This is a genomic window from Bifidobacterium sp. MSK.13.1, assembly GCF_019131435.1.
GTDB lineage: Bacteria > Actinomycetota > Actinomycetes > Actinomycetales > Bifidobacteriaceae > Bifidobacterium > Bifidobacterium pseudocatenulatum.
In genome coordinates this window covers 1-57671 of sequence record NZ_JAHOMM010000002.1, presented here as the reverse complement: position 1 = coordinate 57671, position 57671 = coordinate 1, and the positions used below count along the sequence as shown (strand labels likewise).

The 57671-nt window shown below is 55.8% G+C and carries 45 protein-coding genes, 2 tRNA genes and 1 pseudogene (1 of these 48 running past the window's edge); 12 read left to right on the top strand and 36 right to left on the bottom strand.

Going from position 1 to position 57671, the window contains the following annotated elements:
• The 4 genes from pulA to aroC form a co-directional block, all read right to left on the bottom strand.
• A protein-coding gene (pulA, locus tag KSY55_RS02980) for a type I pullulanase (RefSeq protein ID WP_217749540.1) crosses the window boundary here: on the bottom strand, positions 1 to 173 show its 5' end (the start). Its footprint begins 5086 nt before the window's first position; the window shows 173 of its 5259 coding nt (coding positions 1-173); the start codon lies at positions 171 to 173; its stop codon lies off the left edge, out of view.
• Between the two features lie 406 nt (positions 174 to 579).
• Positions 580 to 1029, bottom strand: a complete 450-nt coding sequence (locus tag KSY55_RS02975) for a type II 3-dehydroquinate dehydratase (RefSeq protein WP_004221719.1) — start codon at positions 1027 to 1029, stop codon at positions 580 to 582.
• 20 nt (positions 1030 to 1049) lie between these two features.
• Positions 1050 to 2669, bottom strand: a complete 1620-nt coding sequence (locus tag KSY55_RS02970) for a bifunctional shikimate kinase/3-dehydroquinate synthase (RefSeq protein ID WP_217749570.1) — start codon at positions 2667 to 2669, stop codon at positions 1050 to 1052.
• A 16-nt stretch (positions 2670 to 2685) separates the two neighbouring features.
• Positions 2686 to 3879, bottom strand: coding sequence for a chorismate synthase (aroC, locus tag KSY55_RS02965; protein WP_004221715.1), 1194 nt, complete (start codon positions 3877 to 3879; stop codon positions 2686 to 2688).
• A 47-nt stretch (positions 3880 to 3926) separates the two neighbouring features.
• Between aroC and KSY55_RS02960 the strand changes: the two genes are divergently transcribed.
• A complete protein-coding gene (locus tag KSY55_RS02960) occupies positions 3927 to 4397 on the top strand; it encodes a prepilin peptidase (RefSeq protein ID WP_033524009.1) in 471 nt (156 codons plus the stop codon).
• 2 nt (positions 4398 to 4399) lie between these two features.
• Here the strand turns inward: KSY55_RS02960 and mltG are convergent, their stop codons facing one another.
• From mltG to KSY55_RS02930, 6 genes are all read right to left on the bottom strand, one after another.
• Complete coding sequence (gene mltG / locus KSY55_RS02955) at positions 4400 to 5584, bottom strand: endolytic transglycosylase MltG (RefSeq protein ID WP_004221712.1); 1185 nt, start codon at positions 5582 to 5584, stop codon at positions 4400 to 4402.
• On the bottom strand, positions 5581 to 6054 hold the full coding sequence (gene ruvX / locus KSY55_RS02950; RefSeq protein WP_004221710.1) for a Holliday junction resolvase RuvX: 474 nt from the start codon (positions 6052 to 6054) through the stop codon (positions 5581 to 5583). The genes mltG and ruvX overlap by 4 nt, the downstream gene beginning before the upstream one ends.
• Positions 6055 to 6064: 10 nt before the next feature.
• Positions 6065 to 8743, bottom strand: a complete 2679-nt coding sequence (alaS, locus tag KSY55_RS02945; protein ID WP_065437860.1) for an alanine--tRNA ligase — start codon at positions 8741 to 8743, stop codon at positions 6065 to 6067.
• 89 nt (positions 8744 to 8832) lie between these two features.
• Complete coding sequence (locus KSY55_RS02940; RefSeq protein ID WP_004221698.1) at positions 8833 to 9069, bottom strand: hypothetical protein; 237 nt, start codon at positions 9067 to 9069, stop codon at positions 8833 to 8835.
• On the bottom strand, positions 9069 to 9452 hold the full coding sequence (locus KSY55_RS02935) for a DUF948 domain-containing protein (RefSeq protein WP_022244770.1): 384 nt from the start codon (positions 9450 to 9452) through the stop codon (positions 9069 to 9071). Before KSY55_RS02935 ends, KSY55_RS02940 begins: the two co-directional genes overlap by 1 nt.
• Before the next feature lie 95 nt (positions 9453 to 9547).
• Positions 9548 to 10222: a histidine phosphatase family protein gene (locus KSY55_RS02930; protein ID WP_033524008.1), complete on the bottom strand. Its 675-nt coding sequence runs from the start codon at positions 10220 to 10222 to the stop codon at positions 9548 to 9550.
• 53 nt (positions 10223 to 10275) lie between these two features.
• On the opposite strand from KSY55_RS02930, the gene KSY55_RS02925 reads away from it, so the two are divergent.
• Positions 10276 to 10641, top strand: a complete 366-nt coding sequence (locus tag KSY55_RS02925; RefSeq protein WP_033524093.1) for a phage holin family protein — start codon at positions 10276 to 10278, stop codon at positions 10639 to 10641.
• 127 nt (positions 10642 to 10768) lie between these two features.
• Here KSY55_RS02925 and rpsD read toward each other — a convergent pair whose 3' ends face one another.
• From rpsD to KSY55_RS02900, 5 genes are all read right to left on the bottom strand, one after another.
• Entirely contained in the window at positions 10769 to 11395 is a 627-nt protein-coding gene (rpsD, locus tag KSY55_RS02920; RefSeq protein ID WP_004221688.1) for a 30S ribosomal protein S4, read from the bottom strand.
• A 278-nt stretch (positions 11396 to 11673) separates the two neighbouring features.
• Positions 11674 to 12513, bottom strand: coding sequence for an ABC transporter ATP-binding protein (locus KSY55_RS02915; RefSeq protein ID WP_217749541.1), 840 nt, complete (start codon positions 12511 to 12513; stop codon positions 11674 to 11676).
• Positions 12510 to 13724: an ABC transporter permease gene (locus KSY55_RS02910; protein WP_065441709.1), complete on the bottom strand. Its 1215-nt coding sequence runs from the start codon at positions 13722 to 13724 to the stop codon at positions 12510 to 12512. The genes KSY55_RS02915 and KSY55_RS02910 overlap by 4 nt, the downstream gene beginning before the upstream one ends.
• Positions 13725 to 13730: 6 nt before the next feature.
• Positions 13731 to 14129, bottom strand: coding sequence for a DUF4418 family protein (locus KSY55_RS02905; protein WP_004221683.1), 399 nt, complete (start codon positions 14127 to 14129; stop codon positions 13731 to 13733).
• Positions 14130 to 14249: 120 nt separating this feature from the next.
• A complete protein-coding gene (locus KSY55_RS02900) occupies positions 14250 to 16907 on the bottom strand; it encodes an ATP-dependent helicase (RefSeq protein WP_051662164.1) in 2658 nt (885 codons plus the stop codon).
• Between the two features lie 190 nt (positions 16908 to 17097).
• On the opposite strand from KSY55_RS02900, the gene KSY55_RS02895 reads away from it, so the two are divergent.
• Positions 17098 to 17679, top strand: a complete 582-nt coding sequence (locus KSY55_RS02895; RefSeq protein WP_004221678.1) for a xanthine phosphoribosyltransferase — start codon at positions 17098 to 17100, stop codon at positions 17677 to 17679.
• 57 nt (positions 17680 to 17736) lie between these two features.
• Positions 17737 to 19128 carry a nucleobase:cation symporter-2 family protein gene (locus tag KSY55_RS02890; RefSeq protein WP_034880605.1) on the top strand — a complete coding sequence of 464 codons (1392 nt, stop codon included), beginning with the start codon at positions 17737 to 17739 and terminating at the stop codon, positions 19126 to 19128.
• 108 nt (positions 19129 to 19236) lie between these two features.
• On the opposite strand, the gene KSY55_RS02885 is transcribed toward KSY55_RS02890, so the two are convergent.
• The 4 genes from KSY55_RS02885 to KSY55_RS02870 form a co-directional block, all read right to left on the bottom strand.
• Complete coding sequence (locus tag KSY55_RS02885; RefSeq protein ID WP_118233315.1) at positions 19237 to 21072, bottom strand: acyltransferase family protein; 1836 nt, start codon at positions 21070 to 21072, stop codon at positions 19237 to 19239.
• Positions 21073 to 21350: 278 nt separating this feature from the next.
• Positions 21351 to 22580 (bottom strand): acetate/propionate family kinase, encoded by a 1230-nt coding sequence (locus KSY55_RS02880; RefSeq protein ID WP_004221674.1) that lies wholly within the window; start codon positions 22578 to 22580, stop codon positions 21351 to 21353.
• Positions 22581 to 22668: 88 nt separating this feature from the next.
• Positions 22669 to 24339, bottom strand: a complete 1671-nt coding sequence (gene pta, locus KSY55_RS02875; RefSeq protein WP_217749542.1) for a phosphate acetyltransferase — start codon at positions 24337 to 24339, stop codon at positions 22669 to 22671.
• 197 nt (positions 24340 to 24536) lie between these two features.
• Complete coding sequence (locus KSY55_RS02870; RefSeq protein ID WP_034880609.1) at positions 24537 to 27014, bottom strand: phosphoketolase; 2478 nt, start codon at positions 27012 to 27014, stop codon at positions 24537 to 24539.
• Between the two features lie 456 nt (positions 27015 to 27470).
• Here KSY55_RS02870 and guaA point away from each other — a divergent pair, with 456 nt between their 5' ends.
• Positions 27471 to 29033 (top strand): glutamine-hydrolyzing GMP synthase, encoded by a 1563-nt coding sequence (gene guaA / locus KSY55_RS02865; protein ID WP_004221667.1) that lies wholly within the window; start codon positions 27471 to 27473, stop codon positions 29031 to 29033.
• 423 nt (positions 29034 to 29456) lie between these two features.
• Here the strand turns inward: guaA and aroA are convergent, their stop codons facing one another.
• Complete coding sequence (gene aroA, locus KSY55_RS02860) at positions 29457 to 30797, bottom strand: 3-phosphoshikimate 1-carboxyvinyltransferase (protein ID WP_217749543.1); 1341 nt, start codon at positions 30795 to 30797, stop codon at positions 29457 to 29459.
• Between the two features lie 249 nt (positions 30798 to 31046).
• Positions 31047 to 31123 (bottom strand) — tRNA-Pro (locus tag KSY55_RS02855).
• A gap of 120 nt (positions 31124 to 31243) precedes the next feature.
• On the opposite strand from KSY55_RS02855, the gene KSY55_RS02850 reads away from it, so the two are divergent.
• A complete protein-coding gene (locus KSY55_RS02850; protein ID WP_117656393.1) occupies positions 31244 to 32413 on the top strand; it encodes an ABC transporter permease in 1170 nt (389 codons plus the stop codon).
• Between the two features lie 116 nt (positions 32414 to 32529).
• Here the strand turns inward: KSY55_RS02850 and glgX are convergent, their stop codons facing one another.
• The 5 genes from glgX to KSY55_RS02825 form a co-directional block, all read right to left on the bottom strand.
• Positions 32530 to 34674, bottom strand: a complete 2145-nt coding sequence (gene glgX / locus KSY55_RS02845) for a glycogen debranching protein GlgX (protein ID WP_022245001.1) — start codon at positions 34672 to 34674, stop codon at positions 32530 to 32532.
• Positions 34675 to 34735: 61 nt separating this feature from the next.
• Positions 34736 to 35395 carry an NUDIX hydrolase gene (locus KSY55_RS02840; RefSeq protein WP_004221623.1) on the bottom strand — a complete coding sequence of 220 codons (660 nt, stop codon included), beginning with the start codon at positions 35393 to 35395 and terminating at the stop codon, positions 34736 to 34738.
• Positions 35396 to 35401: 6 nt separating this feature from the next.
• A complete protein-coding gene (locus KSY55_RS02835) occupies positions 35402 to 36307 on the bottom strand; it encodes a Nif3-like dinuclear metal center hexameric protein (RefSeq protein WP_065437868.1) in 906 nt (301 codons plus the stop codon).
• Between the two features lie 64 nt (positions 36308 to 36371).
• Complete coding sequence (polA, locus tag KSY55_RS02830) at positions 36372 to 39224, bottom strand: DNA polymerase I (RefSeq protein WP_065437869.1); 2853 nt, start codon at positions 39222 to 39224, stop codon at positions 36372 to 36374.
• Entirely contained in the window at positions 39214 to 39978 is a 765-nt protein-coding gene (locus KSY55_RS02825; RefSeq protein ID WP_004221618.1) for an ANTAR domain-containing response regulator, read from the bottom strand. Before KSY55_RS02825 ends, polA begins: the two co-directional genes overlap by 11 nt.
• Before the next feature lie 332 nt (positions 39979 to 40310).
• Here KSY55_RS02825 and KSY55_RS02820 point away from each other — a divergent pair, with 332 nt between their 5' ends.
• The 4 genes from KSY55_RS02820 (at position 40311) to KSY55_RS02810 (ending at position 43842) form a co-directional block, all read left to right on the top strand.
• The gene (locus KSY55_RS02820; RefSeq protein ID WP_072043380.1) at positions 40311 to 41177 is read left to right on the top strand and encodes a D-hexose-6-phosphate mutarotase; all 867 of its coding nucleotides are present in this window, start codon (positions 40311 to 40313) and stop codon (positions 41175 to 41177) included.
• Between the two features lie 564 nt (positions 41178 to 41741).
• On the top strand, positions 41742 to 42521 hold the full coding sequence (locus tag KSY55_RS09240) for a restriction endonuclease subunit S (RefSeq protein ID WP_368660433.1): 780 nt from the start codon (positions 41742 to 41744) through the stop codon (positions 42519 to 42521).
• Positions 42419 to 43345 (top strand): site-specific tyrosine recombinase/integron integrase, encoded by a 927-nt coding sequence (xerA, locus tag KSY55_RS02815; protein ID WP_368660434.1) that lies wholly within the window; start codon positions 42419 to 42421, stop codon positions 43343 to 43345. Before KSY55_RS09240 ends, xerA begins: the two co-directional genes overlap by 103 nt.
• Positions 43342 to 43842 carry a restriction endonuclease subunit S gene (locus KSY55_RS02810; RefSeq protein WP_217753809.1) on the top strand — a complete coding sequence of 167 codons (501 nt, stop codon included), beginning with the start codon at positions 43342 to 43344 and terminating at the stop codon, positions 43840 to 43842. The genes xerA and KSY55_RS02810 overlap by 4 nt, the downstream gene beginning before the upstream one ends.
• On the opposite strand, the gene KSY55_RS02805 is transcribed toward KSY55_RS02810, so the two are convergent.
• From KSY55_RS02805 to KSY55_RS02770, 8 genes are all read right to left on the bottom strand, one after another.
• Entirely contained in the window at positions 43805 to 44971 is a 1167-nt protein-coding gene (locus KSY55_RS02805; RefSeq protein ID WP_217753808.1) for a restriction endonuclease subunit S, read from the bottom strand. The genes KSY55_RS02810 and KSY55_RS02805 overlap by 38 nt on opposite strands.
• Entirely contained in the window at positions 44961 to 46469 is a 1509-nt protein-coding gene (locus tag KSY55_RS02800) for a class I SAM-dependent DNA methyltransferase (RefSeq protein WP_217749546.1), read from the bottom strand. The genes KSY55_RS02805 and KSY55_RS02800 overlap by 11 nt, the downstream gene beginning before the upstream one ends.
• Before the next feature lie 25 nt (positions 46470 to 46494).
• Entirely contained in the window at positions 46495 to 49614 is a 3120-nt protein-coding gene (locus tag KSY55_RS02795; RefSeq protein ID WP_217749547.1) for a type I restriction endonuclease subunit R, read from the bottom strand.
• Between the two features lie 354 nt (positions 49615 to 49968).
• Positions 49969 to 50496: a 3'-5' exonuclease gene (locus tag KSY55_RS02790; protein WP_217749548.1), complete on the bottom strand. Its 528-nt coding sequence runs from the start codon at positions 50494 to 50496 to the stop codon at positions 49969 to 49971.
• A 481-nt stretch (positions 50497 to 50977) separates the two neighbouring features.
• A complete protein-coding gene (locus KSY55_RS02785) occupies positions 50978 to 51640 on the bottom strand; it encodes an amino acid ABC transporter permease (protein WP_033501738.1) in 663 nt (220 codons plus the stop codon).
• A gap of 84 nt (positions 51641 to 51724) precedes the next feature.
• Entirely contained in the window at positions 51725 to 52552 is an 828-nt protein-coding gene (locus tag KSY55_RS02780) for an amino acid ABC transporter substrate-binding protein (protein WP_022245462.1), read from the bottom strand.
• A 44-nt stretch (positions 52553 to 52596) separates the two neighbouring features.
• Complete coding sequence (locus KSY55_RS02775; RefSeq protein WP_022245461.1) at positions 52597 to 53418, bottom strand: amino acid ABC transporter ATP-binding protein; 822 nt, start codon at positions 53416 to 53418, stop codon at positions 52597 to 52599.
• A gap of 32 nt (positions 53419 to 53450) precedes the next feature.
• Entirely contained in the window at positions 53451 to 54662 is a 1212-nt protein-coding gene (locus tag KSY55_RS02770; RefSeq protein WP_034880624.1) for a PLP-dependent aspartate aminotransferase family protein, read from the bottom strand.
• 301 nt (positions 54663 to 54963) lie between these two features.
• Here KSY55_RS02770 and KSY55_RS02765 point away from each other — a divergent pair, with 301 nt between their 5' ends.
• Together KSY55_RS02765 and KSY55_RS02760 are read left to right on the top strand one after the other, a co-directional pair.
• Positions 54964 to 55170 (top strand): hypothetical protein, encoded by a 207-nt coding sequence (locus KSY55_RS02765; protein ID WP_155497141.1) that lies wholly within the window; start codon positions 54964 to 54966, stop codon positions 55168 to 55170.
• A 306-nt stretch (positions 55171 to 55476) separates the two neighbouring features.
• Positions 55477 to 55677 (top strand): annotated as a pseudogene (locus KSY55_RS02760) (type II toxin-antitoxin system RelB/DinJ family antitoxin); the annotation flags it as partial.
• A 144-nt stretch (positions 55678 to 55821) separates the two neighbouring features.
• Here the strand turns inward: KSY55_RS02760 and KSY55_RS02755 are convergent.
• Positions 55822 to 55895: transfer RNA gene (locus KSY55_RS02755), tRNA-Leu, on the bottom strand.
• 217 nt (positions 55896 to 56112) lie between these two features.
• Positions 56113 to 57555, bottom strand: a complete 1443-nt coding sequence (pyk, locus tag KSY55_RS02750; RefSeq protein WP_022245556.1) for a pyruvate kinase — start codon at positions 57553 to 57555, stop codon at positions 56113 to 56115.
• Between the last annotated feature and the right edge of the window lie 116 nt (positions 57556 to 57671).

The window sequence follows — 57671 nt, the reverse complement described above, 5'->3', positions numbered from 1 at the left end:
TTCCATGTCTGCTGGAAGGCGATGACCTGCACGTCTTTCTTCGCATTCGTTTGCGCCTCGGGCTGAGCCTGAGCCATATGCGGTACCGCCACCAAGGTGGCGCACGCCATGGCGGCGGCGACGCCTATGGCCACCGCACGGCTAGCCGGCCGATTCATTCGCTGAACGACCATTGTTCTCCGTTCTCATCGTTGAGATCGAATTCCGGCCCCCATGGCAGGTTCCGCCCTTCGACAACGTATGCGCCATGGTCATCCGCGTTACCTGCGGATCATCTAAGACACACTCTGCGATGAATGTGCATACGTTTGCACCCTAGATCGGGGTTCATCGTACAGTAGATGCTGCGCATCGCAATGAAACAGCGTGACCGATTGCAATATACGGAAAAGAAGGACAAGCGAAAGAAAATGCTTTCAGCAACAATTCATTGTATTGCGCAAAACGGCAATCATATTTGCGATTGTTGCAGCTTTTTCTGCAAACGAATGCAATGCTATGTAAAAACCGGATGCCCATCAAGAGCATCCGGCATTCATAGTTCCTCCGAGACTATCTCAAGGGGAAATCGGAAAATCATCACTTCGATTCCAACAGATGCGCCACCGCATCCAACGCCAGCTTGTAGCCATAGAACCCCATACCGGTGATAGTGCCCGTCGCTACTGGCGAGATCACGGAACGCTTGCGAAATTCGTCGCGTGCGGATGGATTGGAGATGTGAACCTCCATCAGCGGCAATCCCTCATCGATCACCATGTGCGCGGCATCTGCCAGACCGTAGGAGTAATGGGTGAAAGCCGCCGGATTCATCACGACCGGGGTCTTCTCGTCGGCGGCCTGGTGCATCCAGCCGATCATCTCGGCTTCGTCATCGCTTTGACGCACTTCCACGTCAAGACCAAGCTCGCTGCCCCACTGCGCGCACAGGGTACGCAGGGTTTCAAGATCCTGCTTGCCATACACGTCAGGCTGACGCACGCCAAGACGGCCAAGATTCGGCCCATTGACGACCACTACTTTAGTCATATTCCACTTCCCTACCTTGTTTACTGCTGAATACGACGGAACGCCTCTTCAACGGCGTCCGCAGGCGGATCCTCAAGATGAATCGGATGGCCGACGCCCTCAAGCACCACGAAACGAAGCTTATTGCCGCGAGCCTTCTTATCCCGGTGCATCAATGCGAGCACATCATCCCATGTGCCATTGTTCCAGGACGTAGGCAGCCCCAGAGATCCCAACAACGAACGATGATAGTCCACGAGATCCTGATCGATGTACCCCAGAAGATGCGACAGTTCGGCTGCATACACGCAACCGACCGCCACCGCATTACCATGACGCCAGCGGAAATGCTCAATCTTCTCGATGGCATGACCGAGCGTATGCCCATAGTTGAGGAATTCGCGCAATCCCGCCTCTTTAAGGTCGGCGGACACATGGTAGGCCTTCACGCTCACGGTATGTTCGATAAGCTCCGCGACCACATCCTTCAGGCCGGAATCCAAGAACGTCGACCCGTCGAAGGCACGCAATTCACCGGCATGGTCCTCGAGGATCTGCAGAATCTCCGGGTCCATGATGAAACCGGACTTGGCGACCTCGCCCAATCCTTCGATGAAGATGTCGTTCGGCAGTGACGCAAGCGATTTCAGATCGGCAAGCACTCCGGCAGGCGTATAGAAAGAGCCGACCAGGTTCTTCCCCTGAGGGGTATTGATGCCGGTTTTACCGCCGGTCGAAGCGTCAACCATGGCCAGCAACGACGTCGGGCAGTTCACGTAGCGAATGCCACGCATCCATGTGGCAGCCACAAACCCCGCCAAATCGGTTGCCGCGCCGCCACCAAGGCCGACGATCGCGTCAGAACGAGTGAAACCCTCATCCCCCAAACGCTGCCAGATACCATTGGCCACTTCAATGGTCTTGCCGGCCTCCGCGTCGGGAATCACAATATCGTACGCATCATAGCCCGCCTGACGCAACAAAGTACGCGCACGGTCCGAATGACGCTGCACCGGCTGGGTGTGGATAAGCGCCACTTTGGCAGGCTTGCTTCCCAACACCTGCGCAAGCTGGCCCATCACACCCTCTCCGATACGAACATCGTATGGTTCGATGGTGGAACCGGTGACATGGACTATACGTTGATCAATCATTTCCATCAGCTTTCTCGCCGCGGCTTGGGGAGACTGGCCACGCGTGCCCACATGCACGTTCGCCACGCTCCTGAACACCGGGTCACGTTCCTTGTAGAGCTTCTTCCAACGCTCATTGGCATCGCCATTAAGCATCGGACGGCCTCCACCGCGATTTGCCCGCTCCATGGCTTCCTCAGGATCGGCCATAAGATACACGACCTTGCCGCCGTCCGCGATATACTGCGCCAATCCTTCCTGAATGGAAGGCGTCATCGGCGCTCCCCCACCCAAGGAAAAGATACCGTCGAAATCCTCGAGCATATCAAGCACGACGTCGCTTTCCAGCCTCCGGAATTCCGGTTCCCCATACTTTTCGAAGTACTCGGGAATCCGCATTCCGGCATCATGCTCAATCTCATTGTCCGCATCGGCGAACGGCAGATTCATCATCTGCGCCACTTCCTTGCCGACACGAGTCTTGCCCGCCCCCATCATGCCGATGATCACGGCGACAGGCCTACGCATACCACTCATAGACGAATCACCTCATATGCTCAGGCCATGAGGCAACGTACTGCTCGGCGTTACGCTTGGTTTCGGCAACGCAATCGCCGCCAAACTTCTCAAGCACATACTGCGCGATGGTCAAACGCACCATCGCCTCGGCAACAACAGCCGCCGCCGGAACCGCAGTATTGTCGGAACGCTGGTTAATGGCCTGCGCCGGCTCGCCCGTGGTCACATCGACGGTACGCAACGCCTTCGGAATGGAAGGAATCGGCTTCATCGCCGCACGTACGACGATCGGCTGCCCATTCGACATGCCACCCTCGATACCACCCGCACGGTTGCTTAGACGCGCAATACGGCCGTCATCGCCCACCACCATTTCGTCATGAGCCTGAGAACCCGGACGCATGGCCTCAAGGAAACCATCACCGATCTCCACGCCCTTGATGGCCTGAATACCCATCACCGCACTGGCAAGAGCAGCATCAAGACGACGATCCGATTCAACATACGTGCCCACGCCTGCGGGAACGCCGTACACCACAACCTCGATCACACCGCCCAACGTATCGGCGTTCTCCTTCGCCTCATCAATACGGGCAATCATCCGCTCTTCCGCATTCTTGTCAAGAGTGCGCACCGGAGAAGCGTCCAACGCCTCAAGATCCTCCGGCTTGGGAAGCGTGGCCTGCTGCGGATCGGTAATACCTGCGCCACCAATGGAAAGCACATGCGAAACGGTACGAATACCGAACGCCTGCTCCAAGAACTGCTTGGCAACCTCACCCAACGCCACACGCGAAGCCGTCTCACGCGCGGAAGAACGCTCCAACACCGGACGAGCATCATCAAAACCATACTTACGCATGCCAGTCAAATCCGCATGCCCCGGACGCGGGCGAGACAACGGGGCATTGCGGCCCTCACGAGCAAGCTCATGATCAAGCGGATCCGCACTCATCACCTCAGTCCACTTCGGCCACTCGGTGTTGGCGATCTCAATGGCCACCGGAGAACCAATCGTCTCACCAAAACGCACACCAGTCAGCATACGAACCTTGTCCTGCTCGAACTTCATACGCGCGCCACGACCATACCCAAGACGACGACGCGCCAACGCGCCAACAATATCCTCCGTGGTGATATGAACGCCCGCGGGCAATCCCTCAATCATGGCGACAAGCGCCTCACCATGCGACTCGCCTGCTGTCTGCCAACGCAACATGCCAACTCCTTTTCTCACGAATGCAACTAGTGGACTATCTTAACGGTATGTGGTATATGATTTGCCTGCCAAGTCTGCTTTGTGGACTGGCCATTAGCGTTGAAGACATCCGTTCACGCCGCATTCCACGCGCCTGGATCGCCACCGGATGCACAGCGCAAATCATCGTAAACCTCATATACGCACTTTCCATCAACACTCTGTACCTGGCATTGCAGGCAATACTCTTCGCCGTACTGTCGGCCGTACTGCAATGCGCGCTCGCTTTGGTGAAACCTGGTTCATTGGGTTTTGGCGATGTCACCGCCACCTTGCTGATGGGATTGGCAGTCGGCATGTTCGGTCTGTTCGCCGTGGTGTTTTGGTGGCTTGCGATTGGTGTGGTCGGCTTGTTATGGCTCGTTTTGTGGACACGTTTCGATCCGCAGAAGCATACCGCATATGCCGGTAAAACGCCGTTCGCCCCAGCGCTTGTGGCAGCTGGGGCGATAGGCATTGCGATTGGCGTTTTATTCTGAGATCAGTTCGCGTTCTCGTTGTTGTTCTTGTACTCGTCGCGAATCTGCCAGAACTCATCTTCGGTTTCCACGAATTTCGTTTCGCCGGTCTGCAGGTTTGTGGTGACAAAGTACAGCCACTTGCCGTCCGGAGGATTGACGGCTGCTGTGATCGCGCCATCTCCAGGGTTGCTGATTGGCGTGGGCGGCAGTCCCTTGTGGATTCTGGTGTTGTACGCGTTGCTGTCATCGCCCAACTGGTCATCGGTCAACTGGCTTGCGGAAATACCAAGACCGTAGGCGACCGTGGTATCCATGCCGAGAGCCATATCGGCGTCAAGACGGTTGAGAATCACTCTTGCCACCTGGCCGTAGTATTTTTCGCTGCCGACTTCCGCCTCCGCGATGGATGCGATATTCAGGATGCGCTCACGTTCGCTGCCTGTAGGTACGCCCAAGGAATCGAGTTTGCTCACTCGCGCGTCGACCATTTCCTTGATGATGTCTTCCGCTGACTTGTTTTGCACATTGTAGCTGCCTGGTTCAAGCCATCCCTCGAATTTGCCGCCGGCCTCGTCAGGAAGGATTCCAGCACCGCCACCGTCCATCACGGCTTGGAACTGTGAAACATCCAAGCCGGACACACTCGCCGCATTTTCGATGACGTCCGACACACGTTCACCCGCACGCACTTCGGCAAAACCGCCGGCCTGGCTTTGGTCAGAAAGCACCTTGACCACATCGGACGCCCTCATATGCGTCCTCAATGCGTATGATCCCGGATACAACGTGGCGCCAGCTCCGCTTACTGCGGAAGTGAAGGCGGCTGCGGATTTGACGATTTTAGCTTTAACAAGGTTGTCCGCGATTTCCGCGGCTCCCTGCCCGGATTCCACGACAAACGTCACGCCTTTATCGCCTGGGCCCGTGTAATCCTCGATTTGGCTTTGAGAATTCGCTTCGTTCACGGCCTTCCAATGTTTCAGCGCGCGCACGCCGAAGAATCCGCCGACACCGATCAGCACGATCACCACCAGAGCGGCGATAATGGTGATATAGCGGCGACGACGCTTCTGCTCACGGTGACGACGCATGTCCTTACGTGATTTCGGTGGTTGCGGAGGCATTGCCGAAACGAAGGATGCATCATCCGACGAATTCACCCATTGCGCGTTATCGGAGAAAAAATCGTCGAGATTATCAGTCACAGGCCTCTCTCCTCTGGTCTCTCTCTTCGGTCGATGGCCGTCTGCAATATCACCACTGCAGACTGCTGGTCGACCATCGGACGGTGCTTTCGTCCACCGACCTGCGCATCGAATAGCTGATGATGTGCAGTCACCGTAGTTAGACGCTCATCCACCAATTCGATGGACGGCACTTCCTTTAGCGCATAGTTCTCATCATCTACTGCGACACGCAGTCTCTTCTCAAGATTAACAGTCCATCGCCGTGCTTTTTTCGCGCTTTTGCCTTCTTCTCCGCTTAGTAGCAACGGCAATCCGACTACCACATGGTCGACCGATTCGTCTTCGATGACGTCCACGACCTCGTCCAATGCACGGAACGAATCCCCGTAGACCTGAATATTGCCTGCGGGGTGTGCAAGAGTGATGCCAGGATCAGACAGTGCGAGTCCAACCCTGGCATCACCTAAATCAATGCCAAGCCAAACCATGCTTGGTGGTTCAGCCCTTCATGGCCTGATTGGCCAAAGCCTCAAGCGCCTCATTGATCTTGGTGGCATCCGCGCCGCCACCCTGGGCGAAGTCCGGCTTGCCGCCGCCACCACCGCCAAGGATCTTGGAAGCGCCACGAACCAAATCGCCGGCCTTGATACCCTGCTTGCGTGCAGCCTCGTTAGTGGCCACGGCAACCATAGGCTTGCCTTCCTCGTTCACACCGGCGAGAGCCACCACAACCGGGAATTCCTCACCAAGCTGTCCGCGCACATCCAGCACGGTCTTGCGCAGCGCGTCGAAAGAGCCGAAGTGCTCGACGTTCTTCGCTGCCACCTTGACCGGAGCCTGGGATGCCTTGGTTTCGGAAACCAAAGCAGGCACGGAAGCCGCAAGCTGGGATTCGTACATGGTCGCAAGACGACGGTCGGATTCCTTGAGCCTGGCAAGCAGTGCGTTCACACGGTCGGCAAGCTCGTCCGGACGGGCATTGACCATGTCGGAAAGCTGTGAGACCAGCGCATGCTCGCGAGCGTTGAACTCATAAGCGCTTTCGCCCACAACCGCATCGACACGACGCACGCCGGAGCCGATGGAGGCTTCGGACATGATGTTGATGGCACCGATCTTGCCCACATGGTCGATATGGGTACCACCACAAAGCTCACGGCTCCATCCATCTTCGCCGATGGAGACCACGCGCACGACGTCGCCATACTTCTCGCCGAACAGGTGCATGGCACCCAAGGCGATGGCGTCGTCGAACTTCATCTCCTGCGTGGTGACGGCAAGGTTTTCGCGCAGCTTCTCGTTGACACGCGCCTCGACGGAGTTCATCGCATCCTTGCTCGGGGCGCTGGACCATTGGAAGTCGAAACGCAAACGGTTCGGCGCGTCTTCAGAGCCGCGCTGGGTGGCCTGCGGGCCAAGCTCCTCACGCAGCGCCTTGTGCACCATGTGGGTCGCGGTATGCGCGCGGGCGATGGCACCGCGTCGGTCAAGGTCGATGTTGGCGTTGACTTCGGCGCCGACAACCAACGTGCCTTCGGTCAGGCGGCACTGGTGCACGATGAGGTCCTTGATCGGCTTCTGCACATCGTCGACTTCGAGCACAGCACCATCGTCGGAAAGGATCTCGCCCTGATCGGCGAGCTGGCCACCGGCCTGCGCATAGAACGGAGTGCGGTCGAGAATGACTTCGACGGTGGCCGGACCGGTGACTGCGGGGACGGAGCCCTTGCCTTCCTGCATGATGCCCAGCACCTTGGCGCGGGCGGACATGTCGGTGTAACCAAGGAAGTCGATGGGCTGGACCAGCGTCTTCTTGAAATCGTCATAGACCGACAGATCCACATTGTGACGCTTCTTCAGGGCATCTGCACGGGCACGGCTCTTCTGCTCGGCCATGAGCTCGCGGAACTTCGCCTCATCGACCTTGACGCCCTGATCGGCGGCCATTTCGAGGGTGATCTCAATCGGGAAGCCGTAGGTGTCGTGCAGCTTGAACGCATCTTCGCCGGAAACGGCGTCGGATCCGGATTCCTTGGCCTTGGCCACAGCGAGGTCGAAAATCTCGGTGCCGGATTCCAGCGTGCGACGGAACGCGTCCTCTTCACCATATGCGGCTTCGGACACATCGTGGAAGGTGTCGTTGAGTTCCGGATAGCTCGGCTCCATAGCTGCCTTGGAGGTCGGCAGCAGGGTCGGCATGACCGGATCGGTCACGCCGAGCTCGCGCATGGCCTTGACTGTGCGGCGAAGCAGTCGGCGCAGCACGTAGCCGCGACCGTTGTTGGACGGACGTACGCCATCGGACATGATCATCAATGCGGAACGCACATGGTCAGCCACGATGCGGAAACGCACATCCATGGCTTCGTCATCGCCATACGTGCGGCCGGACAGCTTCTGGGCGGCTTCGATGACCGGGAAGACCTCGTCGGTCTCATAGATGTTCTGCTTACCCTGCATCAGATAGGCAAGACGCTCCAAGCCGGCACCGGTATCGATGTTCTTGTTCTCGAGCTCGCCAACGATGTGCAGGTCGGTCTTGGACTTGACGTTGTCGACCTCGTAGTTTTCGAACACGAGATCCCAGATTTCGATGTAACGGTTCTCGTCGGCGATCGGGCCGCCTTCCACACCGTATTCAGGTCCGCGATCCACGTAGATCTCGGAGCACGGACCGCCAGGGCCAGGGCCGCCGGTGGTCCAGAAGTTGTCCTCCATGCCCATGATCTGGATGTGTTCGGGGTCAACGCCCTCGTTCTTCCACATTGAACGGGCTTCCTCGTCGTCGGTGAAGGTGGTCATCCACAGCTTCTCCGGATCGAAGCCGTAGCCGCCCTTGTCTTGCGGGGTGGTCAGCAGCTCATACGCATAGTGGATGGCTTCTTCCTTGAAGTAATCACCAAAGGAGAAATTGCCCAGCATCTGGAAGAACGTGCCGTGACGGGTGGTTTTGCCGACCTCGTCGATGTCCAAGGTACGCACGCACTTCTGATTGGATGCCATGCGGCTCTTCGGCGGAGTCTGCTCGCCCATGAGGTACGGGATGAACGGGACCATGCCTGCGATGGTGAACAGGGTGGTCGGGTTTGGAGAGATCAGCGATGCCGAAGGCACGATAAGATGGCCGTGCTTTTCGAAATAATCAAGATAGCGCTTCGCGATTTCAGAAGTGCGCATATGAGATTAAGCTCCTTTTTTGCTGAAAGGCCTAGTGCCTTTCAAACGAATTCGTGATTGTTGTCCGAACGTACGTTACGGGAATAAGATCAGCTGATCTTATCCGCGTATTTGGTATTAAGTTCAGCCTCGCGGGCTCGACGCGTTTCGTTGAACTCATTGAACAAACCTTCAAGGGTACGCACGGCGACATGATCTTGATCCGGCCCGAACAGAAATTGTCGAGCCGCATCAGGGGTGTTGGCCTTGACGTACGCCTGTGCTTTGGTCACTGCCACCGCACCGATGCCCACACCAATGGAGATCCAGAAGAGACGCTTGAACATCACTCCCCCTTGTTATTGCTGTTGACGTTCTTCTTGTTCATGAAGGACTGCGCGGTGGTTTTCAGGGCATATGCAGCGGAAGCAACCTTGATAACCGGCTTGCCCAAGAAGGATCCATACAGATCGGTCAGGGCGCTGACATTATTGGCGGTTGTGGAAGCCGCTGCGGAAATCTTGTTGACGTCTTCCAGCGACTTGTTGACCTGCTGCACCGTGGTCACACTCTCATCAAGCGCAGGAATCGCATGATCTCCCGTTTCTTTGACTGTCTCGGCGAGCTGGTCGAACAGTTTGCCGAGACGAATCAACGGGTAGATCATGAAACCGGCAAGAATCGCGAAAGCGATTGCCGCAATCAGACCGGCGATTTCTCCAACACCCATCTTGTACCTCTTTTCAGTCCCACGGTTGCCCGCGAACACAACACGCGCATAACAGTAGTAAAAAGCCCAGACCTAAGGCAAGTTTCGTCCGCCGGTCACTGGTTATACGATACGACGGTTACCGCTTCAGCGATAGGCTTACTGGTGTCGAAATCGAGCGTGGTGACCGATCCGTTCGCAGGGCGTTCGCTGAGGTCATAGCCTTCCGGCGCGAAACGGTGCATAAGGCTCAGCAGCGTGTTGCCGTGGGAAATCTGCAACACGTCATCACTGTCCCTCAGCGCAGGATTCGAAGCGATCAGCGCGAATCCCTCCTCGACTCTCGACCAATATTCCACGTCGGACTCGGCATCGTGGAATGGATCCGCTTCCTTAAGGAAGTCGCGGGTCGCACCAAGACCGAACTTTGCGACGATGTCGTTGTAGTTCTTCGCACCGTGCGGCCCTCCCGCGGCGGTCCACGCCACGCCCATATCCTGGCCTTCGAAATAGCCGTAGAACTGTTCGCGGAAATGCATGTCACTGACCAGTTGGGGGCGGGTGTGTCCTGCGGCCTCATTCACGTCGAGGATGCGCTGGGCTGTCATTTGCGCACGCGTGGTGTCGGAGCAATATGCCGCGGCAAAATCGAACTCCTTCAGTTTGTTTGCGGCTTTGTCTGCGTCGGCGATGCCAGATTCCGTCAATGGAGAATTAGACCAGCCCTGCAACCTGTTATATCGGTTGAAAAACGTCTGCCCGTGTCGGACAAGATGAAGATGAAGCAACATGGGTTCCATGCTACCCTCACGGTTTGAGCAAATCCGTGCTATACGATGTTGTTATGGGTCATTTTATTTCACGTTGGCTAATTCTTACCGTCGCGGCGGGCGTTATGGTTGCGGTTCTGCCCGGCATGCACGCCATTGGCGAGCCCCCTGTGCTTGGCATCGCGGCGTTCGCCTTGTTCATGGCGCTTATCAATGCTTCCATAAAGCCGATTATCCATGTCATAGCGTTGCCGTTCTCGATTATTTCGTTCGGACTGGTCGCACTGGTGATCAATTGGCTGTTCATGCAGCTTGCGTCATGGTTGGCGCTGTCGTTTTTCTCTGTGGGCGTCACTATTGACGGATTCGCATGGTCTGTGCTTGGCTCACTTGTTATGACGATTGTGAGCGGCATAGTAGGCGGCATCATCGGCGACTGAAGGCTTCCCGCTGCTTAAAAAGGCCGCACATGCGCTTGAGATAGCGAAGAGCCTCGCAATCCTGACGATTGCGAGGCTCTTGCTGTATGTCCTTATACTGTATGTTCTTACAGTATGTAGATCCAGATCAGCGGGCGTAGAATTCGACCACGTACTGGATGTTGACCTGCACCGGGATTTCCTCGGCTTCAGGCTTGCGAGTCAGGGTGGCCTTCAGGGAAGGCAGGTTGACGTCCAGATAGCCCGGAACCGGCGGCAGCACATCGCGGTGAGTGCCTTCGGCCGCAATCTGGAACGGAACCATGGTCTGGCTCTTGGCCTTGACCTGAATGGTCTGGCCAGGCTTGACGCGATAGGACGGGCGGTCGACGATGTTGCCGTCAACGAGGATGTGGCGGTGAACCACGAACTGACGTGCCTGAGCGGTGGTGCGGGCGAAGCCTGCACGCAGGACCAGGGCGTCGAGACGGGTCTCGAGATCGATCAGCATGGCGTTACCGGTCTGGCCGGCGGTGTGGGTGCCCTTCTCGTAAGCGGCGCGAAGCTGCTTCTCAGAGATGCCATACTGAGCGCGAAGACGCTGCTTTTCGCGCAGACGCACTGCGTAATCGGACTCAGTGCGACGGCGGGTGCGGCCGTGCTCACCCGGAGCGTACGGACGCTTTTCGAAGATGCGCTGAGCCTTAGGGGTCAGAGCGATGCCGAGGGCGCGGGAAAGGCGCACCTGACGGCGAGAACGCTGAACGTTCGTCATTGGTTTAATCCTTTGTTTGTTCTGTCGTTGTCTGAACGGAGCGCACACCGGTTTCCGATATGCGCTGAGCCAGCCTCTCCAGTGCTTCTTCGTGCATGCGCACGAACGACTTGAACACGTGCCGTAAACAGCTCGTATCGGTCGCCGACCCACTGATGGGCTAAGACTCCAGACGGTATGCTCCCTTGCGGGCGCACACCAATCGTTAATAATACACATGAGGGCGGGACGAGCTCGTCGTTTCGCCCTCTTCGGCATGTCATGCCATCATGGCGCCGCTATGCTTCAGCCAGCACTCCCCTGTCCATGCGATAGATTCGATCCACATACGTCAAGGCATCCGGATCATGGGTGACCATCAACACTGCGGTGCCGTCGTGCGCCACTTCCTGCAGCAGCCGCATGACGATGGCAGTGCTTTCGGCATCCAGATCTCCGGTGGGTTCGTCCGCTATCAGAAGTTTCGGACCATTCATCAGAGCTCGCGCTATGCTGACGCGTCTCATTTCGCCGCCGGAAAGCTCTTTCGGGTAGCATTCCGCCAAATCGTCGACCTGCAGTCGGCGCAGCAATGCGTGCGCACGTTCCATGGCATGGCCCTGAACGGGATCGTTGTGTGCTTTCGATACCGGAGCCGCCGCGATGACGTCCGGAAGTCCGTCGTCAACCGTCTGTTCGGAAGATGCGTCGGATACGGTTTCTTCCACTGATTTCGCATCAGACGAATCCGCAGGTATCTCAACATCGCGCTGCGCCGTTTTGCCGTTGCACAGCACGGAAGGAAGAATCACATTGTCGAGTGCCGTGAGATTCGGCAGCAATGTCTGGCTTTGCGTGACGAATCCGACGATCCGATTGCGTACGACTGACATTTGTTTGTCGTTCAACCGCGTCACGTCATTGCCGTCCAAGTCGATAGAGCCCGATGTGGGTTTCAGCAGTCCGGTGATGAGATTCAACAATGTGCTTTTGCCATTGCCCGAGCGGCCGACGATCGCCACGAACTCGCCTTGGTCCAGCCTGAAATCCACATGGTCCACGGCTGCGAACGGTTTGCCGCGACGGGTGAACTCGCGAGTGAGCTCTTGTACTTCGAGAACCGTGTTTTCCGCCATCATTCACCTTCTCTCAAAGTCAGATAGGTTTCGGGAGCGGAAAGTTTCACCGCCGTCGCCACGGAGGCGAGCAGTCCGGTAAGCACCGCGAACACGAAACTCACTGCGATCAATGCCAACACATTCCACATGTTGGTTTGCAGATACGGCAACTGCAGCTGCCGTCCGATAAGCGTGCTGAACGGGAAAATCGCCAGCGACGCGACCGCAATGCCTATCACACCGCCCAAAGCTCCGATCATGGCCGATTCCTTCACGATGATGCCGACCAAAGTGGAACGATTGGCACCAAGAATGCGATACGCGGCGAATTCACGTTTGCGTTCGTTCATGGCGGACGAGAACACAGCAAGCAGCACGATCAGCCCCATGACCCAGAACACCGCGACGAAAAGGGTCACGTAGCGAATGATCACGTTCAGATTGGATTTCGTTGTGGCTGTGATGCCCCCCGGATATACGTATCCGAGGCTTTTGATTCCTGTTGTTTTGGTGATGTTCGAAGCGACCTGCTGGGCGGAGTAACCGTCCTTGACCTTGATGAGCACGGCGGAAACGGCTTTGTCGGCATATTCTTCCGGAATGGCGGCATGCCCCACCTTGGCGGAATATCCGACCACGTCGGGAACGGTCTGCATGTTCACGAACACGGAATCGTCGAGCGACGTGCCGGTATTGGCGAGTTGCGCCGCCACGGGGAATTCGTGCCCATAGAGTTTGACCGTGTTGTTGCCCGACACGCTGATGCTGGCTCCTGCAACGATCTGGCCGCGCTGGAGCGTGCCGTCGAACTGCGATGCGATCCAAGGGGTGATCACGAAGTCGGTATCGGGGTTGAATCCGATGATCTGGACTTTCTCGTCGCAGCATGCGGCGGCCAACGATGAGATATATGTTTGTTCCGTGATTTCGTCGATGCCGTCGGCTTTTGCCACTTCGTCGGTGATCTCGTTGGTGAAGTAGAACGTGCTTGCCGATCCGTTGGTCAGCAACGCTTCGGCTTCGTTTTTGGTGTTTTGCGGCGTGACCATGAGATCGGCGCCCATACGTTCCTGCATGCTGTTCAAGCCGGCTTCAAGGTTCATGGACAGCAGTGAACCACCATAGAAGGCCACGGTAAGCATGGCGACGACGATGGTGAGCGCCGCGGTACGAAACGGTTTGCGTTTGAGATTGACCAGGGGCAACCCGCCAAGGGTGATGTGTTGCGTCATATTGGGTCAGGCGCGCTTCGCCGGCTTGAGATCGAGATATGCTGCGATTGCCGCAAGTACAGCCAGCAGCACGCCGAGCACGATCAGCGTCGGCAAGGTGACCATATGGCAGCGCATCATGGCACCCTTGCACACGCCGATGAGCACGGTCGGCACGGCGATGGTCAGCACGCCGAGCACCGCATTGGCGAGGTCAAGACCGGCGCGGGTCTGATCGGATACGAACAGGCCGACAATGCCAAGCGCCACGATCACGATGCCGATGCCGAGCGCGGCCTGAGCCGTGTAATGACATGCCATCGGCGTTTCTTTGACCGCGCATACGTGAGCGAAGGTCTGCGGCGCGATGGCGATCAAGATGCCGAGCACGATCTGCGAAATGCCTGCGTACAGTTTCTTATTCATAGCTTCCTCTCAAAAAAAGACAAACACCGCCGATTATTGCAGGGTCTTTTTGAAAAAGAAAGTCTTGTTTTTTCCTCCTTTTCGTGCTACAGAGGAGATTTCATCCGTTCTTCATCTCCGTCATAGCATTTCAATGGGTGCCATACGCAACAGCAGACGCTTGACCTCACCATTGCCAAAATCAACGGTAATGACCGAATTCATGCCCTTGTCCTGCGTTTCAATGACCGTACCCAACCCGAAATGATCATGCGTAAGCTTGTCGCCGACATGCACGTCTGCAATGTTCAGATCATTATGGCTACCGGCCGGGCTTGCGGATGAGGATTTGGTTAAATCCACAGGCTTGTTTTTCGGCTTGACACGTCGCGTGGTGACCTTGCCCGATTTCCCTCCTGACTTGCCGGAGCCATACGAACCATACGAGCCGTATGAGGAACCGGTTCCCGATCCTCCGCACGAGCGCCGGGATGTGGAACCATACGAGGATGATGAGCCCTGCGTAGCCGGGCCGCCGTACTGCGAGCGCCCTGCCCCATATGAAGACGATCCGTATGAGGAACGAGACCACCGCGAGCCGGAACCGTATGAGGAACCATAATCCGACTTTCCATACGAGGAACCGCCGAATGACATCGATCCGAAATCGTCATCATCGTCCCAGCCGCCGAACTCGTCGTCGTCATCCTGCCAGCTGGCACGCATGCGTTCGGCGCCGGCTTCGCGTCTTTTCCAATCAATCAGTTCGTCTGGAATCTCATCGAGGAACTGACTGGGCATCATGTCGCTGGCTTGCCCCCATTGCGCGCGTACGGCCGCGCGTGTCACATACAGGCGTCGCTTCGCGCGAGTGATGCCCACGTAGGCGAGACGGCGCTCCTCTGCCAGTTCGCTGGTGTCTTCCATGGCACGCTGGTGTGGGAATGTGCCTTGCTCCATGCCGGTCAGGAACACATACGGGTATTCCAGACCCTTTGCGGTATGCAGGGTCATCATCGTCACCTTGCCGAAATCTTCGTTCTCCCCTGGCAATTGGTCGGAATCGGCCACCAACGCGGTGGTTTCCAAAAATCCCGCCAATGTGGCGTCTGGCGTGTTCTGCTCGAATTCCGCCGCCACTGATTGCAGCTGGGAAAGATTATCGACGCGGGAAGCGTCCTGCGGATCCTCGGAGCGCTGCAGCTCTTCCAAAATCCCACTCTTGGCAAGCACTTCGGCAACCACTTCGGATGGCTTCGTGTCATGGTCCTTCGCAAAAGCCGCAAGCTCATGCATCATGTCTCGGAACGCACTCAACGGTTTCGTCGTGCGCGTGGACATGCCTTCGATCTGTTCCATATGTTCGATCGCTTCGAAAAAAGTGGTGCCATGGGCATCAGCATACGAGGCAACGAGTCCTTCCGCACGAACGCCCAGTCCGCGCTTCGGCACATTGAGGATACGTCGAACGTTCACATTGTCCGCAGGATTCACGATGGCCTGCAAATACGCGAGCGCATCCTTGATTTCCCTGCGTTCGTAGAATTTGGTGCCGCCGACGAGCTGATACGGCAGGTTGGCATTGATCATGGCCTCTTCGAGCGAGCGTGATTGCGCGTTGGCTCGATACATGATGGCGATGTCGCGATACGCCACGCCTTCCTCGTTGTGGATTCGTGCGATTTCGTTGGCGATCCATCCGGCTTCCTGTTGCGCGTTGTCGGCCGCGTATCCGACGATTTTGTCGCCTTCGCCAAGTGCCGTCCACAGTTTTTTCGGCTTACGATTTTCATTTCTTGCGATCACCGCATTGGCTGCGTCGAGAATGGTCTGCGTCGAACGATAATTCTGTTCGAGCATGATGGTTTTCGCGTTAGGGAAATCCTGCTCGAAATCCTGAATATTACGAATATCCGCGCCTCGGAACGCATAAATCGACTGGTCGGAATCGCCCACCACCGTAATCCAAGACGGTCCGACACGGCCTGCCCCTCGCATATGTGGATCGGGCTGTTCTCCCGAATCAATGCCGGAAAGCTCACGTACGAGCACATATTGCGCATGGTTGGTGTCCTGATACTCGTCCACGAAAATATAACGGAACTTATGCCGGTAATATTCGCTCACCTGTGGGCAACGCTGGAACAATTCGACGGTGCGCATGATCAGATCGTCAAAATCCACGGCATTCGCCATGGCCAGACGGTACTGGTACTCCGCATACATCACGGCGACCAGCTCGTCGACGTCGCCGGCCGAAACCTGATATCCGCGCTGGCCGGGCTTGTAGTCGCAGTTCACGCTTTTCAGCTGGTCCTGCCATGAAATCAACGAATTCTTGCAATCCGAGATCTTGCCCAATAGCATGCGCGGCGTATACCGCTTCGTATCGATGTTCAAATCGCCGCTGATGAGCTTGACCAAGCGTTCGCAATCAGCCGTGTCATAAATGGAAAATCCTGAGGTAAGACCGATTTCCTTGCCGTCACGTCGGAGGATGCGCACGCACGCGGAATGGAAGGTGGAGATCCACATGTGTTCGGCTTCAGGCCCTACGAGGGACGCAAGGCGTTCGCGCATTTCGGCCGCGGCCTTGTTCGTAAAGGTGATGGCGAGAATGCTGCTCGCCCAAAAACCATGTGCCAGCAGCCATGCGATGCGTCTGGTGAGCACGCGGGTCTTACCGGATCCGGCACCAGCTCCGATGAGCAGGGCTTGTCCGTAGTACTTCACCGCTTCCATTTGCTGCGGATTGAGGTCCTTGATCAGACTTTGCGGATCGCACAGGACTGGTCCCATATTCTGCTCCACCGGTTCCTCTTTCCATGAAGATTCGAAGTCGATTACTGCGAAATTCATGTCTATCACACATGCAGGTCAGCGCAACACTCGCATGGTCAATTGACGCGCGTATGCTGAACGTTTATATGCGGTTCACCGTATGTCAACATCAACGCCGCCTTATGAGGCCAACAATCTAAGGGGATTCATGAAGGAGCTCGAAGAGCGCATTCGCCTGCAGGGTACCGTCAAGCCAGGTAATGTGCTGAAAGTGGATGCTTTCCTCAACCACCAGTGCGATGTCGAATTGTTCGACCACATGGGTGCCGCTTGGGCGGAACATTTTGCCGGTAAAACCATCAACAAGATCCTGACCATTGAAGCTTCCGGCATTGGTATCGCCTGTGTTGCCGCGCGTCATTTCGGCAATGCGCCTGTGGTGTTCGCCAAGAAGGCGCAGTCCATCAATCTCGATGGCGACCAGTACACCACCACCGTCTACTCCTTCACCAAGCAGAAGGAATTCCCCGTCATCGTGTCCAAGAGGTATCTCAACGAGGGCGACCATGTGCTGTTGCTTGATGACTTCCTGGCCAACGGCAAGGCTCTGAAGGGCCTGATCAATCTGTGCCATGATGCCGGAGCGACGGTCGAGGGCATCGGCATCGCGGTGGAGAAGGGTTTCCAGGGCGGCGGCGATGAGCTGCGCGCAGCGGGATACGACGTTGATTCCCTGGCAATCGTGGAGTCGATGGATCCGGAAACCGGTACCATCGAATTCCGCTCCTGATCGTCGCATCTCACGGGCGCGCATCAGAAACCATTACAACCTGTTACTCATCACAGCATGAATGAGAGAGGATTCATTGTGAGAGAAGAGAAGAAGAAAGACAACACGAACGAGAAGAAGGGCGTTTCCTTTGAAGCGCTTAGCAGCTTGGACGCGCCTGTTTCGTTCTGGAAGGGCATCCCGTTCGGCCTGCAGCATGTCATGGCGATGTTCGTGGCCAATCTGGCTCCGATTTTCTTGGTGGCTTCCGCCGCCAACATGAGTGCCGAGCAGTCTGCCACGATTATTCAGGCCGGTCTGCTGGTGGCAGGTCTGGGCACCTGCCTTCAGCTGTATGGCGTGTGGCTGATCGGCTCCCGCCTGCCGATGGTCACTGGCATTTCCTTCACCTATGTGGCTGCTGCCATGTCGATCGCCCAGAACCAAGGCTACGGCGCGGTCGCCGGCGCGGTTGTGCTTGGTGGCCTGTTGGAGGTTGCGCTTGGTTTGACGGCCAAGTATTGGCGTCGCTTCGTGCCGCCGATCGTATCCGCGATTGTGGTTACGTCGATTGGTTTCTCACTGCTTTCCGTTGGTGCCACCAGTTTCGGCGGCGGTTCCGGCGCTGAGGATTTCGGAAGCTGGCAGAATCTCACGCTCGGTCTGATTTCGCTGGTCGCCTGCTTGGCGTTCCAGCTGCTGATGAAGGGTACTGCCAAGCAGCTTTCCGTGCTGTTCGGCTTGGTTGTCGGCTATGTTGTCGCGATTTTCATGGGCAAGGTCGATTTCTCTGGTTTCGCGAATCTGCAGGTTGTGTCCGTGCCGCATTTCATGCCGTTCCAGCTTGAATTCGATCCGGGCGCGATCATCTCCTTCGCCCTGCTGTATGTCGTGTCTTCCGTTGAGGTGCTGGGTGATACCGCTGCGCTCACCAAGGTTGGTCTCGACCGTCAGCCTACCGATAAGGAGACTGCGGGCGCCATTGCAGGCGACGGTCTCATCTCCTCCGTCTCCGGCCTGTTCGGCTGCTTGCCGTTGACGTCGTTCGCACAGAATATCGGCTTGGTCGCCATGACCAAGGTCGTCAACCGTAAGGTGATTCTTTCCGGTGGTCTGATTCTGGTGATAGCCAGCTTCGTGCCTGCCGTGGCGGAAGTGTTCAATTCCCTGCCGCAGGCCGTGCTTGGTGGCTGCACCATCATGATGTTCGGTAACATCATCCTGTCTGGCTTCCAGATGATTTCCGAGGCCGGCTATACGCAGCGCAACATCACCATTGCGGCGTTGAGTCTCACCATCGGTATCGGTTTCACGCAGGTCGGCGACATTTTCGTCAACTTCCCGCCGCTGTTCCAGTCCATCTTCGCATCCAATTGCATCGCCGTGGCGTTCGTTGTGGCCGTGCTGTTGAATGCTCTGCTGCCGAGTGAAGAGCATTTTCTGTCGGCTCCGCAGCATCAGGAAGACTGAGTCCGTTCAGATCCTAAAAGGTTATGAGGACCCCCTGCTCAAACGAGTCAGGGGGATTCCTCATATTCATCGCAAAACTGCTTTGCCGCGATTCGCAAGAAGGATGTTTCAGTGCCCTTGCTTGATCCAGTTCGCAATCGCATCCTTGACAGCCTGGGCGTACAGCGTATTGGACATGCCAGGGTGAATACCATCTCCGGCAAGCTCATCAGGATGCGCCGAAATCGTAGCGTCCCAGTCAACGAGAACAACGTTGTCGGAATGGGCGGCCGCGAAGTTGCTCAACGCGTCGTTCGTTCCGGGGACCCAAGACACGGGGGCATGCGCATTAATCAGCACAAGCACATGATCCGGTCCAATGTCGTTCAGTATGTCATTGAGTTGGCCATCGGTCACCGCTGAATTCGTAGCCAAGCCGACCAGCACCCATTGGCGCAATCCTTCCGGCTGGCTTTTGGCTTGGTCTATAAGTCCCAATGCCTTGGTCATCGAACGTGAGGTTTCCGCATCAACAGTGATTCCGGGAAAAACGGATTGCAAACCTTTACTGGAGGCAAGCATCACCGAGTCACCGAATGCGACCATCTGCTGCCCGTCAGGCATGGTGTATGCGGGTTTCTTGGGCGCTGGCGGATGCTTCCTATCGAAGTCGAGGTGCATGCCCTGCTGCTCTTTCAGCATTTTCGCATTCTCTTCCAACGCGCGTTCCACACTGGTCTGCTTTGGTGCGTTGGCTACCGCGTATCCGGACATCAAGCATGTACTCAATACCACGGCGATCGTAATCCAGCATCTGGTTACATCCCACATTCCGTTTTCTGGCAGCGGGCGAATCATGGCGATAAATCCGCCACGGGCGACGGGCTGTTCTACCAACTTCCACGACATGGCGGTACAACATGCGGTAAGAGCGAGTGTGATTAGCAGCATCCATCCCAGATGCCGAGCACCCCACTGGGGGAACATCGCCTTGGTGAACAACCATAAAGGCCAATGCCACAGGTAAATGCCGTATGAATATCGGCCGGCCACATCAAATGGTTTGAACACCAGCAGATCCTGCATCCAAGATCCGAAAGGAATGGAACCGGCGACCAGAACCACTGAAAGTAGCGAAGCCGCGAAAATCCCTCCATAGAAGGCAGCAGGACCCTGCTCAACGTGCTGCATCATCCATAACAGAATCAGTAATGCCACAAAAGCCGCCGCAGGGCCGATCTTGCTCCAGACCAGACGAGCGCGTTCCATGATCGCCGTTTCTTCCGGACGACCGTTGCCACGCCGTATGATCATCAGCAGCCATGCCAGCATGGCACCTAGCCAAAGTCCCATGGCATGTGTGTCCGAACCGAAATACACTCTGGTTGGATCGGTTCCCGGGTGATACCGCAATCCCATGGAAAGCGCACTGCACACGGCAAGTCCGGCAAGTACCGCCACCGGCACCCAACGTACCAGAATTTTTCGAAGCAGGTAGATCAGCAAAGGAGCCAACAGATAGAACTGCATCAGCACCGACATGAACCACAGATGACGGAACATGTCTGGATTCATCTGCGAGAAATAGCTGGCGCCACTGCCGATGGCATACCAGTTGTAACAACCCAGCATAGCCGTCACTATCTGGTTGTTAATGTCCACCAACATGTCTTGGTTGATGAACCATGCCAACGATACGGTGACGGGAATCATCAGAATCAACGCCGGGTATATTCTGCGCAGACGCTTGAGGTAATATTCCTTGAAACCTATTCCCTTGCCGGAATCAATATGATTCAGCAACGACGAGAAAATCAGAAAACCTGAAATGGTGAAGAATATGTCAACACCTAGGAATCCGCCCCGCAGAGTGCCCTGGTCGCAGTGATACAACACTATCGCGATCAAGGCGATGCCCTTGAGGCCATTCAGACCGACAAAACGACGTCTTACCACAACAATCAACCGCTTCTCTCAACATGCGACGTATGCGCGTTAGGCACAACGTTTCGTATCGTACTACCAGCCCCTCCCCCATTATGCGGATCATGAACGGATATGGAAAGATGTTGTCTGGGACGATTGGAAACGTTCGGCGATCGAAACCTTAAAAGCGGTGAAACATAAGGATTATTCGAAAAAGAAAGGACCGTACGTCCCATTGGCATTGGATTTGATTCCAATGGAACGTATGGTCCTCTTCATACGGTCCCGTCAATCATTTGACTGCGGGATCTCCTCGCTCACTTGGAGAAGACGTTGCCGTAAGTGTCTTCGCCTGCTTCTGCGATTGCCGCGGACTTGCGGGCGATTGCCAGCTCCTCGTTGGTCGGAATGACGCAGATGGTGATCTTGGAATCCGGGGTGGAGATGATGCGCGGTTCCTTGGAACGGGTGGCGTTCTTCTCTTCGTCCAGCTTGACGCCGAACGGGGCGAGCTTGTCGCACACCATCTTGCGGACCACGTCATCGTTCTCGCCGACGCCTGCGGTGAAGGTGATCACGTCTACGCCGCCCATCTGAGCGGTGTAGTTGCCGATGTAGCCGACGATGCGGTGTACGTAGACGTCGAGAGCCAGCTTGGCGTCCTCGTTGCCTTCGGCGACCAGACGGTGAACCTCACGGAGGTCGCCGAAGCCGGTCATGCCCATCATGCCGGAACGCTTGTTGAACAGAGCGTCGAGCTCGTCCACGTTCATGTGGGCGTTGCGGATCAGGTGGAAGACGACGGCCGGATCGATATCGCCGGTACGGCCACCCATCATGAGGCCTTCGAGCGGAGTCAGGCCCATGGAGGTCTCGACCGGCTTGCCGGAAACTTCGGCGGAGGCGGAAGCGCCGTTGCCGATATGCAGCACGATCTGCTTGAGGCCTTCAGCCGGCTTACCGATGACGCTCGGCACCACGGAGGAGATGAACTCGTGGGAGGTGCCATGGGCGCCGTAACGGCGGATGTGGTACTGGTCGGCGATTTCCTTGTTCAGCGCGTAGGTGCTTGCGGCCTTCGGCAGCTGGAAGAAGAAGGAGGAATCGAACACGAAGATCTGCGGGACGTCCGGCAGGAGCGCGCGCATGACTTCAGCACCCTTGGCTTCCGGACCGTTGTGCAGCGGCGCGAGCACGGCGAGGTCCTTGACCTGGTTGATGGTCTTGTCGGTGACCAGAGCCGGGTTCGGGAAGATGGAACCACCCTGCACCACGCGGTGACCAACAGCCACGATGCCGGCCTCGTCCAGCTTCGGACCGAACTCGTTGAAGAAGCCGAGCACGCGCTTCAGACCCTGCTCGTGGTCGTGGATCGGCTCTTCCAGCTCATGCTTCTCGCCGTTGAACTCGTGCTTGTAGTGGCCGTCAACCGGCTCGCCGATCTTCTCGACCAGGCCGGAAGCAATACCTTCACCGGTTTCAAGATCAACCAGCTGATACTTGATAGAGCTGGAACCGGAATTGATGACAAGGACGGTTTTCGCCATTGTGGGCATCCTCCATGTGTTAATCGATGTGCCGCTTGCGCGACTTTCCAAACTTTAGATTACTCTTTGCTTGCTACAAAATAGCGTTTTACTGGGCTTCGATGGCGGTCAGGGCAACCGTGTTGATGATGTCCTGCACGGTTGCGCCTCGGCTCAGGTCGTTGACCGGTCGGTTCAGTCCCTGCAGCACCGGACCGACGGCCACTGCGCCGGAGGAACGCTGGACGGCCTTGTACCCGATGTTGCCCGCGCACAGATCCGGAAACACGAACACATTGACATGGCCAGCCACATCGTTGCCCTTGGCCTTGGTGGCTGCAACGGTCGGCGACCAAGCCGCGTCGAACTGGATGGAACCGACGACCGCGAGGTCCGGAGCCTTCTCCTTCACGAGTGCGGTTGCTTCCTCCACGAGATCGACGTCCGGTCCCTTGCCGGATCCCAGCGTGGAATAAGACAGCATGCCGACCTTCGGATCGAGGCCGAACGCCTTTGCCGTTTCGGCGGACTGGATGGCGATTTCCGCAAGCTGCTCAGCGGACGGGTTCAGGTTGATGGCGCAATCGGAGAACACTGCGACATGGTCCTTGAAGCACATGAGAAACGCACCGGACACGAGGGAGGATCCCGGCTTGGTCTTAATGACCTGCAGGGCCGGGCGTACGGTGTTGGCCGTGGAGTTGATGGATCCGGAAACCAGACCGTCAGCCTTGCCGAGCACCACAAGCATGGTACCGAAGTAGCTGTCGTCGGCGAGCTGCTTGCGAGCCTGTTCCTCGGTCATGCCCTTCTTGGCGCGCAGTTCGCACAGCTTGGCGACCATCGGAGCGAGCACTTCCTCGTCATCCTTGGCCTGGAACTGCGCCTTTTCAAGGAATTTGAGACCAAGCTCCTCGCCGCGGGCGAGAATGCCTTCCCTGTCTCCGACGATGATCAGATCGACGATATCACGCTCAAGCAGATAGTCGGCCGCCTTGATGATGCGGTCTTCGGATCCTTCCGGAAGCACGATGGTTCTCTTGTCCGCCTTGGCCTTGCCCAGCAGACTGTACTGGAATGCGTATGGCGTGGTCGGCGCCTCGAATGGAGCCTCAACAGCGGCGATAAGCTCTTCGGCGTTGACATTCGCCTCGAATGCCTCCGTGGCTTTGGTCACGGCGTCTTCCTCGTCAAAATCAACGGCGGGTAACGTCCACACCGGCACCTCGTAAGCTGCGAACTCCTCCTTGAGAGGTTCCACCTGTTCGTCTTTGCATCCGGTGATGAACACGCCGGCGACCTTGCTGCCTGCATTCTCGATGATGGTCTTCGACGCCTCGACAGTGCCCAGGACCTGTTCCGGAGTGCGGTTGATGGTGCATACGGCAAGAAGCACGACAGACTTAAGATCAGCGGCTACGTCAGCATTGAACGCAAAGATGGACGGGTCGTTGATGGCGGATTTGTCCGTTCCGACAACAACCACGGCTTCAGGCTGGGCGGTTTCGATGGCTTCCGTGTAGGCGGCCACGATATCGGCCCGGGAACCTTCCTTGTCGGTGCGTGCACGCTTCGGGCAAACACCGACGGATTGTTCACGGCTCAGCCCCGAGTTGCTTGCTTCAAGAAGAACGTCGGTGAAGGTTTCCTTGCGACAAACCGCCGGACGGAACACGGCCGTCTTCTTGGCAGCTGCGAATGCCTTGGTGACGCCAAGGGCCACGACGTTGCGGCCGTTTGCTGCTTCAGGGCTGATAATGGTGACGCTGGTTAGACTCACGATGTCTGCTCCTATTCGTTGTTTTTAAGGTGTGTGACTGCGCTGTTTCGCACCATGTGCCATTGTAATGCGTGAACGGTAACAGACACGCATCTCATGAAACGGTGTTGCGAACAGACGGTGAAGAGTAAACAGAAAACCCCAGAGGACGAATCCTCTGGGGTTTTCTTCAAGCGATCAGCCTATAGAGGCTAGACTCACTCGTTATCGCCAGCGGTTGCGGCGGTAGCGGAGACAGCACCCTGCTTGGTGGTGTTGACGCCGGAGTAGACCCAATCGGTGTAATCCGGGTGATCGTAGCCGTTGTCGACTGCGAACTGGAAGGCTTCCTGACGGAAGGCTTCGAGCTCGTTGATCTTGTCGGCGTACTTGTCAGCATCGATCATGCGCAGAGCTTCGGCAACGAGCTCGTAGCGGTCGATGTTGTTCACGCGAACCATGTCGTACGGGGTGGTGGTGGAGCCCTGCTCCTCGTAGCCGTGGACGTTGAAGTTGTCGTGGTTCGGGCGATCGTAGATCAGACCACGCACGTCGCGAGCGTAGGAGTGGTAAGCGAACAGGACCGGCTTGTCTTCGGTGAACAGGTCAGCGAAGTCAGCGTCGGAGATAGCCTGATCGTTCTCCTTGGTGGACTGCAGCTTGACCAGATCCACAACGTTGACGACCTTGAACTTGATGCCGAGCTCGTTGAGCTTGTCGGCAGCAGCCATGATCTCCTGAGCCGGAACGTCGCCAGCGGAGGCGAGCACGATCTGGGCTTCGTCGTTGGACTTGGCGGTGGAAGCCCACTCCCACTCGGCAGCGCCCTTCTCGAGCTCAGCGCGAGCTTCGTCCAGGGTCAGCCAGGTAGCGGCCGGCTGCTTACCAGCAATGATCGCGTTGATCATGTTGGTGGACTTGTAGCACTTCTCAGCCACAGCGAGCAGCATGTTGGAATCCACCGGGAAGTAGATGCCGATCACGTGATCGTTGTTGAAGCACTTGTTCAGCAGGACGGAGGTGACACCCGGATCCTGGTGGGAGAAGCCGTTGTGATCCTGACGCCACACGTGGGAGGAGACGAGCAGGTTCATGGAGGAGATCGGCTTGCGCCACGGGATCTCGCGGACGGTAGCCTCGAGCCACTTGGCGTGCTGGTTCAGCATGGAGTCGATCACGTGCACGAAGGACTCGTAGGAGCTCCAGATGCCGTGACGGCCGGTGAGCAGGTAGGCCTCGAGGAAGCCTTCCATCTGGTGCTCGGAGAGCTGCTCAGTGACCTGGCCGGTGACAGCCATGTGCTCGTCAACCTGGGAGGACAGGTAGCCGGCGTCCCACTGCTTGTTGGTGACGTCGTAAGCGGCCTGCAGACGGTTGGAAGCGGTCTCGTCCGGTCCGAAGATGCGGAAGGAGTCCGGGTTGTTCTTGATGATGTCGCGAGTGTAGACGCCCAGACGACGGGTGGCTTCGAGCTGGCCCCAGCCGTGGCCGTACTCGGCGACTTCCTTGACCTCGTAGTCTTCGAGGGCCGGCAGGTTTAGCTCTTCGCGGATCACACCACCGTTGGCATTCGGGTTGGCACCGATGCGCAGTTCGCCGGTCGGCATGAAGGCGGTGACTTCCGGCTTCACGGCACCGTTCTCGTCGAACAGTTCTTCCGGCTTGTAGGACTCGAGCCAGTTCTTGAGGACTTCGAAGTGAGCCTCGGTATCGCGGGCGGAAGCCAGCGGGACCTGGTGGGAACGCCAGGAGCCTTCGGTCTTCTTGCCGTCGATGAACTTCGGGCAGGTCCAGCCCTTCGGGGTGCGGAAGATGATCATCGGGTAGAACGGACGAGTCATGTCGTCGGTCTGGGCTGCGGCCTTGATGTCGCAGATCTCGTCGAAGACGGTCTCGAACAGCTCGGCGAAACGACGGTGGATCGACAGGTGATCCTCGTTGTCGAAGCCAGCGACGAACTCGTACGGCTCATAGCCCATGCCGTGGAAGAACTCGTGGAGCTCTTCGTCGGAGATGCGGGACAGGATGGTCGGGTTGGCGATCTTGTAGCCGTTGAGGTGCAGGATCGGCAGCACGATACCGTCGGTGCGCGGGTTGACGAGCTTGTTGGACTGCCAGCCGGTGGCCAGCGGGCCGGTCTCAGCTTCGCCGTCGCCGACGATGGCCGGAACGAACAGGCTCGGGTTGTTCATCACAGCACCGTAGGCGTGAGACAGGGCGTAACCCAGCTCGCCACCTTCGTGGATGGAGCCCGGAGTCTCCGGAGCGTAGTGGGACGGGATGCCGCCCGGGTAGGAGAACTGGCGGAAGAACTTCTGCAGACCAGCTTCGTCCTTGGTGATCTTCGGGAAGGTCTCAGTGTAGGTGCCGTCCAGGTAGGACTGAGCGGTACCAGCCGGGCCGCCGTGGCCCGGGCCCATGATGATCACAGTGTTCTGCTGGTGATCAGCGATGAGACGGTTGATGTGGCCGATGAGGAAGTTCAGGCCCGGGGTGGTGCCCCAGTGACCGACCAGACGGTGCTTGACGTCTTCGCGGGTGAAAGGCTCCTTCATCAGCGGGTTGCTACGCAGATAGATCTGGCCGATGGAGAGGTAGTTGGCTGCACGCCAGTACTTATCCACGCCTTCGATAGCTTCCTCGGAAACCGGAGCGTTCAGCTTCTTCCAAGGGGTGCCAATAACAGGACTCGTCATGTGTACTCCTGTACTCCTGCACTGTGTTGTGCGATTGTTTATTTTCATTCGGTCCTGAATCTCGCAAAACCTTGCGGTTCCGCGGAACGATTCATTCCCAATCACTTGAGCATATTACGAGCGAGGTGCGACTTTTTGCTGTTTTTTTGCGACTGTGTGCGCAAGTGTGTCGTTTCTGTTAGAAAATGAGAACTTTTATCGGGAGATTTGTGAATACTTCACATGGTATCAAAAAGATTGATAAACGGCTCAATATCAACGATATTGAGCTACCTTCGCACCTTTTTCACGTTCGTTTTGCAATACTTGCATGCGGCGTGTTGAACCATGCGTAGTAAGCAATTGTGAGGTTTGTTCACTTTCTGTTCACAGCGTTTCCAATGTCTGCTCGCGTCGCCACAATAGAACAGTTAGTATTGTTGCTTCTTCATACCTCATATCAAAAGGGAGAGTGTTATGGCTGCAGGTCCTGTGCTCGTTGTTGATTTCGGAGCCCAGTACGCCCAGCTGATCGCACGTCGCGTGCGTGAAGCCAATGTTTATTCGGAGCTTGTGCCGCATTCCATGCCGGTCGACGAGATGCTGGCCAAGGATCCGCAGGCCATCATCCTTTCCGGTGGTCCGGCTTCGGTGTTCGAACCGGGCGCGCCGCGTGTGGACAAGAAACTGTTCGAGGCCGGCGTTCCCGTACTGGGCATCTGCTACGGCTTCCAGGCCATGGCCTATGCCTTGGGCGCGAATGTCGACAAGGCCGCCCTTGGCGAATATGGCAAGACCGAGACCTTCATCGACAAGTCGGAAGGCCTGCTCGACGGCTCCCCCGCCGATCAGAACACGTGGATGAGCCATGGCGTGGCCGTCAAGACCGCGCCGGAGGGCTTTGAAGTGCTGGCGCATACCGAGGGCGCGCCCGTTGCCGCCATGCAGGACGAATCCCGCAAACTGTACGGCGTGCAGTGGCATCCTGAAGTCAAGCACACCCCGATGGGCCAGCAGCTCATCGAGACCTTCCTGCACAAGTGCGCAGGGCTCGGCAACAACTGGGATGCCTCCAGCATCATCGAGGATCAGGTCGCGAAGATCCGCGAGAAGGTCGGCGACGCACAGGTGATTTGCGGCCTGTCCGGCGGCGTTGATTCCGCGGTCGCGGCGGCTCTCGTGCACAAGGCCATCGGCGACCAGCTCACCTGCGTGTTCGTGGACCACGGTCTGCTGCGCAAGGGCGAGGCAGAACAGGTCAAGCATGATTTCGTCGAGGCGACCGGCATCAAGCTCATCGCCGTGGACGCCTCCGAAGACTTCCTCACCGCCCTGAAGGGTGTGAGCGAGCCGGAGAAGAAGCGTAAGATCATCGGCGAAAAGTTCATTCGCACGTTCGAGAAGGCTCAGCGCCAGGTCATCGAAGAGGCGGGTGCTTCCGGCAAGGAAGTCAAGTTCCTCGTTCAGGGCACCCTCTACCCGGATGTTGTGGAATCCGGCGGTGGCGACGGCGCAGCCAACATCAAGTCGCACCACAATGTGGGTGGCCTGCCGGACGACATCAAGTTCCAGCTCGTCGAGCCACTGCGTACCTTGTTCAAGGATGAGGTTCGTGCCATCGGTACCGAGCTTGGATTGCCGGACGAAATCGTCTGGCGTCAGCCGTTCCCTGGCCCGGGCCTCGGCATCCGCATCATCGGCGAGATCACCAAGGAACGTCTGGATCTACTTCGCGAGGCCGACGCCATCGCTCGCGAGGAGCTTTCCAAGGCTGGTCTTGACCGCGATATCTGGCAGTGCCCGGTCGTGCTCCTTGCCGATGTGCATTCCGTGGGTGTGCAGGGCGACGAGCGCACGTATGGTTCGCCAATCGTGTTGCGTCCGGTTTCCTCCGAAGACGCCATGACCGCAGACTGGTCTCGCATTCCGTACGATGTGCTTGCCACGATTTCGACGCGTATCACCAATGAATGCCGTCAGATCAACCGTGTGGTGCTCGACTGCACCTCCAAGCCGCCGGCAACCATCGAGTGGGAGTGATTCCAAGCTGATTCGTTACTGAACGCAAAATCGCAATCAATATGATGAAGCCCCCGAAAGTGCGAAACTTCCGGGGGCTTCATCATGCTTTCCGCCTTCTAGGCTCGAGCCAGATAACACCTCTCAAGGTGTCGGATGCCTCGTCGCTGCTTACCTCTTTACGTACGGTGTCAGGTTTCCATTGGTTCCGTGTTTTTCGTAGGCATTATGACGTTTGCGAGCGCCACTACCTTTGCCATGTTGGGCCGGACAAGGCCAAGCCGTGTCAGGAAAGCTAAGAACCATCGTGGCTTGACATAGCGACATCCGCAGAATGATTACGATCCTGTGCAAACGTAGAATGTCCTTCCTCCGTTTTTGCGGAGGAAGGACATTTTCATACCGTTTTCAATATTATTTGCGGATTATCCTGGACAATCATTGCTAGGCCAGCATGTTGGTCCACATGTTTGCGAAATCAGGAAGCGTTTTCGCAGTGGTGGCGATGTTCTTGATTAGAATGCCGTTGATTTTCAGCCCCAGCATCGCAGCGAACGTCGCCATGCGATGGTCCGCATAGGTTTCCATTTCAGCCGGCTTGAGATTCATTGCCGGCACTGGCGCGATCTCCAGCCCGTCGGGAAGCTCACGGGCATCACCCCCGACTCTGGTGATCTCGTTGACCAATGCTTCCAAACGGTTCGTCTCATGGCCACGCAGATGACCGATGCCCAGCATGCGCGTAGGAGCATCGGCGAAGACCTGGATCGCGGCCAATGATGGCGCGATCTCACCTGCCGCCGTCAGGTCGAAATCACCTAGGCCGCTGACACGACCGTCGCCGGTCACTTCGCAGTACCGGACGCCGTCGATCACGGGGAAGCTGATTTCAGCACCCATACGTTCCAAGTATCCGGGAAGCAGGCCTCCGGGTTGCGTGGTGGATTCCGGCCAATGAGGCACGCGCACGGTTCCTCCGGCGATCAGCGCGGCGCCGAGGAACGGGGCGGCATTCGACAGGTCAGGCTCGACCGTCACGGTTTCGGGCAACTGCACGGCTCCCGGCTGCACGGTCCATACGCGGGCGTGTTCGTCTGCGTTGGCACGCACGCCGGAACCTTGCAGATCGGCCACGGTCATGCGAATATGAGGCAAACTCGGCGTCTTCTCCCCCGTGTGATGCAGTTCCAAACCGCCTGGCACTCGAGAGCCGATGAGCAATAGTCCCGAAATAAACTGCGAGGATCCCGAAGAATCAATGCTGACTACGCTCGGCTTGACGCGCTGGCTCACCGTTTGAGGTGGAGTGATTGTAAATGGCAGGCGCCCTTCCTCGCCGTGGTATTCGATACATGCCCCCAACTGTTCAAGACCGTCCAACACGGGCTTCATCGGACGCGCGTACGCCTGCTCGTCACCGTCGAAATCCACAGGACCATCCGCGAACATGGCAAGACCAGGCACAAAGCGCATCACTGTTCCCGCAAGACCGCAGAACACCTTCGTACCACCGTGGAACCGGCCGTCGGATGGCGGCACCACCGTAACCGTGGTGTCGACCTGCTCATCGATTTCGCAGCGCACTCCCAACGCGCGCAATGCGTCCATCATCAGCTCGGTGTCGCGCGAACGCAACAGGCCGACCAGTCGCACGGGACGATGCCCGAGAGCCGCAAGAATGAGATAGCGGTTCGACAGGGATTTGCTGCCCGGCACCACAACGGTGGCGTCGAGCGTCTTGCCGGCAAACGGCGCCGGCCAAAGATTCTCTTGAGATGCGTTCATAGGGCTTATCGTATCCAAAACCCGAGGAAAACAACGCTTCAATCTCGCCATGTAGCGTGCGTATCTTGCTCGATCTCGGCAATTGGACTCCGTCCATACCATTTCCGTTTGAAAACCCAGACGGACGAAACCATGTGAACATCGCAAAAGGTCACGAGGTTTTTCTGCGTTGCCATGTTTATACCGTTTTGTACCGAAACCGGAAAAGGTTTTTCAAACCGTCTGAAACACCTTTGTTTCCAACGGTTTTGGTCGGGCTGACAGGATTTGAACCTGCGACATTCTGCTCCCAAAGCAGACGCGCTACCAAACTGCGCTACAGCCCGTTCACGTTCACACCCCGCGAATCCGCCTCACGGAATCGCATCAAGTGAACACGAGTTTCTATTATAGCGTATGGTTGGACAACGACAGGCTTACAATAGCATTTCGGAAGGGAGAACGGCATGGGACGTCACCAGCAGGCCGAATCGTCAGGCATCATCTCCTTTGTGACATGCGCCGTTATCGCCTGGTTCGCCATGAACGCATACATGCAGTTCGCCCCGGCCATCTGGCGTGTCACGCAGCGTCTGTTCACCGTCTGCGCGGGAATCGTGGCAGGATGCGGAGTCGTTTCATTCAGTTTGGGTTACGCACGAAAATCACGTTCGCTGACACTCAAACATGGTTGGGCTATTCCGGTCCGTCGTATTTTCGAGATCCTCGCGCTTTCCATGGTGTATGCTTCGACCATTTTCGTCACATCGTTCATGATGTTGTCCATCGTCAACAACATGATGGGCATCCGCACGCTGAAAGGCTATCTGCCGATCCTATGCGCGGCCATCGCAGGCGTTGTAGGCTATATCACTTTCGTGCAGGCGGAACTTATGAATGCCAAAACGATCGCTTCCCTACTGCCGTTTTTCGTGGTGTCTGGCGTGAGTATCGCAGGATTGACGTCCGACGATCCGTACTGGTACAACAATAATTTCTCTCAATTGGGCGACCGTACGACGTTCGCCGCGCGTATGTTCAATTCGACGCTGACGCTCGCGGGCATCTGCATTGTGATCATCAGCTATTTCGCCGTTTCCGAGCTCATCACCACGTATCGTCTGCAATTGCAGTATCTGGATTCCAATGCCATCAATGAGACGCCGAAGCATTTTCGTACGAGGATTCTGCTGCTGTCAATCATGTTGACGTTGGCCGGCATCGCTTTCGTAGGTATCGGCATGTTCCGTTACACGCCGCATCCGATTTTGCACAACGTGTTCGCCCGCGGCCTACCATGTTTGATGAGCGTGCTGATGATTGCCCTGCCTTGGCTTGCCCCGCAACTCTCAAAGGTCGTATACGTGGTTTCCGATCTTGCGATTGCGATTGGGGCTTATGCCGGATTCCAATGGCTGAGCGGGCATAACACGCTGACGAATGTGGAGGCGTTGGCCGGCATGATGTTCCTTGGCTGGTTCATCATTTTCTCGCGTCAAATCGCCGCCATCGAAGCGGATCGCGTGCAGACGCAGCTGATACTGGCGCAATCTGAGAGACCACGCTCCGTCGAGGATCTTGCGGAAGTCAGCGAAACTGTTCCCGACACAGTTTCGAGGCTCGCCGCACAAGTCTGATGCAAGGCTGACCGGCAACCGCCGGATTTCAACATATACATACCAGTGGGGTGGAGCCATCGCATTGGCGACGACTCCACCCCACTAGATTCTGACGGCATAACGCGAGTGCGCCGTCAGAAGTTGTAGTGCTTGTTGGACGGCTTCTTGTCGCTCATCAACAGCAGGAAGCTTCTTGATTGCGCAGTAATCGCAAAACCGGCCTCATAATTGAGTTCTGGCCCCTTTGGATTATGCGTGTCGACAATTAAGCGCCATTTCTTGCCATATTGCTCATCGGGCAGGGTGAACATGATCGGCTCGTAATGCGCGTTGAAAATCAGAATGAAATCATTGTCGACCATCTGATTGCCGTACCAGTCGGTTTCCGGAATATCGGAACCGTTCAGATAGATCATCACAGTGAAGGCGTGTGTGTTTGACCAGTCGTCCATATCCATAATGGAGCCGGTATGATCCATCCATTCGACCTGCGGAATCGCAGTGCTGTCGTCTCCCTGCTCGCGACCGGAGAAGAAGCGGCGGCGATGCAGCACAGGATGCTCAAGCCTCAAATGGATCAGCTTCGATACGAATTCGAGCAGGTCCTTTTGATCCTCGTCCAGATCCCAGTTCGTCCAGGAGATCGCATTGTCCTGGCAGTAGGCGTTGTTATTGCCCTGCTGGGTGCGCGCCACTTCGTCGCCGCCGCAGATCATCGGAATGCCTTGGCTGAGCAGCAACGTGGCGAACATGTTGCGCATCTGCTGTTGACGAAGCTCGTTAACATCCTTGATGGTCGTAGGACCTTCGACACCGCAGTTCCAAGAACGGTTGTTGCTTTCGCCGTCGCGATTGCCTTCGCCGTTGGCCTCATTATGCTTCTCGTTGTAGCTCACCAGATCGTTCATGGTGAAGCCGTCGTGCGCGGTGATGAAGTTCACGGATGCGACCGGTCGGCGGCCATTGACCTGATACAGGTCGGAACTGCCCATGAATCGGCTGGCGAATTCCGGCAACGTGGACGGCTGCGAGCGCCAGAAGTCGCGCACGCAATCGCGGTAGCGGCCGTTCCATTCGGACCAGCTGGACGGGAAGCCGCCCACCTGATAGCCGCCAGAGCCGAGATCCCACGGTTCCGCGATCAGCTTGACGCGGGAGATCACCGGATCCTGTTCGACGATGTCGAAGAAGGCCGACAGTTTGTCGACTTCCTGGAACTGACGGGCCAATGTGGCGGCAAGATCGAATCGGAATCCGTCGACGTGCATTTCGGTGACCCAGTAGCGCAGGCTGTCGGTGATGAGCTGCAGGGCGTGCGGCGAGCGCATCAGCAGCGAGTTGCCGGTGCCTGTGGTGTCGAAGTAGTGTCTGCGGTCGTTGTCGACCAGACGGTAGTAGGCGCCGTTGTCGATGCCCTTGAAGCTGAGGGTCGGTCCACGGTTGTTGCCTTCGGCGGTGTGGTTGTACACCACGTCGAGGATGACTTCCATGCCGGCATGATGGTATGCCTTGACCATGGATTTGAATTCGTTGACCTGTTCGCCGCGCTGTCCGGAGCTGGAATACGCGTTGTGCGGGGCGAAGAAGCCGATGGTGTTGTATCCCCAGTAGTTGCTCAGGCCTTTTTCCTGAAGGAAGCTGTCATTGACGAACTGGTGGATGGGCATGAGCTCGATGGCCGTGACGCCCAGCTTCTTCAGGTATTCGATTACCGAGGGGTACGCCAGACCCGCATAGGTTCCGCGAATGTCCGGTGGCACGTCCATGTTGAGGTTGGTCATGCCGCGTACGTGGGCTTCGTAAATCACGGAATCGTGATATGAGATGTTCGGATGCTGGTCGTTGCCCCAGTCGAAATAGGGGTTCACCACGGCCGCTTTCATGGTATGGGCGGCCGAGTCGAGCGTGTTCATGCTGGTAACGTCATCGGGGCTTCTGAACCAGTACGAGTAGAGGCTCTCATCGCCGTCGATGTTGCCTTCGATGGCTTTAGCGTAGGGGTCAAGCAGCAGTTTGTTCGGGTTGCAGCGCAGGCCTTGCGTCGGGTCGTATGGCCCGTACACGCGATAGCCGTAACGTTGCCCCGGTTGGATTCCGGGCAGATAGTTGTGCCAGACATAAGAGTTCTGCTCGGTCATTTCGATTCGAGTTTCGTTGTCTTCCTCATCGAAAAGGCAAAGCTCGACTTTTTGTGCCACTTGGGAAAAGAGGGCAAAATTCACGCCGGCGCCGTCATAGCTTGCGCCGAGTGGATACATCGATCCGGGTCTGATTTGCATGATTCAAGTATCTCACGTTTCAGCCCCCAAATCGCAATTTCGTGTTGTTCGGCGATTATTTTTACGATTCGAAAGAACTCTTGCCTGTATTTTGCCGGTTTCGTCGAATTTGCTCGTGAAGAATAGCGATCATGGAATTGGAGGCCGTAATACGGGTGCCGCGCAGCCGCTGCCAGGAGACCCACGCCGATTCGACGTGCTCATCGCCGTCGAAATGACGTTCGACGGGATGCCATGCATGCAGGTGAAGCACCATGATGTTGGCAAGCTCGTCGGTCATGCCTTCGGACGAGTAAAACTGCCCCACATGGTCGAATTCGACACCGTCACGCCCGGCGGGCTCCACACCGGTTTCCTCACGAAGCTCCCGCAGCGCGGCCTCCTCCACGTCCTCTCCCCCGTCGATGAGTCCAGCCGGCAGACCGTAGGCGAAGGCGTCGCAGCCGATACGGTATTCCCGTTCGATCAGATACAGGTCATTCGCGCAATCATGCACCAGCATGACCACGCAAGGCGCATGACGCATCACCTGACGGCGAATCACCGTTTGTCCTCCGTCACGCATCGGCAATGCGATCCGCAGGTCGTCGACGCCGAAAATCGCACCCTGATACACGTGCCTGCTGTCAAGCACCGTGACCATACCGGACATGTCCACGCCATCGCTGGATTCATCCAGCAATACGTCCACCTGAGTTCCGTCTACCGCCTCGTCACACATGACGCGTCACCGTTCCTGCCCGCTCGAAGGAAATACCATATTCCATGGATCGGTATTCATGGAAATCCAACGCACGGCAGGAATGTCGCCGGTCGCTTCCGCAACCGCATGGGGAACGTCTTCCATCGCATACTGGAACCACATGGATTCGATAGCGCTGTGCGGAGTGTTGACGAACGCCGGACGCACACGCCCGTCACCATGGCCCATGGCAACGCCGGAAGCACGCATGGAAGCCTCATAGCGGGCCTGCTCTATGGCGTCCGTCACCGGATGATGCCGCAGATCACTGGTCACATACACGTCGGCACCGGCCGCACGCACCTCATCGAACAAGGAATCACCGGAACCCGGAAGCACCGCCACCGTGCTGACCGGAACGTCCAGATCGCCGCAAACCTGCACGCCAAGCTCGGTGTACGGCAGCGCGCCAGCTACTCGACTGGCGAAATCACGCAACGCCACAGGTTCGGCAAGACGCCCCACACGCCCCAAACCGACCGGATGCTCGGCATCCGGATCATCGATGGGCACCAGCGGACGCTGATCCACCAAACCGAACATGTCAGCCGCAGCCATGCCGACGCCACGATACGCCGCATCGGCATTCGTATGCCCCACCCACAACGCACATCCGGCAAGATTGAGCTTACGCACAATCTCACCACGGAAACCCAATCCCGACACCGCATGAACGGAACGGAAGAACAACGGATGATGGCAAACCAGCAAATCAATACCACCGGCAATCGCCTGATCAACCACCGCCATAGAGGGATCAGCCGCAAAAGCGATACCGCGCACAGGCTGACGCAAATCACCCACGATAAGACCAGGCTCATCCCACTGCTCCGCATAGCGAAGCGGATACAACGTTTCCAGCACATCCACAACCTGCTTCAGCGTTGCCATCATTCCTCCTTATGCCATTGCTCGACCACGCACATCCGCAACACACACGAAACCCAGTACCGTATCAGTGCGCGGCAAGCTGCCAATCCGAACCAATACCCGTGGAAACATCCAACGGAACCGCCATATCGACCGCATGCTCCATGGCATCCTTCACCAACGCAGTGACACGCTCCGCCTCACCCGGCGCAACCTCCACCACAAGTTCATCATGAATCTGCAAAATAATCCGACTGGCAAGACCAGCCTCATGCAACGCATCATCAGCACGAATCATAGCGATCTTCATAATATCCGCAGCAGAACCCTGAATAGGCGCATTCAATGCGGCACGCTCCGCAGCATCACGTACCGCACGATTCGGCGACTTCAAGCCCGGAAAATACCTACGACGACCATAAATCGTCTCCGTATATCCCTTTTCACGAGCCGAAGAAACCAACGACTCCAAATACTCATGGACCTTGCCGAACGTCGCAAAATACTGCCGCTTCAATGACTCGGCCTCACCCGGCTTAATGCCAAGCTGCTGCGAAAGCCCATACGTGCTCAGCCCATATGCCAAGCCATAGCTCATCGCCTTAACATGACTGCGCTGATCAGACGTAATCTCATCCACAGGAACGCCATACACCAAACTCGCCACATACTTATGAAAATCCCTACCGGAACGGAACGCCTCAATCAACGCCTCATCACCAGAAAGATCAGCCATAATACGCAACTCAACCTGAGAATAATCCGAGCTCAACAACGACTCAAAACCCTCACCAGGCACAAAAGCCGAACGAATCTCACGACCAGCAGGATCACGATTCGGAATATTCTGCAAATTCGGATCAACCGAACTCAACCGACCAGTCGCAGCCACAGTCTGCTCAAACGTCGTATGAATGCGACCATCAGACCTGTTCGTCGCATCAATCAACGTCTGCACAATCTGCTTAAGCTTATTCTTCTCACGATGCAACAACAACGCATCAAGAAACTGACAAGCCCTATCATTACCATACGAACGATCACGCAACACCTGCAAAGCAGCCGCATTCGTAGTATACGAACCAGTCTTAGTCTTCTTCGTAGGCTTCAAGCCCATATCCTCAAACAGAATCTTCTGCAACTGCTTAGGACTTTGCAGATTCACGCGCTCGCCCGCATACTGCCATGCCGTTTCCTGCGCGTAATTCGCGTCGGCGGCAAGCTGTTCGCGCATGCTCATCAGCCTGTTCATATCGACTTGCGCACCGGCATGCTCCATGCCGTACAGCACACGGGATACTGGAATCTCCACAGATTCAAGCAATGAGAACTGCTCACGCTGATCCAATGAATCCGCCAGTTTACGCGCCAGCAAACCAACAATCGCAGTATGGCGCGGAAGCTGGTTGTCGTTCCGCTGCGCACTATCGTCCGGCTCGTCGAAATCAAGCGTGCCTTGCGTCGCGCCCTCGGACTGTTCCTCGATATGCAGGTCAAGGAAATGCGCCGCCGCCTGTTCCAACGTGTCGGCATGGAAATCGGGATGGACCAGATACCCGGCAAGCTTGGTGTCGAACAGCGGCTTCGGCAACGCCACACCGACGCTTTCCAGCAGGTGGGACTGTTCCTTATACCCATGCACCACCATGGATTGGTGGTGTTCGTCAAGTACCGTTTGCAGTTGTGACGCCATGTCACGGTCAACACGATTGGTACGAATCGCTTTATCATGTGCAGCGATCATCAGCGACGCATAGGCCGCGTTCCCCGGCTTGCTTTCGCCTTCCACCTGCAACACCCACGAATGCGCCACGGACTGCGCACACTGCTTCGTATGATCAATGGCGAAGCCGGAGGGAGTCGTCTTCGGCGCGATTTCACGTTCGTCATGCAGATGCCCGTTCGGCATCGGCAGATTGTCTCGTACCCATGCTTCCAATGCTTCCGGCGAGTCAACCGTTTCATACTGAGGTATTTCCAGCTTGCCGGACTCGTCTTGCTGCACGGGATCGTTGGTGGGCTTCCCCGCATTGAATGTTCTCAGCACACGGTTTTTGGTGCGTATGCCGAATTCAAGTCTGGTGAACAGTTGGTTGAGCTGGTTGGCGTCCACCTGACCGAAAGTCAAATCCTCGATGGACACGCCAAGGTCAAGGTCACGCACCAAGGCATTCACGGAACGATTCAGTTTGACCTGATCGATATTGGCCCGCAACGCCTCGCCTTTTTTGCCGCCGATTTCGTCGGCATGCTCGATAATCTGGTCAAGTCCGCCATACAGGTTGATCCATTTGGCCGCGAATCCATCGCCCACGCCGGGAACGCCGGGAATGTTGTCGGCGGTTTCGCCACGAAGCGCGGCAAGATCCGGATATTGCTCCGGCGTGACGTGGTATTTCTCCACCACCGCGTCGGGAGTCATGTGCTTCAAATCTTTGAAATGATGCCCCGGATACAACACGGTGATGTTGTCGTTGATGAGCTGGAACGCGTCACGATCGCCGGATAGCACCAGCGTGCGATAGCCTGCTTTGTCTCCCATGCTCGCCAACGTGCCAATCACATCATCGCCCTCGTATCCAGGTTTTTCGATGAACGTGACGCCAAGGGCCGTCAGCATCCGTTGAATCAACGGCAGCTGGGTCAATAGATCTTCCGGAGCCGCATCTCGCGTGCCTTTGTACTGCGGCAGCATCGTATTGCGGAAGGTACCGCCTTTGACATCGAAAGCGACGGCAAGATGATCCGGATGTTCCGCGTCGATCACCTGCGACAGCATGGTGGCGAAGCCCCATACGGCGTTGGTCGCCTGACCTGCGGATGTACTGAAATTCTCTACGGGCAAGGCAAAAAAAGCGCGGAACGCCAAGGAATGGCCGTCAACGACCAATAGCGTCCCGCGCGTAGTGCCTTCCACAGTTGCTGTGTTAGCGCTCATCCTCTGCTTCCGACTTCTGATCACCGTACTTGGCGATGATGGCCATAGCCAGACGCTTCTTCGGGATGCGCTGGTCCATGGAGGTCTTCTGAATCCAACGGAACGCGCCCTGCTCGGAGAAGTCAGCCTTATCCATCAGCAGGCCCTTGGCACGGTCGACAAGCTTACGTTCCTCGAGGGTTTCCTCAGCCTTCTTCAGCTGCTCTTCCGCCTTCTTCAGCTGCTCTTCGGTTTCGTGCAGCTTGGATTCGCTGCGCTCCACATTGTCGAGCAGATCGTTGATTTCGGCGAAACGGCCCATGGCCACTTCCAGAGCCGGAAGCAGCTTGGATTCCTCATACGGCTTGGTGACGTATGCCATGGCACCTGCACCCGTGGCCTTCTTGACCAGATCGGACTGGGAGAATGCCGTAAGCATAACGACCGGAGCGATATTCTCATCACAGATGATGCCCGCCGCTTCGATGCCATCCATACGAGGCATCTTGACGTCCATGCATACCACGCTTGGACGGAACTTGCGGGTCAATTCGACTGCTTCCTCACCGTTAGCGGCTTCGCCCACAACCTCGTAGCCACTATCTTCCAGCATGGCAACCAAATCCATACGGTTCACGGATTCGTCTTCGGCCACGACGACGGTACGCTTGCGAGGTTTGTCATCTTCCTCGATGGACTGCTCAGGCGCTGCGGCAGCCTGAAGTTCATCGTCGGTGAGCACTTCGTCCGGTTCCGTGGTCTTTTCTGCAGACATGTCGGTCTCTTTCCACTGTCACACCCAAAGCCGGTCTCACAAACCCCAACCTGGTCCTGGACTGATTCGATGCCGTTACTTGCAATCGTTCGGATTCTGGAAATCTTCAGCTTTTCACAGCCTTGATTCACCCTCCATCACGCAAGTTGGAACGAACCGGCTATCTTCCTTGTACTTTCATGGATGATACTAGCAGAAGCCTACAAGCGCGTGTTGCCGCAATCCTCTTTTTCCTTCACGTGCAAAGCCGAAAAATCCTAGAAATTCCGCAATCCTGCAAAGTCCTTCTTTCCACAATCCCGCTTCAACGTCGTCTTGTTTATACTGGTCGTATGAGTAGCACTTTCACTATCAGAGATATTGTCAACGAAGACGCAACGGCATCAGTCAGCGATTACGGTGCGCATGTGCTTTCCTGGGCACCTGCCGGCGAACAGGCTGTGGTTTGGCGGCCAAAGGCGATTCATCTTAAGGAAGGAACTGCCATCCGCGGCGGTGTTCCGATTATTTTCCCTTGGTTCAATTCCGGTTTCGAAGGCGGGCATGTGGCTTCGAAGAAGCCCAAGCATGGTTTTGCCCGCAATAGCTTCTGGCATTATGACAAGGAAGGTTCTTCCGATGCCTTGTTGCGCTATACATTGGATTCCAGCGAGATCAACGCAGATATACTTTCCCAGTTTGTTTCTGGACCGAATCCTCAATTTCATGCCGTTTACACCATTGAAGTCGGCTGTGAGTTGACGATGTCGCTTACCGTATATAACGATGGAGACGAGCCATTGTCTTACGAAGAGGCACTGCATACGTATCTGCAGGTTGGCGACGCCGAACAGTCGCAGGTATGCGGGCTGGAGGGCGCGGACTATCTCGATACCGTATTGGACGGCGATCCACGTTGCAGCCAAGGTGATGAACCTGTGACCTTCCAAGGCATGGTTGACCGCATCTACTATTCGGCGGATACGCTTGAGCTGCGCGACCCCGTGTTGCAGCGCACCATCATTGTCGCCAAGCAGGGCGCAGCGCAGACCGTGGTATGGAATCCGGGAGAACAAGCCGGAAACGCCATCGGCGATTTGGATGAGGGCGAATGGCGCGGCTTCGTCTGCGTGGAAGCGGTCAACAATCGCGATTGCGCGGTCGTCGTGCCTCCACACGACTCACATACCTTGCAGCAAACACTGTCGGTACAGCACTGAAAGTAAATAGAAACTGCCGGTTCGATGAACATCGAATATGGTTTCCAATGTCCATCGAACCAGCAGTTTATTCATCGACAATCTTTCCTGGACTACGCTAATCGGCGTCATGTCGATCGTCCGGGCTCGATGAATATCGACGCAAAGTACATAACGCCAATAAACAGCCCTGAACAGTTACCAACCGCAACAATTGTTGCAATAAATTGTCCGATGACCCAGATGTCGTCACGGAGTTCTTTTGGACATACGCTGACGTTGATCCAGGCACGATTGAATGCGCATCATCGTCCACTTTCATTTCGACCTGTCCCTCATTTAATTCACTTCTTCGAAAATCCGGCCTCATCAGTTCTTGCTCCCCACCTCGATTACAGTCACAACTAGCCTGCAGGATTCTTCTTCCTTGGTATCTTTAGGGCAGATCCTCCCATCCCAAATCTGCTTTGCATAGGTGACCGTAACCAAAGAAAAAATGTTCACGGAACCACTCATGAAATTCAGAGGCCAATCCGGACGGACAACAAACGCTACAAAAAGACCCACAGCCTGATAAATGATTATTTGGCAGACTTTGCTTCTACTGTTTTCCAAAATCAAGCATCTCATATCGAAGAAAGGATCGCTCTATTCGATATTGCTGATATCAAGTACGGAAAAGGGCTAGCGAAAAATGAACTAGTGGAGGATGGATATCCGGTCTTTGGCGGGAATGGCCAGATTGGCTTTTATTCTAAGTACTTGTACGAAGAGCCTCAGATACTAATTTCTTGCCGAGGTGCTGCCTCAGGTAAAGTTCTTGTCTCACTGCCGAAAAGCTTTATTACGTCAAATTCACTCATAATTGAACTTAAAGATAGACGATATTACGAGTATCTAAAACAGTATTTTATGCTACATCAGTTGTACGATTATGCAACGGGCTCGGCTCAACCGCAAATAACAATTGATGGTCTTAGGCATCTCACTGTGCCTTATCCTCCCTTTGACCTAATCAAAACCTTGACAAATCAATTGAAAGCAATTTCGGACTGTATATATTCCAATGACATTGAGAATCAGGCCCTTTCGCGTCTAAGAGATACGCTCCTTCCAAAACTCATGTCTGGCGAAATTGACGTTTCGAAGGTTGATCTCACGCAGCTAACAAATAATCATTTGCTGGTGCGCGGGCACAATGTTCCTAACCGTTATTGGAAGGGACGCCTATGGAAACCATCATTAATAGTGTTCTGTCGCAGATGCAGAACATGCTTGATCCGTCACAGCTCAAACATCTGGCCGAAGTACTCAGAGTCACGCTGCTGCCAACTCAGGAAACATCAGCGCCGCAGAATCTGCTGACGTTGTTTCTCACGGCAAAAGAGGTCGAAGGCTGCTCGCCGAAAACCATCGCTTACTATGAGAGCACGCTTCAGCACATGACCCAGGCCCTTGCCAAGCCTTACACGCGGATAAGCAGCGATGACTTGCGCGAGTACCTCAACAGATACGAGAACGAACGTCATGCGGGCAAGGTCACCATCGACAACATTCGTCGTATCATGTCAAGCTTCTTCGCATGGCTTGAGGACGAGGATTATATCGTCAAAAGCCCCGTAAGGCGCATCCACCGCGTGAAGACCGCTGTAATGGCTAAGGAAGTCCTGAGCGACGAAAATCTGGAAACTCTGCGGGACCGATGCGGCACCTTGCGGGATCTTGCCATCGTGGACATTCTCGCATCCACGGGTATGCGAGTGGGTGAACTGGTCGGCTTGAACATAGCCGACGTGAATCTTCAGGAGCGGGAATGCTTGGTCACAGGCAAGGGAAACAAGCAGCGTCCCGTTTATTTCGACGCCAGAACGAAGCTTCATCTCACCGCATACCTGCAATCACGTAACGACAGCAATCCAGCGCTATTCGTTGCTTTGAATGGCGATGGTGACCGTATCAGCATCGGCGGCATCGAAAGCCGCCTCAGACAGCTCGGCAAAGATGCCGGCATTCATCGAGTTCATCCGCATAAGTTCCGCCGCACGTTGGCCACGCACGCCATCGACAAGGGAATGCCGATCGAGCAGGTGCAAAAACTGCTCGGGCATGCGAGAATAGACACGACTATGCATTATGCCATGGTCAACCAGAACAACGTGAAAGCTTCACACAGAAGGTATTTGGAATGACACGACTCGGGGATGTTTGCGAATACAGAAACGAATCGATAGCAGCAGAAGCTGCCACCTCTATGCCGCTGTACATATCGACCGACTCTATGATGCCGAATCGTGGGCCGATTTTCTCCTCTACTCTCCCTAATACCGGGAAAGTCAAACGATTCCAAGCCGGCGATACGCTCGTATCTAATATCAGGCCTTATTTTAAAAAGATTTGGCGTGCAGACGCCGAGGGCGCATGTTCTAATGACGTTTTGGTTTTCACTCCTACAAAATGTTTGCCTGACTATTTGCATTGGATACTTAGTTCTGATGATTTCTTTTCCTTTGTGACAAAAACTTCTAAGGGGACGAAAATGCCTCGCGGAGACAAACGTGCGATTATGAACTACTCCGTCCAAGTTCCTTCCGAGACGGAGCAGCACACTATTTGCGCAATTATGGACTCATTGCAAAAGAAGATCACAATCAACGGACAGTTAAATGATTATTTGTTAGCTGCGTGAGGTCAATCTTCGAAACGTCGATTTCGCCAGACATAAGTTTGGGAAGCAGCGTATCGCGCAGTTTTTGGAGCTTTGTTATCTCTGAATCGTTATCAGATCTTTGCTTTATTACGGAATCTAATAGGATCAAATCTTCCGCACTGCATGAACTAGCAACCTTAAACTCCATCATTTGTTTTTTGTCACCACGGGGCATCTTTGTTCCCTTCGCGCCTTGCATGACGTAGTCAAAGAATGAATCTTGCCGCAGGCATGCATGCAGATATGGCGCGTTGCTGGGATCATTCGCTCTAAAAACGATGACATCACCCGAACATGTACCTTCAAACGGGGCGTACCATATCTTCTTAAAATAGGGCCGAATATTAGAAATCAGAGTGTCGCCGGCTTTATACCGTGTAATCTTGCCCGTTGTTGGGAGCGAAGACGCCAGTTGCCGTCCTCCCTTGTTCTGCATTAGTGACTCAGTCGAAACGTAAGTCTCCTGATTCGCGTTGTCATAATCGACGTGGTCAGCAACCTGATAGCAGATATCTCGAAGACGTGAATTTCTGTCATTACAGTATCTACTGGCAATCGTTTCACACAAGTTGGCTAAATAATCATTTAGCTGCCTGTTGATACGGATTTTGTCGTCAATTGCGTCGCAAATGGCGACTATGCCGTCTTGAATCTGCCTTGAGAGCAGATCGATCGGCATAGATGCGTATGTCTTGGCGTTGATATTGCCTCTCGTGCTTCCCGTATTAAAGCTTGAGACCCAATCCCAATACTGCTTCGATTGGGCGTAATACTTCATATAACGAGGGTTTATCTTCCTTGGATCAAGACTGAACTTGATAAGGAATCCGGCATATGCGTATTCTCCATCCCGCGGATCGTAATAGTAATTCCTACCGGTACTGTTTCCCGTTCGTGCGAATACGATGTCGCCTTCATGAAGCAAATAGTTGCCAGCAGAAGAGTCATCTACTGATTTCCGATCGGAAGGATTCAGAGTTCCGTCATCGTTGATATCTGTGATGCGCAAATAAGCGGGAAGCCCTGGTTTGAAATCTACTGCGGGAGCAGCAATGCCGTAGTGTCCTCCATCGAGGCTTACGTCACACAGCGTGGTCTTATAGCCCATAGCCGATGGCCTCCAGATTCTTCTTGATCTGCTCTTGCAGACGGTTGGATTCCTCGAAGCATTTGGCGATTTCGCCGGTCAGACGGGTCATCTTCTCATCGAATGGCTCATCGTCTTCTTCCACTTCGGCGACACCGACGTAACGGCCCGGAGTCAGGATGTAATCCTGCGCCTTGATATCTTCCGTCGTGGCGATGGCGGAGAAGCCCTTCTCCGTTTCCAGAGTGCCGTCACGGAACGCGTCGAACGCAGTCGATACCTTGGCGATGTCCTCATCAGTGAACTCGCGGAGCCTGCGGGACACCATGGTTCCCATATCGCGCGCGTCGATGAACAACGTCTTGCCAGACTGCTTCTTGTTCTTGGTGATGATCCACAGGCTCACAGGTATGCCGGTGCTGTAGAAAAGCTTGTCCGGCATTGCGATGATGCCTTCGACCAGATCGGCATCCACGATCTTGGCGCGGATCTCGCCCTCGTTGTTCGTCTGGCTGGACAACGCGCCGTTCGCCAGAACCATGCCCATGCGGCCGGAACGGTTGAGGTGGTGGATCATGTGCTGGACCCATGCGAAGTTGGCGTTGCCCTCCGGTGGGGTGCCGTACTGCCAGCGTACGTCGTTCTCGAGTTTCTTTCCTCCCCAGTCCTTCAGGTTGAAGGGCGGGTTAGCGAGGATGAAATCGAATTTCTCGGTCTTGTGCAGGTCCTCGAAGAACGTGTCGGCATTATGATCGCCCAGATCCGCGTCGATGCCGCGGATCGCGAGGTTCATGGTCGCCATTTTCCACGTGGTCGGATTGGACTCCTGGCCGTACACGGAGATGTCGTTGATGTTGCCCTGATGGCGTTTGACGAAGTCCGCGGACTGTACGAACATGCCGCCGCTGCCGCAGCACGGATCGTACACTCGCCCGTGGTAGGGTTCGATGACCTCGACCAGCGTCTTCACGACGCACGCGGGTGTGTAGAACTCGCCGGCGTTCTTGCCCTCCGCTTCGGCGAACTTGGCCAGACAGTACTCGTAGGTGCGTCCGAGGATGTCGCGGCTATCGCCCTTTTCTGCCATCTTCACGTTGGTGAACAGGTCCACGACCTCGCCCAGACGTCGCTTGTCGAGCTCCTGGCGTGCGAAGTTCTTCGGCAGGATGCCCTTGAGCTTGTTGTTCTCGGCCTCGATCTGGCGCATGGCCTCGTCGATGGCCTTGCCGATCTCGGGCGTGTGCGCGGCCGCTGCGATGGTCTTCCAGCGGGCGCTCTCGGGAACGAAGAAGATGTTCTCACTCGCGTATTCGTCGCGGTCCTCCTCGAAGCCCTCTCCTTCCTCAACGAGTTCCTGGTATTTCTGGTCGAACTTGTCGGAGATGTACTTCAGGAAGATGAGGCCGAGCACGACGTTCTTGTATTCGGAAGCGTCGATGTTGCCGCGCAGCTTGTCGGCAGCGCTCCAGATCTGTTCCTCGAAGCCGATCTCGGCGGTATTGTCCTTCTTCTTTGCCATGTCTTGTATTATCCTCCTGCTCGTCCTATTCGCTGATCTTGGTGTCGGCCCACAGCTCGCACTGTTCCATGACGGTCTTCATGGCGTCCTCGACGCCTTCGGGCGGATACTTGTATTTGCGCAGCAAACGTTTGATGGCACGCCGCATGCCGGCCCTGGCGCTTTCCTTCTTCTGCCAGTCGATCGTGGCGTTGCTCCGCATCGCATCGGTCAACTCGCGGGCTATCGAGACGAGCTGGTCGTTGTCGTAGAAGTCCTTGACCGCCTGCGGCTGGGTGATCGCGTCGTAGAACGCCATCTCCTCGTCGCTCAAGCCGAGCTTCTGCGCGTCGTCGCGGTCCTTCATGATCTCCTTGGCCATGTTGACGAGCTCTTCAATGACCTGCGCGTTCGTGAGCATGCCGTTGAGATACGCGTTCAACGTGCTCTGGAGCATCTCGCTGAACTTCTGGGATTTGACCACGCTGGTGCGCCCGTACGCCCGCACTTTCTCCTTGATGAGGCGTTTCAGGCTCTCGATCGCGATGTTCTTCTCCTTCATGCCGGCGACCTCCTGAAGGAACGCCTCATCGAACAGGGAGATCTCCACGCTGTCCTTCTCGAACAGGTTGAGCACGCCGTCCGCATGCACGCTCTGCTGGAGGATCTCGCTCACCTGCTTGTTGAACTCCGTGTACGTCATGCCGCCGCCCCCGCCGGAGCCACGTCCGGTCAAGCGTAGAACTTGCACGCGCAATACGGATAGGTAAGCCGCCTCATGCGCGTCCTCTTCGCTTACCATGCTTTTGCATAGGCTCAGCGCCTGGTTCATGAGCTGGCATTGCTTGAGGAACGATTCCGTGTCTTCGTGTCGTTCCGGATCGAGCAGCCAGTCGGTTCCCTCCGCGATGGCGTCGGCAAGCGCCTCCCTGCTGTTTTGGAAGATGAGTTTGCGGTAGTCGAAGCCGTACATGAGATCACGGCACACGTCGAGCTTTTCGAGGAATTTCGGATAGGCGGTCTCGGCGATGTTCATGTCGCCGTAATTGTGCTGGTCACGGCTGGTATAGTCCTTCATCGCCCGCTTGAGCGCGCCTGCGATGCCGATGTAATCCACGACCAGACCGCCCTCCTTGCCCTTGCACACGCGGTTGACGCGGGCGATGGCCTGCATGAGGTTATGGCCCTTCATCGGCTTGAACACGTACATGGTGGACAGGCTGGGCACGTCGAAACCGGTGAGCCACATGTCCACGACGATGGCGATCTTGAGGGAATCGGAATCGTCCTTGAACCTGCGTTCCATCTCCTTCTTGTGCGTGGTGCCGCCGCACACGTCGAACCATTCCTCCGGATCCTGGTTCGACATGGTCATCACCACGCCGACCTTGTCTTTCCATTCGGGGCGCAGCTCCATGATCCTGTAGTAGATCTTCATCGCAATCGGCCGGCTGTACGCCACGATCAGGGCCTTGCCGGCCAGGACGTCGGCGCGGTTGTTCTCGTAATGGTCCACGATGTCGCGGCACAATGCGTCGATGGTTTCAGGAGTGTCGAAGATGGCATCGAGGCCGCCGAGGTCATGCTTGGACTTCTCCACGCTCGCCTCGTCGGCCTGGTCCGCGAACTCCTTGTAGACCGCGTCGATGCGGCCCAGCGCGTTCTCGTCAAGATGGAGCGAGACCACACGGCTTTCGTAGTAGACCGGCTTGGTGGACTCGTCCTCGACGGACTGGGTCATGTCGTACACGTCGATGTAGTCGCCGAAGATCTCGCGGGTGTTGCGGTCATCCGTGGAGATCGGCGTTCCGGTGAAACCGATATAGGACGCGTTCGGCAGTGCCTTGCGCACGACACGGGCCGCGCCGACCGACACATGACCGTCCGCGTTGATCCGTTCGGTCAGGCCGTACTGGCCGCGGTGAGCCTCGTCCACCATCACCACAACGTTGCTCCGGTCGCACAACGGCTCGTCGCCGTCCGAGAACTTCTGCATGGTCGTGAAGATGATGCCGTTCGCCTCACGACCCTCAAGCAGTTCCTGAAGATTCCTGCGGCTCTCGGCCTGGACCGCCTTCTGGCGCAGGAACCTGGCGCAGCGGCTGAATTGTCCGAAAAGCTGGTCGTCGAGATCGTTGCGGTCGGTGATGACCACGATGGTCGGGCTTTCAAGATAACGCTGCAGCAGATGTGCGAAGAACACCATCGAAAGCGATTTTCCGCTTCCCTGGGTGTGCCAGAACACGCCGATCCTGCCATCCCCATTGACGGCCTCTTCCGCTCTGACGATGGCTTTCCGCACCGCGAAATACTGGTGGTATGCGGCGATGATCTTCACGACCTTCTCGGAGGAATCGTTGAAGCATACGAAGTTTTGGATGATGTCGAGCAGCCGTTCCTTCGGGAGCATGCCGTCAATCATGGTGCTCCATGCCGCGGCTTTCGTTCCGGAATAGTCGCCGTCCGCCGACTTCCAAGCCACGTAACGGTCCTCGTCGGATGTGATCGTGCCGACCCTGGTCTGGGTCATATCGCTCATCACGCAGAACACGTTGGGCACGAACATGCTCGGTATCTGCTTCATGTACTGGCGCAATTGCAGGTACGCGTGTGAAGCGTCCGTCTCCTCGCGTGACGGGGACTTCAGCTCGAACAATACCAGCGGCATGCCGTTCACGAAGATGATGACGTCGGGACGTTTCTCGGAATACTCCACGAACGTCCACTGGTTCACGACATGGAAATCGTTGTTCTCGGGATCGTCGAAATCAAGCAGCCGGACGATGTCATCACGCTCTTCCTTGCCGTCAAAGAAGTGCACTTCGACTCCTGATTGCAGGTAGTCATTGAATATCTCGTTGCGCTGCTCCAAGCTGCCGATCTCGACATTCTGAATCTTCCGAATGGCCTCCTCGACGGCTGCTTCCGGCAGATTTCTGTTGATTCGTCGCAACGCATCCGGGAGAATATCAGGAAGGAATACGTCGCGATACGAGTCGTCGGTGCGGCGAACATCGGGCCCGTACAGGTGCTCATATCCGAGTTTCTCCGTTAGATGTTCGACGATCAGATTTTCGTACCATTCCTCGTTCAGTGGATCCATGGACGTGATGTTGTTCAGAGAACACTCCGAAACCGTACGAGATTCGACTTTGGAAACAGTCATTGTTCACCCCACAAACATATGGATTCTCTCGCAAACCATCTTTCGGTTTAGTCTATCAATTAACCTATCGTCTGGATGTAACCAACATGAGTGTCTGCTGTTTTTAGATTACGTCATGCTGTCTTATTTTTGTTCAGTAGAACAAGAAAAACGCCCGCAGCTTAAACGCCGACGGGCATATTATCTCTTCCTCTCATCTACTTCCCAAACTCAAGCCTCACACCTCGATTCTCGTCTGGAAGCCCGCCGCATGATATTTTCGAAAGCAGACCCCCTCAAAAAACGCACCGCACATCCGATTATCGAATTCACCTCTCAACAACCGAGGCTCGTTTATCACAGGCCCTTCATCTATCACCAGTGCACATCTCTGCGCAGTCCTTTAAGAGCTTCGTTTTTTGTTAAAAACTCCGATGGTTCAGCATCTCGTAAACCGTCTTTGTTGTGCCGTTGAGACCCCAAAGCAATATAGCAAGCTTTCTTTGCACGGGTTATTCCGACATAGTGCATGCCAAGAGATTGCTCAATATCTTTTTGTACTCCTTTATATGGAGGCATGATAAAACGATAGGCTTCAAGACAAAAAACGATGTCAAATTCAAGTCCTTTAGCCTTATGATAAGTAAGCACATTAATCTCATCTGATTGAGCAGGACGAAAACCCCTTCTAAGAATATCCACGTCTTTAACGGTGCTGCAATATGCCTCGATATCTTCATCACATCCCAACCCCGGCCCACATAGGTCAGCTATAGCAAACGCTAAATCTGTTTGGTTTACCAGATCTTCTTCACGAACTCCAAAGAAGTCATCAACAGGAGCAAGTCCCTGATTCCGCTTTGTTGTTTTGACATTCCTCCGGCAGTTCTTTCCATTGTCCATAATTAAAGTTGTTATCCTTAACAACCTTAAGCTTCAAAGGTCTGTTAATGATCTGAGGAGCAAAAGAGATAATAATCTGGCTAAGACACCGCTCATGATGCAGATCTGCTCCTTCGACAGTCCGCGCTTCGAGCGTGGGCGAGCCACCACATCCTCCAACACGGGACGAGACTGCGCGCGTACTTGTCCTCAGAAGATCGCAATTCATTGATGGCCCGTCTGCGCCCCAATGCGCCCATGCCGAACAACTGGCTACGGATCTCCTCGGTGAAACCCATCACCCTCACCTCCAACAACTGTAATCTCAGTGCAACTACAGTTGTGAACATGAAGGCTCATGTCCACTCTGAGTTAACAGAGCCAAAAAAACGATTTGTGTGGCATTCACGACATTATGCGAATGCCACGCGAATCGTTTTTTATTGGTTTTGCTTTAAGGAGCACAGGATTTGCCGTTAAGGCACTGAACTCGATGCCTTTTTCAGAACCGTTTGGCAAGCTGCTTCTCGCACACTCCTTGGAGCCATGTCAATACCGTGCAGAAAGCAAGATATATCACGCCGACCTCGCAATAAAGCACCAGTGGTTCATAGGTGGTGGCGACGATACGCTGCGCGGCCATGAACATCTCGACCACGGTGATGTTCGCGGCCAGTGAAGTGTCTTTCACCAAAGAGATGAACGTATTGAACAATGCAGGGAACGCCGACCGGAAAGCTTGGGGCAGCACGATCAGCCTCATAATGGTCAGATAGCTGAGGTTTGTGGTCAGGCCGGCTTCGACCTGCCCCTTTGGCACCGCGAGAATAGCTCCGCGAAGTGTCTCAGAAGCGTACGCGCCGACATTCAGGGAGAAAGCGATAAGTGCCGAGGGAAACGCCGGCACGACAATGCCCACGGACGGCAGACCAAAGAAAATAACGAACAGTTGTACCAGCAGAGGAGTCCCTCGGAACACCCACACATAGAATTGCGCGATTCGATGCACCATAGGAACCTTGGCTACTCGAACAAGCGCCACGGCGATGGCCAACACCAGACCTATTGCGAACGATATCAGTGTCAGCGGGATGGTTACCGTCAGCCCAGGAATCAGCAATTTCGTGAAGGAACCGATGATGATTCCCAACAGTCTGTCATCCATGATGCCCGATCCTCATATCCGGCCCGCTTTCGTCGGATCCGCACGCATTATGCAAATCCGTTGAGAACAGGCAAACCCATCTTTCTACTGCTTTACCGAAACGTCCTCTCCAAAGTACTTGACAGACAGTTTCTTCAATGTGCCATCCTTCTGCAGCTTCGCGAGGGCATCGTTCAGCGCCTTCACCAAGTCGTCCTCACCCTTGCGGATCGGGAAGGCCGCCGCGGGGCTGATTTCGGACTTTGCCGCGATCTGCACATCCGCGTCCGGCTTCTGCTTGAGATAGTCCAGCACGGCGAGCTTGTCGTTCAACGTGACATCGGCACGACCGGAGGTAATGGCGTCAACCGCCTGCGCGAAGTCATTGACAGAGACGATGTTCGCGCCATTCTCCTGGGCCGTCTGATTCCAGTTGCTGGTCTTGGTCTCCGCCGCATTCTTACCCTTGATGTCGGAGAAGCTCTTGATGTCGTCGTTGCCCTTCTTCGTCACCGCGACGCCCTGCGAGTAGGTGTACAGGTCGGTGAAATCGTACTTCTGCTTGCGTTCATCGTTCGGAGTCACCTGGTCGGCAACCGTATCGAACTTTTTCGCGTCCACACCCGCGAGCAGCGAATCCCAATTCGCTTCCACGAACTTGGCCTTGACACCAAGTTCCTCGGCGACTGCGGTGGCGATCTCCACATCGTAGCCGGTCAGATTATCGTCGGTATCGTGGTACGAGAACGGTGCATACGTGCCTTCCGTGCCGAACACGATCTCACCGTTCTTCTTGACCTGCTCAAGCTCGCTGGTGGCGGAATCATCGGATCCCGCACCGTTCGAGGATCCGCATGAGGCAAATCCAACGACCGAAACGACAGCAAGCGCGGCGGCAGCATATTTCTTCCAGACAGATTTGGTATCAGACATTTTCTTCCTGTTCTTTCTTAACGTTTTGGAGGGTTTGTTGATTATCAATTACTGAATTCAGACGTTGGGGATTTGGAGTGCGTCTGCTGAATTGTCACGAGTTCTTCCGGTTTCCAATCGTCCAGCACGTTGACATCGTGTATCGATGACAGAAAACGTGCGGTTCGTGGCTCGTTTGGATGGCTGAAGATGTGTTCCGGCTTCCCCTGTTCCACGATGTTGCCTCCTTCGAAGAACACGACTTGGTCGGAGGCGTTGCGGGCGAAACGCATTTCGTGGGTGACCATCAGCATGGTCGTTCCGGAATCCGCCAAGGATTTGATAACGGCGAGCACGCCGTCCACCATTTCCGGATCGAGAGCCGATGTCGGCTCATCCAACACCAACAGTTCTGGATCCATGGCGATCGCGCGCGCAATGGCCACGCGTTGCTGCTGACCACCGGACAGTTTGCTCGGATATCGGTCCGCGAATCCGGCCATGCCCACCCGGTCGAGTTCGTCATATGCGATTCGTACGGCTTCTTTCCTGCCTTTTCCCTTGGCGTGGATCAGGCCGATGGCCACATTGTCCAAAACCGTTCTGTTCAAAAACAGATTGTAATTCTGGAACACAAAACCGATTTTCGCGCGGACCGAAGCGATATCCTTTGGCTTGGTGCTGGTGAGGGACACCGGGCCTTCTCCGAAGTCGATGGTGCCAGCGTTGGCGGTCTCAAGAAAGTCAATCGTTCTCAGCAAAGTGGATTTCCCGGATCCGCTTGGACCGATAATCGAGACAACACTACGTTCCGGAATGTCCAGGTCGACGCCGTCAAGCACTAATTGCGATTCGAACGACTTTCGAACTCCACGAATTCGTATCATATTCGCCTCCCCAGTTCATCCAATCGTGACGGTCAGGCCAATGCATCTTCTGTGATCGCATCGTTCCACTTGTCGGAGTGTTTCTCCGAGGCCTTCTCGAACGCCTGGCCCAGATCCTCTTTGAGATCGGCGACATCTTCAATGCCGATGGCGAGACGAATCAACTCATCCGTAATGCCTACCCTCAGCCTCTCCTCACGGGGAAGTTCGAAGTGGGTCATACGGCACGGAAGCTCCGCCAGGCTTTCGACGGCGCCCAGTGAAACCGCAAGGCGGAACAGTCGAAGATTGTCGAGCACATCAACGGGATCGATTCCGTCGACGACCTCAAAGCTCAATACGCCGCCAGCGCCGCGCAACCCCTTGGCCGCCAGGTCCTCGCCATCGGTAAGACCCGGATAATAGACCTTCTTCACCAACGGGTGGGCAAGCAGGTATTTCGCCACATCGGCGGCATTCTCCTGCTGTCGTTCCAAGCGAAGAGCCAATGTTTGGATGCCCTTACGCACGGAATCGCATTCAACGGGTGCGAGGACACCACCGAGACGGTTCTGGGCGAAGTAGACACGCTGCCCGATCTGCTCATCCTTCACCACGACTAGGCCAGCGATGACATCGGAATGACCCGCGAGATATTTCGTGGCGGAATGCAGCACGATATCAGCTCCCAGATCAAGGGGATTCTGCAGATAAGGTGTCACGAATGTATTGTCCACGATAACGATCGTTCCGTATCGATGGGCGATTTCAGCGATCGCGTGGACGTCGTTCACCTTCAACAGCGGATTCGTGACCGTTTCAAAATACACCGCCTTGGCTGGCTGGATTCCCCGTTTCGGATCCCCTGCCACAGCACGCTCTACATCTTCCAGAACGCGGGTGTCGGCTGACGTGACCTCCAGACCCCAGCGGTTGAAATGCTCGTTCAGCTGCGAATACGAACCGCCATAGACATTGTCTCCGGCAACGATGCGGTCTCCAGGCTGGAAAATGGACAGCACCGCATGGATCGCCGCCAGACCGGAGGCGAAGGCAAATCCCCTAGTACCATGTTCGAGCTGCGCGATCTGCCTTTCGAGGTATTCGCGCGTTGGATTTCCGCTACGTGCGTAATCCCAACGGGGCATGGCATCGACCGACTCAAATGCAAAAGTGGACGATTTATAGATCGGCGGATTCACGGCCCTGGTGTCATTGTCGTTCACCGGTTCACCGTGGACCAGCTGTGTGTTGAATCTTGCCATCACGCACCCCCTCGGGTTGTAGAGTTGTTTCGCGCGCACATCTTTCATGCTTGCACGATCATCTACTTAACCCGAAAAGAAAATGCGCCACACGCTTGGACTTATCGACATAATTTATATGACGTTTAAACTGTTATCAGGATAATTTATTAGCTTTTATCAATGGAGCAAGACATCGCTCTTTGGTTTTTCTTTCGTCCTATTTGGCTTCCCATGCACCGCAACACGCACAAATTACCACCCTTTAAAGGTGGAACATTGGGTACACCATTCGAGAGAGACTAGGCGTCATAAAGATGCTGTGGTGCACTTCAAGGGCAAGATCATCCAAGTCATCGAAGACAGCGGCCAAGCCACCCAGTACCGTATTAGCGTGACGCCCACGGATTATGGCGGATGGGATGAGCAGGTCGATGATCTGCCGCACGTCGGACTGGGTGGTCGGACCGTTCTGGCCCTTCAGACCACCGGCGAGGGTGATGACGCCATACAAACTAGTTTGTTTTAGTTTGCATGGCGTTCTTGCGGACGCCAACTCCAAGCCTCACGTCGCTCGCGCAGCAACTTGGTTCACACTTCACGGGAGCCTACGTTGCCCGGTCCGAACCGGTCCATCTTCCATCTCCTCCATGCGCGTTTAGAGTCTCCAGGGCACTCCCGGCGACCCCGATGCTGATGATCGCGTTCAAGTCACGGTCCAGCCCCAATCCGCATTCCGTCAACCGGAAAAACAGGATGCGCAGACTCTCCATACCAAACGTAAGACATTGAGCTATAATCGTCTTACAACAATCAGCAAAAGATGGAGGTCGAGATGACCATGACTTCGGTGACGGTCCGCGTGGACGACGCCACGAAAAAACAGGCTACGGACATCGTGGAGGATCTTGGACTTGACCTGTCCAGCGTGACCCGCGCGTTCTACCGGCAGATCGTCAGGGAGAACCGTATCCCGCTCAGCCTGTCGAGGCAACCCATTCCGGCTGAGACCCTTGATGCGCTCGACGAGGTGCGCGAAAAGGCGGGGACGTGGAGATAACCTACAATCTGGCGGATGGCAAGGTACTGAGCTCCCACGTAACGGCACATGCGTCAGATGGGTTTCAAAACAAAACAGCCGCGGCGGGTGATACCCGTCCACGGCTGTTCATCAATCCGGTGCCCCCGGTGGGACTCGAACCCACACTGTACAGATTTTGAGGCTGTCTCCTCTACCAATTGGGATACAGGGGCCTTCGCACAACTTGACCATATTAACACAGAAAAATGATTTTGCAAAGTCCTTGAGCAGTCGGCGTTTCGCGCCATACTCGACACCTTGATCGCAACCTGTCGCAGTCTGCAAATCGGCAACATATCAACATCATCCAAAAACAACGGGAGGGCTTCCATCCAAACGGACGGAAGCCCTCCTATTCGCTAATCAGTCAGCCACTGACCGAAACGCATCTCAGTCGCAAGCACCAACGGTGTGGACGTAGATGGAATCGGTGCGACCCGGCTGGTGCTCGCCCTGAGCGGAGCTCAGCACGACGATCTTGTCGCCATCGGTGACCTTGCCGGCATCCTTCAGAATCTTATCGGTGAAGATCATCAAGTCCTTGCGGGACTTGTCGTGGTAATCCTCATCGAGCAGGAAGGACTCGGTACCCCAAGACAGAGCCAGCCAGTGATAGGTGTGCTCGTTGTTGGTGATGCCGTAGATCGGGGTGGCCGGGCGTTCGCGGGACACGCGGTGCACGGTGGAACCGGTCTGGGTGTAGGCAACGATGGCCTTGGCGTTCAGCTTGTCAGCCAGATCCACAGCTGCGGAAGACACTGCGCCGGTGGAAGACATATCCAGGTTCTTCAGCTCCGGGATACGGTCGAAACCGTGCTCGGTGGCGAAGGAGGAGATACGGCTCATGGTGCTCACGGTGACTGCCGGGTACTTGCCGACGGCGGTCTCGTTGGAGGTCATAGTGGCGTCGGCGCCGTCAAGGATGGCGTTGGCGCAGTCAGATGCCTCTGCACGGGTCGGGACCGGGGAGTTGACCATGGAGCCGAGCACTTCGGTAGCCACGATGACCGGCTTGGCGTACTGGCGAGCGAGCTCGATGCAGCGCTTGGTAGCCAGCGGCACCTCTTCGAGCGGGCACTCAACGGCCATGTCGCCACGAGCAACCATGATACCGTCGAAGGCCTTGACGATCTCTTCAAGGTTCTCAAGAGCCTGCGGCTTCTCGATCTTTGCGACGACCGGGATGCGACGGCCTTCCTCGTCCATGATCTCGTGGGCGCGGTCGATGTCGGTGGCGAAACGCACGAAGGACATGGCGATGATGTCGGCGCCGGTGCGGATAGCCCAACGCAGATCGGCTTCATCCTTCTCGGTCAGAGCCGGCAGGGACACCGCAACGCCCGGCAGGTTGATGCCCTTGTGGCTGGAAACCGGCCCGGCAACGACGACCTTGGTGTACACGTTGTTGCCTTCGACCTTGGTGACCTCAAGACGAACCTTGCCGTCATCGATGAGAATCGGATCGCCAGCATGGCAATCGCCCGGCAGGCCCTTGAACGTGGTGGAAGTGATATGCTCGTCGCCCTCGATGTCGTCGGTGGTGATGACGAACTCCTGGCCTTCGGTCAGCTGGACCTTGTCTTCACCGTCGGCGTTCTTCTTGAACCAACCGCAACGGATCTTCGGACCCTGCAGATCAACCAGGGCTGCGACGTTGCGGCCGGTGGCCTTGGCAGCGGCGCGGAGGTTGTTGTAGACCTTGAGGTGGTCTTCCGGAGTGCCGTGGGAGCGGTTCAGACGAGCAACGTCCATACCTGCTTCGACAAGGCTGGTGATGCCTTCCAGGGACTCGGTAGCTGGACCGATGGTATCTACGATCTTGGCTTTACGCATGAATGCCTGCCTATTCTTGTTGATATTGATTTTGGATCTGACGACCCTGTTTCCAACCGACCAGTCTACTAGCAAAAAGCGCTCACTTCCACCCTGAAACGAGGCGTGTTGTGAGC

Bases quoted from the DNA above. Each gene is read 5' to 3' on its own strand.
- KSY55_RS02940 (WP_004221698.1), bottom strand. From the start codon at position 9,069: ATGTTCAAGCGTCTCTTCTGGATCTCCATTGGTGTGGGCATCGGTGCG.
- KSY55_RS02795 (WP_217749547.1), bottom strand. From the start codon at position 49,614: ATGACTGTTTCCAAAGTCGAATCTCGTACGGTTTCGGAGTGTTCTCTG.
- KSY55_RS02820 (WP_072043380.1), top strand. From the start codon at position 40,311: ATGAGTAGCACTTTCACTATCAGAGATATTGTCAACGAAGACGCAACG.
- aroA (WP_217749543.1), bottom strand. From the start codon at position 30,797: ATGAACGCATCTCAAGAGAATCTTTGGCCGGCGCCGTTTGCCGGCAAG.
- KSY55_RS02960 (WP_033524009.1), top strand. From the start codon at position 3,927: ATGTGGTATATGATTTGCCTGCCAAGTCTGCTTTGTGGACTGGCCATT.
- aroC (WP_004221715.1), bottom strand. From the start codon at position 3,879: ATGTTGCGTTGGCAGACAGCAGGCGAGTCGCATGGTGAGGCGCTTGTC.
- polA (WP_065437869.1), bottom strand. From the start codon at position 39,224: ATGAGCGCTAACACAGCAACTGTGGAAGGCACTACGCGCGGGACGCTA.
- KSY55_RS02925 (WP_033524093.1), top strand. From the start codon at position 10,276: ATGGGTCATTTTATTTCACGTTGGCTAATTCTTACCGTCGCGGCGGGC.
- KSY55_RS02825 (WP_004221618.1), bottom strand. From the start codon at position 39,978: ATGTCTGCAGAAAAGACCACGGAACCGGACGAAGTGCTCACCGACGAT.
- KSY55_RS02775 (WP_022245461.1), bottom strand. From the start codon at position 53,418: ATGATACGAATTCGTGGAGTTCGAAAGTCGTTCGAATCGCAATTAGTG.
- KSY55_RS02835 (WP_065437868.1), bottom strand. From the start codon at position 36,307: ATGGCAACGCTGAAGCAGGTTGTGGATGTGCTGGAAACGTTGTATCCG.
- KSY55_RS02870 (WP_034880609.1), bottom strand. From the start codon at position 27,014: ATGACGAGTCCTGTTATTGGCACCCCTTGGAAGAAGCTGAACGCTCCG.
- KSY55_RS02975 (WP_004221719.1), bottom strand. From the start codon at position 1,029: ATGACTAAAGTAGTGGTCGTCAATGGGCCGAATCTTGGCCGTCTTGGC.
- KSY55_RS02810 (WP_217753809.1), top strand. From the start codon at position 43,342: ATGACACGACTCGGGGATGTTTGCGAATACAGAAACGAATCGATAGCA.
- rpsD (WP_004221688.1), bottom strand. From the start codon at position 11,395: ATGACGAACGTTCAGCGTTCTCGCCGTCAGGTGCGCCTTTCCCGCGCC.
- KSY55_RS02790 (WP_217749548.1), bottom strand. From the start codon at position 50,496: ATGGACAATGGAAAGAACTGCCGGAGGAATGTCAAAACAACAAAGCGG.
- KSY55_RS02780 (WP_022245462.1), bottom strand. From the start codon at position 52,552: ATGTCTGATACCAAATCTGTCTGGAAGAAATATGCTGCCGCCGCGCTT.
- KSY55_RS02970 (WP_217749570.1), bottom strand. From the start codon at position 2,669: ATGCGTAGGCCTGTCGCCGTGATCATCGGCATGATGGGGGCGGGCAAG.
- KSY55_RS02915 (WP_217749541.1), bottom strand. From the start codon at position 12,513: ATGATGGCGGAAAACACGGTTCTCGAAGTACAAGAGCTCACTCGCGAG.
- KSY55_RS02805 (WP_217753808.1), bottom strand. From the start codon at position 44,971: ATGGGCTATAAGACCACGCTGTGTGACGTAAGCCTCGATGGAGGACAC.
- KSY55_RS02910 (WP_065441709.1), bottom strand. From the start codon at position 13,724: ATGACGCAACACATCACCCTTGGCGGGTTGCCCCTGGTCAATCTCAAA.
- alaS (WP_065437860.1), bottom strand. From the start codon at position 8,743: ATGCGCACTTCTGAAATCGCGAAGCGCTATCTTGATTATTTCGAAAAG.
- KSY55_RS02905 (WP_004221683.1), bottom strand. From the start codon at position 14,129: ATGAATAAGAAACTGTACGCAGGCATTTCGCAGATCGTGCTCGGCATC.
- KSY55_RS02900 (WP_051662164.1), bottom strand. From the start codon at position 16,907: ATGGGACCAGTCCTGTGCGATCCGCAAAGTCTGATCAAGGACCTCAAT.
- KSY55_RS02890 (WP_034880605.1), top strand. From the start codon at position 17,737: ATGAATGAGAGAGGATTCATTGTGAGAGAAGAGAAGAAGAAAGACAAC.
- KSY55_RS02770 (WP_034880624.1), bottom strand. From the start codon at position 54,662: ATGGCAAGATTCAACACACAGCTGGTCCACGGTGAACCGGTGAACGAC.
- pyk (WP_022245556.1), bottom strand. From the start codon at position 57,555: ATGCGTAAAGCCAAGATCGTAGATACCATCGGTCCAGCTACCGAGTCC.
- KSY55_RS02935 (WP_022244770.1), bottom strand. From the start codon at position 9,452: ATGGGTGTTGGAGAAATCGCCGGTCTGATTGCGGCAATCGCTTTCGCG.
- xerA (WP_368660434.1), top strand. From the start codon at position 42,419: ATGCAGAACATGCTTGATCCGTCACAGCTCAAACATCTGGCCGAAGTA.
- KSY55_RS02880 (WP_004221674.1), bottom strand. From the start codon at position 22,580: ATGGCGAAAACCGTCCTTGTCATCAATTCCGGTTCCAGCTCTATCAAG.
- ruvX (WP_004221710.1), bottom strand. From the start codon at position 6,054: ATGGTTTGGCTTGGCATTGATTTAGGTGATGCCAGGGTTGGACTCGCA.
- KSY55_RS02895 (WP_004221678.1), top strand. From the start codon at position 17,098: ATGAAGGAGCTCGAAGAGCGCATTCGCCTGCAGGGTACCGTCAAGCCA.
- glgX (WP_022245001.1), bottom strand. From the start codon at position 34,674: ATGCAAATCAGACCCGGATCGATGTATCCACTCGGCGCAAGCTATGAC.
- KSY55_RS02840 (WP_004221623.1), bottom strand. From the start codon at position 35,395: ATGTGTGACGAGGCGGTAGACGGAACTCAGGTGGACGTATTGCTGGAT.
- KSY55_RS02930 (WP_033524008.1), bottom strand. From the start codon at position 10,222: ATGTTGCTTCATCTTCATCTTGTCCGACACGGGCAGACGTTTTTCAAC.
- guaA (WP_004221667.1), top strand. From the start codon at position 27,471: ATGGCTGCAGGTCCTGTGCTCGTTGTTGATTTCGGAGCCCAGTACGCC.
- KSY55_RS02850 (WP_117656393.1), top strand. From the start codon at position 31,244: ATGGGACGTCACCAGCAGGCCGAATCGTCAGGCATCATCTCCTTTGTG.
- KSY55_RS02785 (WP_033501738.1), bottom strand. From the start codon at position 51,640: ATGGATGACAGACTGTTGGGAATCATCATCGGTTCCTTCACGAAATTG.
- KSY55_RS02800 (WP_217749546.1), bottom strand. From the start codon at position 46,469: ATGGCAAAGAAGAAGGACAATACCGCCGAGATCGGCTTCGAGGAACAG.